Annotated in this window: 55 protein-coding genes; 12 read left to right on the forward strand and 43 right to left on the reverse strand. The window is 37.8% G+C overall.

Features of this window, described 5'->3' with window-relative positions:
• Window positions 1–243 precede the first annotated feature (243 nt).
• Window positions 244–1,206 (forward strand): methionyl-tRNA formyltransferase, encoded by a 963-nt coding sequence (fmt, locus tag GQ596_RS09515; RefSeq protein WP_160401450.1) that lies wholly within the window; start codon window positions 244–246, stop codon window positions 1,204–1,206.
• A gap of 42 nt (window positions 1,207–1,248) precedes the next feature.
• On the opposite strand, the gene tehB is transcribed toward fmt, so the two are convergent.
• Window positions 1,249–2,109, reverse strand: coding sequence for an SAM-dependent methyltransferase TehB (gene tehB / locus GQ596_RS09520; RefSeq protein WP_160401451.1), 861 nt, complete (start codon window positions 2,107–2,109; stop codon window positions 1,249–1,251).
• Between the two features lie 193 nt (window positions 2,110–2,302).
• Here tehB and fabI point away from each other — a divergent pair, with 193 nt between their 5' ends.
• The 4 genes from fabI (at window position 2,303) to GQ596_RS09540 (ending at window position 4,965) form a co-directional block, all read left to right on the forward strand.
• Window positions 2,303–3,091: an enoyl-ACP reductase FabI gene (fabI, locus tag GQ596_RS09525; protein ID WP_160401452.1), complete on the forward strand. Its 789-nt coding sequence runs from the start codon at window positions 2,303–2,305 to the stop codon at window positions 3,089–3,091.
• Window positions 3,092–3,292: 201 nt separating this feature from the next.
• Window positions 3,293–3,865 (forward strand): peptidylprolyl isomerase, encoded by a 573-nt coding sequence (gene slyD / locus GQ596_RS09530; protein WP_160401453.1) that lies wholly within the window; start codon window positions 3,293–3,295, stop codon window positions 3,863–3,865.
• A 170-nt stretch (window positions 3,866–4,035) separates the two neighbouring features.
• The gene (gene radC, locus GQ596_RS09535) at window positions 4,036–4,707 is read left to right on the forward strand and encodes a DNA repair protein RadC (protein WP_202112544.1); all 672 of its coding nucleotides are present in this window, start codon (window positions 4,036–4,038) and stop codon (window positions 4,705–4,707) included.
• A gap of 54 nt (window positions 4,708–4,761) precedes the next feature.
• Window positions 4,762–4,965 (forward strand): SlyX family protein, encoded by a 204-nt coding sequence (locus GQ596_RS09540; protein WP_160401454.1) that lies wholly within the window; start codon window positions 4,762–4,764, stop codon window positions 4,963–4,965.
• 191 nt (window positions 4,966–5,156) lie between these two features.
• Here the strand turns inward: GQ596_RS09540 and rplQ are convergent, their stop codons facing one another.
• The 35 genes from rplQ to iscR form a co-directional block, all read right to left on the reverse strand.
• Window positions 5,157–5,543: a 50S ribosomal protein L17 gene (gene rplQ, locus GQ596_RS09545; RefSeq protein ID WP_034884211.1), complete on the reverse strand. Its 387-nt coding sequence runs from the start codon at window positions 5,541–5,543 to the stop codon at window positions 5,157–5,159.
• A 29-nt stretch (window positions 5,544–5,572) separates the two neighbouring features.
• The gene (gene rpoA, locus GQ596_RS09550) at window positions 5,573–6,562 is read right to left on the reverse strand and encodes a DNA-directed RNA polymerase subunit alpha (RefSeq protein WP_034911133.1); all 990 of its coding nucleotides are present in this window, start codon (window positions 6,560–6,562) and stop codon (window positions 5,573–5,575) included.
• 25 nt (window positions 6,563–6,587) lie between these two features.
• Window positions 6,588–7,208, reverse strand: a complete 621-nt coding sequence (gene rpsD, locus GQ596_RS09555; protein WP_065567150.1) for a 30S ribosomal protein S4 — start codon at window positions 7,206–7,208, stop codon at window positions 6,588–6,590.
• 43 nt (window positions 7,209–7,251) lie between these two features.
• On the reverse strand, window positions 7,252–7,641 hold the full coding sequence (rpsK, locus tag GQ596_RS09560; protein WP_025314405.1) for a 30S ribosomal protein S11: 390 nt from the start codon (window positions 7,639–7,641) through the stop codon (window positions 7,252–7,254).
• 15 nt (window positions 7,642–7,656) lie between these two features.
• Window positions 7,657–8,013 carry a 30S ribosomal protein S13 gene (rpsM, locus tag GQ596_RS09565; protein WP_065586686.1) on the reverse strand — a complete coding sequence of 119 codons (357 nt, stop codon included), beginning with the start codon at window positions 8,011–8,013 and terminating at the stop codon, window positions 7,657–7,659.
• Window positions 8,014–8,182: 169 nt separating this feature from the next.
• Complete coding sequence (gene rpmJ, locus GQ596_RS09570; protein WP_025314403.1) at window positions 8,183–8,296, reverse strand: 50S ribosomal protein L36; 114 nt, start codon at window positions 8,294–8,296, stop codon at window positions 8,183–8,185.
• A gap of 26 nt (window positions 8,297–8,322) precedes the next feature.
• Window positions 8,323–9,663, reverse strand: coding sequence for a preprotein translocase subunit SecY (gene secY, locus GQ596_RS09575; protein ID WP_160401455.1), 1,341 nt, complete (start codon window positions 9,661–9,663; stop codon window positions 8,323–8,325).
• 8 nt (window positions 9,664–9,671) lie between these two features.
• The gene (gene rplO, locus GQ596_RS09580; RefSeq protein ID WP_039127711.1) at window positions 9,672–10,106 is read right to left on the reverse strand and encodes a 50S ribosomal protein L15; all 435 of its coding nucleotides are present in this window, start codon (window positions 10,104–10,106) and stop codon (window positions 9,672–9,674) included.
• 5 nt (window positions 10,107–10,111) lie between these two features.
• Entirely contained in the window at window positions 10,112–10,291 is a 180-nt protein-coding gene (gene rpmD / locus GQ596_RS09585; protein ID WP_025314400.1) for a 50S ribosomal protein L30, read from the reverse strand.
• A 6-nt stretch (window positions 10,292–10,297) separates the two neighbouring features.
• A complete protein-coding gene (rpsE, locus tag GQ596_RS09590; RefSeq protein ID WP_025314399.1) occupies window positions 10,298–10,798 on the reverse strand; it encodes a 30S ribosomal protein S5 in 501 nt (166 codons plus the stop codon).
• A gap of 14 nt (window positions 10,799–10,812) precedes the next feature.
• Window positions 10,813–11,166, reverse strand: a complete 354-nt coding sequence (rplR, locus tag GQ596_RS09595) for a 50S ribosomal protein L18 (RefSeq protein WP_025314398.1) — start codon at window positions 11,164–11,166, stop codon at window positions 10,813–10,815.
• Between the two features lie 9 nt (window positions 11,167–11,175).
• Complete coding sequence (gene rplF, locus GQ596_RS09600; protein WP_065638311.1) at window positions 11,176–11,709, reverse strand: 50S ribosomal protein L6; 534 nt, start codon at window positions 11,707–11,709, stop codon at window positions 11,176–11,178.
• An 11-nt stretch (window positions 11,710–11,720) separates the two neighbouring features.
• Window positions 11,721–12,113: a 30S ribosomal protein S8 gene (gene rpsH, locus GQ596_RS09605; protein WP_065567155.1), complete on the reverse strand. Its 393-nt coding sequence runs from the start codon at window positions 12,111–12,113 to the stop codon at window positions 11,721–11,723.
• A 17-nt stretch (window positions 12,114–12,130) separates the two neighbouring features.
• Entirely contained in the window at window positions 12,131–12,436 is a 306-nt protein-coding gene (gene rpsN, locus GQ596_RS09610) for a 30S ribosomal protein S14 (protein ID WP_025314395.1), read from the reverse strand.
• A gap of 11 nt (window positions 12,437–12,447) precedes the next feature.
• On the reverse strand, window positions 12,448–12,987 hold the full coding sequence (gene rplE, locus GQ596_RS09615) for a 50S ribosomal protein L5 (protein WP_025314394.1): 540 nt from the start codon (window positions 12,985–12,987) through the stop codon (window positions 12,448–12,450).
• A gap of 17 nt (window positions 12,988–13,004) precedes the next feature.
• On the reverse strand, window positions 13,005–13,319 hold the full coding sequence (gene rplX / locus GQ596_RS09620) for a 50S ribosomal protein L24 (RefSeq protein ID WP_065558583.1): 315 nt from the start codon (window positions 13,317–13,319) through the stop codon (window positions 13,005–13,007).
• A gap of 10 nt (window positions 13,320–13,329) precedes the next feature.
• The gene (gene rplN / locus GQ596_RS09625) at window positions 13,330–13,701 is read right to left on the reverse strand and encodes a 50S ribosomal protein L14 (RefSeq protein WP_025314392.1); all 372 of its coding nucleotides are present in this window, start codon (window positions 13,699–13,701) and stop codon (window positions 13,330–13,332) included.
• 195 nt (window positions 13,702–13,896) lie between these two features.
• Window positions 13,897–14,157: a 30S ribosomal protein S17 gene (rpsQ, locus tag GQ596_RS09630; protein ID WP_160401456.1), complete on the reverse strand. Its 261-nt coding sequence runs from the start codon at window positions 14,155–14,157 to the stop codon at window positions 13,897–13,899.
• Between the two features lies 1 nt (window position 14,158).
• Window positions 14,159–14,350: a 50S ribosomal protein L29 gene (gene rpmC / locus GQ596_RS09635; protein ID WP_034902373.1), complete on the reverse strand. Its 192-nt coding sequence runs from the start codon at window positions 14,348–14,350 to the stop codon at window positions 14,159–14,161.
• A complete protein-coding gene (gene rplP, locus GQ596_RS09640; protein WP_034911153.1) occupies window positions 14,351–14,761 on the reverse strand; it encodes a 50S ribosomal protein L16 in 411 nt (136 codons plus the stop codon).
• A gap of 12 nt (window positions 14,762–14,773) precedes the next feature.
• Window positions 14,774–15,511, reverse strand: coding sequence for a 30S ribosomal protein S3 (gene rpsC / locus GQ596_RS09645; RefSeq protein WP_025314388.1), 738 nt, complete (start codon window positions 15,509–15,511; stop codon window positions 14,774–14,776).
• Between the two features lie 14 nt (window positions 15,512–15,525).
• The gene (rplV, locus tag GQ596_RS09650) at window positions 15,526–15,858 is read right to left on the reverse strand and encodes a 50S ribosomal protein L22 (RefSeq protein WP_160401458.1); all 333 of its coding nucleotides are present in this window, start codon (window positions 15,856–15,858) and stop codon (window positions 15,526–15,528) included.
• Window positions 15,859–15,871: 13 nt separating this feature from the next.
• A complete protein-coding gene (gene rpsS, locus GQ596_RS09655; protein ID WP_024496505.1) occupies window positions 15,872–16,150 on the reverse strand; it encodes a 30S ribosomal protein S19 in 279 nt (92 codons plus the stop codon).
• Window positions 16,151–16,169: 19 nt separating this feature from the next.
• Window positions 16,170–16,994, reverse strand: coding sequence for a 50S ribosomal protein L2 (gene rplB, locus GQ596_RS09660; RefSeq protein ID WP_160401459.1), 825 nt, complete (start codon window positions 16,992–16,994; stop codon window positions 16,170–16,172).
• Window positions 16,995–17,012: 18 nt separating this feature from the next.
• Window positions 17,013–17,315 (reverse strand): 50S ribosomal protein L23, encoded by a 303-nt coding sequence (rplW, locus tag GQ596_RS09665; RefSeq protein WP_034885052.1) that lies wholly within the window; start codon window positions 17,313–17,315, stop codon window positions 17,013–17,015.
• Window positions 17,312–17,914 (reverse strand): 50S ribosomal protein L4, encoded by a 603-nt coding sequence (gene rplD, locus GQ596_RS09670; protein WP_160401461.1) that lies wholly within the window; start codon window positions 17,912–17,914, stop codon window positions 17,312–17,314. The genes rplW and rplD overlap by 4 nt, the downstream gene beginning before the upstream one ends.
• Before the next feature lie 16 nt (window positions 17,915–17,930).
• A complete protein-coding gene (rplC, locus tag GQ596_RS09675; RefSeq protein WP_065558577.1) occupies window positions 17,931–18,557 on the reverse strand; it encodes a 50S ribosomal protein L3 in 627 nt (208 codons plus the stop codon).
• A gap of 31 nt (window positions 18,558–18,588) precedes the next feature.
• Complete coding sequence (rpsJ, locus tag GQ596_RS09680) at window positions 18,589–18,900, reverse strand: 30S ribosomal protein S10 (RefSeq protein ID WP_006120582.1); 312 nt, start codon at window positions 18,898–18,900, stop codon at window positions 18,589–18,591.
• Window positions 18,901–19,271: 371 nt separating this feature from the next.
• Complete coding sequence (fdx, locus tag GQ596_RS09685; RefSeq protein ID WP_160401463.1) at window positions 19,272–19,610, reverse strand: ISC system 2Fe-2S type ferredoxin; 339 nt, start codon at window positions 19,608–19,610, stop codon at window positions 19,272–19,274.
• Window positions 19,611–19,624: 14 nt separating this feature from the next.
• Window positions 19,625–21,484, reverse strand: coding sequence for a Fe-S protein assembly chaperone HscA (hscA, locus tag GQ596_RS09690; protein ID WP_160401465.1), 1,860 nt, complete (start codon window positions 21,482–21,484; stop codon window positions 19,625–19,627).
• A 36-nt stretch (window positions 21,485–21,520) separates the two neighbouring features.
• Window positions 21,521–22,039, reverse strand: a complete 519-nt coding sequence (gene hscB, locus GQ596_RS09695) for a Fe-S protein assembly co-chaperone HscB (protein ID WP_160401467.1) — start codon at window positions 22,037–22,039, stop codon at window positions 21,521–21,523.
• Between the two features lie 15 nt (window positions 22,040–22,054).
• Window positions 22,055–22,378 (reverse strand): iron-sulfur cluster assembly protein IscA, encoded by a 324-nt coding sequence (gene iscA / locus GQ596_RS09700; protein WP_160401468.1) that lies wholly within the window; start codon window positions 22,376–22,378, stop codon window positions 22,055–22,057.
• Window positions 22,378–22,764: a Fe-S cluster assembly scaffold IscU gene (iscU, locus tag GQ596_RS09705; protein ID WP_160401470.1), complete on the reverse strand. Its 387-nt coding sequence runs from the start codon at window positions 22,762–22,764 to the stop codon at window positions 22,378–22,380. The genes iscA and iscU overlap by 1 nt, the downstream gene beginning before the upstream one ends.
• A 15-nt stretch (window positions 22,765–22,779) precedes the next feature.
• A complete protein-coding gene (locus tag GQ596_RS09710; protein WP_160401471.1) occupies window positions 22,780–23,994 on the reverse strand; it encodes an IscS subfamily cysteine desulfurase in 1,215 nt (404 codons plus the stop codon).
• Between the two features lie 38 nt (window positions 23,995–24,032).
• Window positions 24,033–24,488: a Fe-S cluster assembly transcriptional regulator IscR gene (gene iscR, locus GQ596_RS09715; protein ID WP_160401473.1), complete on the reverse strand. Its 456-nt coding sequence runs from the start codon at window positions 24,486–24,488 to the stop codon at window positions 24,033–24,035.
• A gap of 162 nt (window positions 24,489–24,650) precedes the next feature.
• Here iscR and sltY point away from each other — a divergent pair, with 162 nt between their 5' ends.
• Complete coding sequence (gene sltY / locus GQ596_RS09720; RefSeq protein WP_160401474.1) at window positions 24,651–26,591, forward strand: murein transglycosylase; 1,941 nt, start codon at window positions 24,651–24,653, stop codon at window positions 26,589–26,591.
• An 11-nt stretch (window positions 26,592–26,602) separates the two neighbouring features.
• Window positions 26,603–26,893, forward strand: coding sequence for a trp operon repressor (gene trpR, locus GQ596_RS09725; protein ID WP_160401475.1), 291 nt, complete (start codon window positions 26,603–26,605; stop codon window positions 26,891–26,893).
• A 40-nt stretch (window positions 26,894–26,933) separates the two neighbouring features.
• On the opposite strand, the gene robA is transcribed toward trpR, so the two are convergent.
• From robA to GQ596_RS09740, 3 genes are all read right to left on the reverse strand, one after another.
• Window positions 26,934–27,857, reverse strand: coding sequence for an MDR efflux pump AcrAB transcriptional activator RobA (robA, locus tag GQ596_RS09730; RefSeq protein WP_160401476.1), 924 nt, complete (start codon window positions 27,855–27,857; stop codon window positions 26,934–26,936).
• An 86-nt stretch (window positions 27,858–27,943) separates the two neighbouring features.
• Window positions 27,944–28,519, reverse strand: a complete 576-nt coding sequence (gene nfuA, locus GQ596_RS09735) for a Fe-S biogenesis protein NfuA (protein ID WP_160401497.1) — start codon at window positions 28,517–28,519, stop codon at window positions 27,944–27,946.
• A gap of 111 nt (window positions 28,520–28,630) precedes the next feature.
• On the reverse strand, window positions 28,631–29,302 hold the full coding sequence (locus GQ596_RS09740; RefSeq protein WP_160401478.1) for a phosphoribosyltransferase family protein: 672 nt from the start codon (window positions 29,300–29,302) through the stop codon (window positions 28,631–28,633).
• Between the two features lie 286 nt (window positions 29,303–29,588).
• Between GQ596_RS09740 and GQ596_RS09745 the strand changes: the two genes are divergently transcribed.
• A complete protein-coding gene (locus tag GQ596_RS09745; RefSeq protein WP_160401480.1) occupies window positions 29,589–30,152 on the forward strand; it encodes a peptidylprolyl isomerase in 564 nt (187 codons plus the stop codon).
• Window positions 30,153–30,293: 141 nt separating this feature from the next.
• Here GQ596_RS09745 and pepB read toward each other — a convergent pair whose 3' ends face one another.
• The gene (gene pepB, locus GQ596_RS09750) at window positions 30,294–31,574 is read right to left on the reverse strand and encodes an aminopeptidase PepB (protein WP_160401482.1); all 1,281 of its coding nucleotides are present in this window, start codon (window positions 31,572–31,574) and stop codon (window positions 30,294–30,296) included.
• 101 nt (window positions 31,575–31,675) lie between these two features.
• On the opposite strand from pepB, the gene GQ596_RS09755 reads away from it, so the two are divergent.
• A complete protein-coding gene (locus tag GQ596_RS09755; RefSeq protein ID WP_160401483.1) occupies window positions 31,676–32,449 on the forward strand; it encodes a tyrosine-protein phosphatase in 774 nt (257 codons plus the stop codon).
• 35 nt (window positions 32,450–32,484) lie between these two features.
• On the opposite strand, the gene GQ596_RS09760 is transcribed toward GQ596_RS09755, so the two are convergent.
• Window positions 32,485–33,105, reverse strand: a complete 621-nt coding sequence (locus GQ596_RS09760) for a 4'-phosphopantetheinyl transferase superfamily protein (RefSeq protein WP_160401485.1) — start codon at window positions 33,103–33,105, stop codon at window positions 32,485–32,487.
• Between the two features lie 96 nt (window positions 33,106–33,201).
• Here GQ596_RS09760 and metC point away from each other — a divergent pair, with 96 nt between their 5' ends.
• The 3 genes from metC to GQ596_RS09775 all read left to right on the forward strand — a co-directional run bounded on the left by metC (window position 33,202) and on the right by GQ596_RS09775 (window position 37,285).
• Complete coding sequence (metC, locus tag GQ596_RS09765; RefSeq protein ID WP_160401487.1) at window positions 33,202–34,419, forward strand: cystathionine beta-lyase; 1,218 nt, start codon at window positions 33,202–33,204, stop codon at window positions 34,417–34,419.
• A 32-nt stretch (window positions 34,420–34,451) separates the two neighbouring features.
• A complete protein-coding gene (tilS, locus tag GQ596_RS09770) occupies window positions 34,452–35,738 on the forward strand; it encodes a tRNA lysidine(34) synthetase TilS (RefSeq protein WP_370516493.1) in 1,287 nt (428 codons plus the stop codon).
• 140 nt (window positions 35,739–35,878) lie between these two features.
• Window positions 35,879–37,285 (forward strand): FAD-binding oxidoreductase, encoded by a 1,407-nt coding sequence (locus GQ596_RS09775; RefSeq protein ID WP_160401489.1) that lies wholly within the window; start codon window positions 35,879–35,881, stop codon window positions 37,283–37,285.
• An 83-nt stretch (window positions 37,286–37,368) separates the two neighbouring features.
• Here the strand turns inward: GQ596_RS09775 and GQ596_RS09780 are convergent, their stop codons facing one another.
• Window positions 37,369–39,558 (reverse strand): cation-translocating P-type ATPase, encoded by a 2,190-nt coding sequence (locus GQ596_RS09780; RefSeq protein ID WP_160401491.1) that lies wholly within the window; start codon window positions 39,556–39,558, stop codon window positions 37,369–37,371.
• A gap of 126 nt (window positions 39,559–39,684) precedes the next feature.
• The gene (gene suhB / locus GQ596_RS09785; RefSeq protein WP_160401493.1) at window positions 39,685–40,488 is read right to left on the reverse strand and encodes an inositol-1-monophosphatase; all 804 of its coding nucleotides are present in this window, start codon (window positions 40,486–40,488) and stop codon (window positions 39,685–39,687) included.
• Between the last annotated feature and the right edge of the window lie 425 nt (window positions 40,489–40,913).

Genomic DNA, 40,913 nt, shown 5'->3' on the forward strand with positions numbered 1-40,913 from the left:
TTGTTAATTTATTGTAAAGATTTGTTAGAAGGTTGAGTGCGTTGCTTTGGATTTTTTTGGGGGTGGTTTTGTTTGATAAAAATACTGTATAAAAACTTCAATAAAATCAATACCTTTCCTGACCACTTTTTGGCAAAAAAACAAACTGCAAAAAAATAGTCTTTTTTTGGGTTAAAGATTCTTAATTAAGTTTCGGGTATAATTGAGGTTATTTTTCGATTATGAATATGGATACGAATACTTATGCCTAATGTTACTAAACCTTTAAATATCATTTTTGCTGGTACGCCCGATTTTGCCGCCACTCACTTAAAGGCTCTTATTAGTTCGGAACATAATGTGGTCGCCGTTTTTACGCAACCCGATCGCCCTGCTGGTCGTGGTAATAAATTAACAGCAAGCCCTGTTAAGCAGCTCGCAATCGAGCACAATTTACCCGTTTATCAACCTGCCACGCTAAAAAAAGAAGAGAATCAAAAAATCATTGCCGATCTCAATGCCGATATTATGATTGTGGTTGCCTATGGACTGATTTTGCCACAAGCGGTATTGGATATGCCTAAACTGGGTTGTTTAAATGTGCACGGTTCGTTATTACCTCGTTGGCGTGGTGCTGCGCCAATTCAACGTGCTTGTTGGGCGGGCGATGAGCAAACAGGCATTACCATTATGCAGATGGATGCAGGGCTTGATACGGGCGATATGCTATATAAGCTGACCTGCCCAATTGAGCAGACCGATACTAGCGCATCGCTATACGAAAAACTGGCAAAATTAGGACCGCAAGCGTTGCTTGATACATTGGCCTTACTCACTGAACAAAAAATCCAACCCGAAAAGCAAGATCCATCACAAGCAACTTATGCCGAAAAATTATCAAAACAAGAAGCTAAACTCGATTGGAATTTGCCTGCAGAACAACTGGAGCGTTGCGTTCGGGCTTTTAATCCATGGCCAGTGAGTTATTTTGAGGTTAATGGTGAGCCGGTAAAAGTATGGCAAGCCGATGTGGTAAAAATGGCGTCAAAACAGCCTGCGGGTACAATTTTGCAAGCCGATAAAAATGGCATTTGTATTGCAACTCGCAACGGTGCATTGAATATGACCCTTTTACAACCCGCAGGCAAAAAACCAATGTCCGCCCAAGATTTGTTAAACTCACGCAAAGCTTGGTTTACGGTTGGCGAAAAACTAAATACACGTTAATCGATTAATGTATAAAATTACAGGATGCTATATCCTGTAATTTTATCGTTTTTTAGCCAATAAGGTTGCAAACCTTAATTTGATTCGGTTTCCATGTATATCCGTTTTATGCAGTTGCCCAACCTCTTCGTTATATTTTAGTATTTCCCAATCTTGGTAATATTGGCGCAATTCGTTTTCTTTAAAAGTAAATGAAAACCCAACAGAGCAAGGGTAATCAGGCGTAGACATGGCGCTGACAATTAAATTATATCCCCCTGATTTGGTGATTTTTTGCATGTTATCAATAATAGCTGGAATTTTTTCGGGTTGTAAAAACATCATAACAACGGTCGAAAGAATAAAATCATATTCGCCCTGTAAATTTGCTTGATTGATATCATAAACCATTGCATTAATGTGTTTAAGGTTATCATCATTAATAATTTGTTGTAAGTTTCCAATACTGAGTTCTGATTTATCAACAGCGGTCACATCAAAGCCTTGTAACTGCAAATAGACTGAATTACGACCTGAACCGCAACCTAAATCTAATGCCTTTCCTGCTTGGATAAGCTTTGTTGCGCTAAGTACCTCAGAGTGGGTTTTGGTCATTTGGTATTTTTTTTGAGTATAATCCTCAGGCAAACAATAAAAAGCTAACTGACACTGTAAGTCATCTGATATTTCGGCAATGCGGTGCCATTGCTGTGGCAATATAAATGGCGGTTGCTGCTGAGTATCAAAATAATGTTTAGAGATTACCTCGCCTTGTTCCGTTAACATTTCAAAATCAATACTTCCTTTTAAAATTTGTAATTTTGCCCATGTACCAATTTGGGTATTATGCTTTTGACGAAACAACGCAGGTAAGGTACCAGCATTCCAAATAGGTAATGTTTTGTAACAAACTAAATTATCCAAAATGATGTCTCCTATTCCTATAAGGATAATAGTTGACTATTATAGTAGGATATTGATGTGGTAAACAATCATTTCTTTTAAACAATGAAATAAAAACCTATCAACGAAAATAAATTATAGTGGCGAAGTTGGCTTGATCAACATATAATCGTCATCATCCTAGACTATATAGTGAAAATTAGAGGAATAATTTATGGGATTTTTAACAGGTAAACGTATACTCGTTACTGGTGTTGCAAGTAATCGTTCAATTGCTTACGGTATTGCACAAGCAATGCATCGTGAAGGCGCTGAACTCGCTTTTACTTATCAAAATGATAAATTAAAAACACGTGTTGAAGATTTTGCCGCTGATTTCGGTTCTAAAATCGTTTTACCTTGCGATGTTGCTCATGATGAAAGTATTAATGAACTTTTTACTGAACTTGCAAAAACATGGGATAAATTTGATGGTTTTGTTCATGCTATCGCTTTTGCACCTGGCGATCAATTAGATGGCGATTATGTTAATGCGGTTACCCGTGAAGGTTTTGCTATTGCCCATGATATCAGTGCTTATAGCTTTGTAGCTATGGCTAAAGCATGCCGTTCAATGCTGAACCCAAATTCAGCATTAGTGACTCTTTCTTATCTTGGTGCGGAACGTGCTATTCCTAACTATAATGTGATGGGTCTTGCTAAAGCGTCGTTAGAGGCCAATGTTCGCTATATGGCAAATGCTATGGGTCCTCAAGGCGTTCGTGTTAATGCGATTTCTGCAGGTCCAATTCGTACGCTTGCAGCATCTGGTATTAAAGATTTTAAAAAGATGCTATCTCACTGTGAATCAGTAACGCCAATCCGTCGTACTGTGACAATTGAAGATGTGGGTAATTCAGCAGCATTCTTATGTTCAAACCTTTCATCAGGTATTACTGGTGAAGTGATTCATGTCGATGGTGGATTTAGCATTGCGGCGATGAATGAGTTAGAACTTAAATAAGATTGATTCCTAACACTAAAAAAAGGCATCAATGGTTATCTTGATGCCTTTTTTAATGATAGTTAATAACAAATTATTATCTTCCTATGTTATGTTATTCTTTTGTTAGTTTTCAATTAAATAGAAAATTTAGAATACATAACTCCTTTTTTCCGCTAAAATCTAAAGTAATTTGCTCAATACAAGTCTGTTGGAGAAAAAATGAAAATAGCAAAAAATACCGTGGTTAGTTTGGCATACCAAGTACGCACTAAAGATGGCGTGTTAGTTGATGAAGCTACAGCTACTGCACCACTTGAATATTTACAAGGTGCAGGTAACTTATTACAAGATCTCGAAAATACATTAGAAGGCCATCAAGTTGGCGATAAATTTGATGTCGAAATCATTAACGCTTATGGTGACTTTAATGATTCGCTTGTACAAAATGTTCCGCGTGATGTGTTTGTGGGTGTTGATGAACTAGAAGTCGGTATGCGCTTTTTTGCTGATACTGATCAAGGTTCTTTACCTGTTGAAATTACCGCTATTGATGGCGATACCGTAACTATCGATGGTAATCATATGTTAGCCGGCCAAGATTTACAATTTAATGTTGAAGTTTTAGCAATTCGTGAAGCGACAGAAGAAGAAATCGCACACGGTCATATTCATGGTGCTCACGGACACGATCATGGGCACGGCGGTTGCGGTTGTGGCGGTCATGCTCATGAAGAAGACGATGAAGATCATGGTTGTTGTGGCGGCGGTCATGGTGGATGTGGTTGTCACTAGTTCTATTGCTAATCGATATTTAAAAGCGCTTTATAGCGCTTTTTCTTTTTTTGTAAAATTGTGTAAAACGGTTTGTTTTTTTGTGAAATAACGCCGAATATTTTCTTTTTCGAGTTTATTCAATTAGTCATTCATTCATAATTTACTTTTAATCACTAAATAAAAGTACAATGCCTTTGCAATATCCCCAATTAATGCCGCGTGAAAAGTTATTAAAATTTGGTGTTGAAGCATTAAGTGACGCTGAACTCTTGGCGCTATTTTTACGAACAGGTACACGTGATTTGCCTGTTTTGGAGTTGTCACAACGTTTATTAAATGATTTTGGTTCTTTGTATAATTTAATTAATGCAAGTCATCATGACTTTTGCCAAAAACATGGCTTAGGTACCGCTAAGTATACACAGTTAAAAGCTGTTGTTGAACTTTCATCTCGTTATTTGAAAGTAAAAATGACGCACGAAAATTCGCTTTCTTCACCATCAGTAACACATCATTATTTAGCTAGTCGTTTAGCCAATAAAGATCGTGAAATTTTTATGGTGATTTTTTTAGATAACCAACATCATGTTATTTCGTCGGAAGAGATGTTTATTGGCACCTATAATTGTGTAGAAGTCCACCCGCGTGAAGTTGCCAGACGCGCACTACAACATAATGCAGCCGCATTAATTTTAGCGCATAATCACCCTTCAGGCATAGCAGAACCGAGTCAAGCAGATCGCCATCTTACTCAAAAAATAGAAGAAGTTTGTGAATTGGTTGATATTCGAGTTATAGATCATATTGTTATCGGCAAAGGTGAATATGTCTCTTTTGCTGAGCGTGGATGGATTTCGTAGTGGTTTTTACTTACAATGTAGCTTAATTAACTAATCTATATATGAATCTATTTTATGAACCAACAATTAGAATTACTTGAGACCAAAGTGGCTTTTCAAGAAATCACCATTGAAGAGCTTAATCAAATGGTAACCAATTTACAAGCAGATGTAAGTAAGCTAAAAGAACAATTAGCGTTATTATCGCAAAAACTACAAGCAACACAGCCATCAAATATTGCTAGCTTATCTGAAGAAACACCACCACCTCATTATTAATAGCAGTTGTATGGTGACAATCAGCATTGCCATTTAATGACTTTTTAATGATAGGTATTATCAAGATAATACAGAATTGATGATTGATACCCAATTTAAGTAAGTTATCAATTTGATATTAAAGCTAATAAAAATAAAGTAGACAATAAAAAACCGGCATAAAGCCGGTTTTGATGCACAATGATTTAAAACTATTCAGCTGCTGCTTCTGCTTCTACTGCAGGGCGATCAACTAATTCGATATAAGCCATTGGAGCATTATCTCCATCACGGAAACCACATTTTAAAATGCGTACATAACCGCCAGGACGGGTAGCAAAACGTGGACCTAAATCTGAAAATAATTTTTTAACTGTATCTTTATCACGGATACGAGCAAAAGCCAGACGGCGATTAGCTACGCTATCGCTTTTGGCTAGCGTAATTAACGGTTCAACAACACGACGCAACTCTTTTGCTTTAGGCAATGTAGTTTTGATGATTTCATGTTCAACAAGTGAACTAGTCATGTTACGAAACATTGCTTGACGATGGCTGCTATTTCGGTTCAGTTGACGACCACTTTTACGATGGCGCATAACTTTATCCTTCTTATATAAATTTTATCTTAGTCTTCAACAATACTTGCTGGTGGCCAGTTCTCAAGACGCATGCCTAAAGATAAACCACGAGATGCGAGCACGTCCTTAATTTCAGTAAGTGATTTCTTACCAAGATTAGGGGTTTTAAGTAACTCAACTTCAGTACGTTGTACTAAATCACCAATATAATGAACTGCTTCTGCTTTTAAGCAATTAGCAGACCGAACAGTTAATTCCAAATCATCTACTGGACGTAATAGAATTGGATCAAATTCCGGTTTATCTTCTTTCACTTCTGGTTGACGTACATCACGTAAATCAACGAAAGCTTCAAGTTGTTCAGCCAAAATAGTTGATGCACGACGAATAGACTCTTCAGGATCGATAGTACCATTGGTTTCCATATCGATAACAAGTTTATCTAAATCTGTACGTTGTTCCACACGAGCCGCATCAACAGAATATGCAATGCGTTCTACAGGACTATAACATGCATCAACTAACAGACGACCAATTGGTCGTTCTTCATCTTCTGACTTAACGCGAGCAGAAGCAGGGACATAACCACGTCCTCGTTGTACACGAATACGCATACTAATTGAAGCATTTGCATCAGTAAGATGACAAATTACTAAATCAGGATTAACAATCTCAACATCACCATCATGAGTGATATCAGACGCAGTCACTGCACCAATACCTGATTTGTTTAAAGTCAGCATAACATCATCTTTAGTATGTACACGCACTGCTAATTTTTTCAAATTAAGCAAAATATCAAGTACATCTTCTTGAACGCCTTCTTTAGTACTGTACTCATGCAGAACACCGTCAATTTCAACTTCGGTTACTGCATATCCCGGCATAGATGATAATAAAATGCGGCGTAGTGCATTACCTAAAGTATGACCAAAACCACGCTCAAGTGGCTCTAAAGTCACTTTGGCATGTGTTTGGCTGTATTGAACAACATCAACTAGGTGAGGTTTTAAAAACTCTGTTACAGAACCCTGCATTATGTCCTCTCTTAAGTGCTAAACTTTACTTAGAGTAAAGTTCGACGATCAAATGTTCGTTGATGTCAGCAGATAAATCTGAACGTTCTGGTAAGCGTTTAAATACGCCTTCCATTTTGCTAGCATCAACTTCTAACCATGTTGGTTTTTCACGTTGTTCAGCTAGCTCTAAAGCGGCTTTAATACGTGCTTGTTTTTTTGATTTTTCGCGAACACTGATCACATCTTCAGGTGAAACTTGATAAGATGCAATATTCACAACGCGACCATTAACAAGAACAGCTTTATGACTAACTAATTGACGAGCTTCAGCGCGAGTTGCACCAAATCCCATGCGATAAACAACATTATCTAAGCGACGCTCTAAAAGACCAAGTAGGTTTTCACCAGTGTTGCCTTTAATTCGCGCTGCGCTTTTGTAGTAATTACGGAATTGACGTTCTAAAATTCCATAAATACGTCTAACTTTTTGTTTTTCACGTAACTGAACACCATAATCTGATAAACGCGGTTTACGCGCACCATGCTGTCCAGGAGCTTGTTCTAATTTACATTTACTATCAACCGCTCGGACTCCAGATTTAAGGAATAAATCTGTACCTTCACGACGACTTAATTTGAGCTTTGGTCCCAAATATCTTGCCATTTTATTTCTCCAATAATCCTAAACATTCAATGTTTAATAAAAATTAAACACGACGTTTCTTTGGTGGACGACAACCGTTATGAGGAATCGGAGTAACATCAGTAATGTTAGTGATGCGATAACCCGCCGCATTTAATGCACGAATTGTTGACTCACGACCAGGACCAGGTCCTTTAACCATAACTTCCAGATTCTTAATTCCGTAATCTTTGACGGCTTCAGCACAACGTTCCGCTGCCACTTGAGCTGCAAAAGGTGTTGACTTACGAGAGCCACGGAAACCAGAACCACCAGCGGTTGCCCAACCTAACGCATTACCTTGACGATCGGTAATAGTTACAATTGTATTGTTGAATGATGCATGAATATGAGCTATACCATCAGAAACTTGCTTTTTTACACGTTTACGTGTACGAACAGGTGTCTTTGCCATTTAATTATACCTCAATTATTTCTTGATTGGCTTACGCGGTCCCTTACGGGTACGTGCGTTAGTCTTTGTGCGTTGACCACGGACTGGAAGTCCACGACGGTGACGCATGCCACGATAACAACCAAGGTCTAATAAACGCTTGATACTCATAGTTACTTCACGACGTAAATCACCTTCAACTGTGAATTTAGCGACTTGTTCACGTAACTTTTCAATCTGATCTTCAGATAGTTCTCTGATCTTAACATGTTCAGGAATACCAGCTTCAGCACAAATTGTCTTAGCGCGGGTACTTCCGATACCATAAATCGCTTGTAAAGCAATCACAGCATGTTGTTGATCAGGAATGTTAATGCCTGCTATACGGGCCACTATGCACTCCTTTATTGTTAATGTTCAGTGAATTCACCATACTGAAAAGCCCGTTTTCAGGATACTCAAACAGTGAATCCACAAATAAATCTAGGCTGGCTATTCTAGCCAGCTTTACTATACTTTGGCAAGTAAAATATGCAAAAGCACAACTTTACGGCTAAATAAATTAACCTTGACGTTGCTTGTGTTTACCTTCAACGCAAATAACACGAACGATGCCATTACGTTTAATGATTTTACAATTTCTGCATAATTTCTTGACTGAAGCACGAACTTTCATTTTTTTCTCCGTAACTTCTGGCTAACTTATCGGCCGTAGCCTTTAAGGTTCGCTTTCTTTAACACTGACTCATAACGATTTGGCATCATTAAAGTCTGTACTTGTGCCATAAAATCCATGATTACAACAACAACGATTAATAAAGATGTCCCACCAAATTGAACGGGAACATTCATTGCGGTTGTCATAAACATTGGAACCAAACATACAAAAGTAATGTAGATTGCGCCAATTAGCGTTAAACGAGTCATTACTTTGTCAATGTACTTAGATGTTTGTTCACCTGGACGGATACCTGGAATAAATGCACCAGATTTTTTAAGCTGATCTGCTGTTTCTCTTGGATTGAAAACCAATGCCGTATAGAAGAAACAAAAGAAGATAATCGCCGCCGCAAAAAAGATAATGTATAACGGTTGATCATGAGAAAAATATTGCCCTATAAGAACAACAAAATATCGCCAACCTTCACCGTCTCCTTGGAACCAAGAAGCCATCATTGATGGTAACATCGCTATTGTTGAAGCAAATATTGCAGGAATAACCCCAGCCATATTGATCTTTAACGGTAAATGCGTACTTTGTGCAGCATACACACGGCGACCTTGTTGTCGTTGCGCATAGTTAACAACAATACGTCGTTGACCACGTTCAACAAACACAACAAAGTAAGTCACACCCACCACTAAAGCTGCGACCACTAATAATAAAATCGGATGCAATGAACCAGAACGAGCTTGTTCAATTGTTTCATATATAGCATGAGGAAGACCTGCCACAATACCAGCAAAGATAATGATTGAAATACCATTACCTACGCCTCTTTCTGTGATCTGTTCACCTAGCCACATAAGAAACATAGTACCAGTAACTAAGCTAACCGATGCAATAAAATAGAAAGAAAATCCTGGATTAATAACAACACTGCCATAATTAGGAATGTTTGGTAAACCAGTCGCAATACCAACAGCTTGCACAATCGCTAAGGCCAATGTGCCATAGCGAGTGTACTGACTAATCTTTTTACGACCAGATTCACCTTCTTTCTTTAATTCTGCTAACTTTGGACTAATTGCCGTTAATAACTGCACAATAATTGACGCAGAAATATAAGGCATTATTCCCAATGCAAAAATTGAAGCACGGCTTAAAGCACCACCAGAGAACATATTGAACATATCTACAATGCCATTTGATGATGCTTTTGCTAGCATGTCCGATAACGCTTTAGTATCAATACCAGGAACGGGAACATAAGAACCAAGACGAAAAACAATAAGCGCTAAAAGCACAAACATTAAGCGTCTTTTAAGCTCACCACTACCGCCTCGTGTACTTTGAAAATCTAATCCTGGTTGCTTTGCCATCTTTCTACTTATTCCTCAATTTTTCCGCCAGCAGCTTCAATTGCAGCTTTAGCACCTTTAGTCACACGAATACCGCGAACAGTTACTGGTTTAGTTACTTCGCCAGATAACATAATTTTTGCATATTCAATTTGTGAGTTGATCACATTTGCAACTTTTAAGCTATTTAGGTCAACAATATCGCCTTCAACTTTCATTAAATCAGAAAGACGAACTTGAGCTGTAACTTGAGCTTTACGTGAGGTAAAACCAAATTTTGGCAAACGACGATATAAAGGCATTTGACCACCTTCAAAGCCGCGACGAACGCCACCACCTGAACGAGATTTTTGACCTTTGATACCACGAGTACCAGTTTTACCTAGACCAGAACCGATTCCTCGGCCTACACGTTTTGGTGCATGCTTTGAACCTTCAGCAGGAGATAAAGTATTTAAACGCATTACTATTACTCCTCTACTTTAACCATGTAATAAACTTGGTTTACCATACCGCGAATCGCAGGAGTATCCTCACGCTCAACAGTATGACCAATACGACGTAATCCAAGACCAACTAACGTCGCTTTATGCTTCGGTAGACGACCAATAGAACTACGAGTTTGTGTAATTTTAATTGTTTTTGCCATGGCTAATTACCCCAAAATTTCTTCGACGGTTTTACCACGCTTAGCAGCAACCATTTCAGGTGATTTCATGTTTTCTAAGCCATCAATTGTTGCACGAACCACGTTAATTGGGTTAGTAGAACCATATGCTTTAGCTAGAACGTTACGAACACCTGCAACTTCTAAAACGGCACGCATCGCACCACCGGCGATAATACCAGTACCTTCTGATGCTGGTTGCATATAAACACGAGAACCTGTGTGAGCACCTTTAACTGGATGCTGTAAAGTATCGTTATTTAAAGCAACATTAATCATATTGCGACGTGCTTTTTCCATTGCTTTTTGAATTGCTGCTGGCACTTCACGTGCTTTACCATATCCAAAACCTACGCGGCCATTACCGTCACCAACAACTGTTAGTGCAGAAAAACTAAAAATACGACCACCTTTTACGGTTTTAGAAACTCGGTTAACTGCGATTAGTTTTTCCTGCAGTTCACCAGCTTGTTTTTCGATGTTTGACATCTTTAACTCCTACCTTAGAACTGTAGGCCAGCTTCGCGAGCAGCATCTGCTAGCGCCTGAACTCGACCATGATATTGGAAACCTGAACGATCAAATGAAACTTCTTTGATATCTTTCGCTAATGCACGTTCAGCAATTGCTTTACCAACCGCTGCTGCTGCATCTTTGTTTCCGGTGTATTTTAAACTTTCACTGATAGCTTTTTCTAATGTAGAAGCTGCTGCCAGTACTTCTGATCCGTTTGGTGCGATAATCTGCGCATAAATATGACGCGGAGTACGGTGAACCACTAAGCGAGTTGCAAGTAGTTCATGCATCTTGCGACGCGCTTTAGTTGCACGACGGATACGAGCTGATTTCTTATCCATAGTGTTACCTTACTTTTTCTTAGCTTCTTTAGTACGCACAACTTCATCTGCGTAACGAACACCTTTACCTTTATAAGGCTCAGGACGACGATAAGCACGGATATCAGCAGCTACTTGTCCAATTAACTGTTTATCAGCACTTTTTAGTACGATTTCAGTTTGAGAAGGACATTCAGCTGTTACACCTGCAGGTAATTGATGTTCTATTGGATGAGAATATCCAAGAGATAAACCAATTGCATTACCTTTCACTTGTGCACGATAACCGACACCAACTAGCTGAAGTTTTTTAGTAAAACCTTCAGTAACACCAATAACCATTGCATTAATCAACGCACGAGCAGTACCTGCTTGAGCCCAAGCATCAGCAAAACCATCACGAGGAGCAAATTTAATTTGACCTTCTTCTTGATTAATAACAACAGCGTTGTTTATTGTGCGAGATAACTCGCCATTTTTACCTTTAATCGTAATTACCTGACCATTGAGTTTTACCTCTACGCCAGCAGGAACAACGACAGGTGCTTTTGCAACACGAGACATTTTTTTCTCCCTTACGCTACGTAGCAGATAATTTCACCACCAAGACCTGCTTGGCGTGCTGCACGATCAGTCATAACACCTTTAGAAGTAGAAACAACTGCGATACCTAGTCCAGCCATTACTTTTGGCAATTCGTCTTTGCGTTTATAAATACGTAGACCTGGACGGCTAACACGTTTGATGCTTTCTACAACAGCTTTACCTTGGAAATATTTTAAAGTAATTTCCAATTCTGGCTTAGTGTCACCAACAACTTTATAGTCCCCAATATAACCTTCTTCTTTTAGCACATTGGCAATTGCCACTTTTAGCTTAGAGGAAGGCATGGTGACTGCAACTTTATTCGCAGATTGACCGTTACGAATACGGGTCAACATATCTGCAATAGGATCTTGCATGCTCATCTATAACACTCCCCTGATTACCAACTTGCCTTTTTAAGACCAGGAATCTCACCACGCATGGCTGATTCACGAACCTTAATACGGCTTAAACCAAACTTACGAAGGACGCCATGAGGACGACCAGTTTGACGACAACGACGACGTTGACGTGATGGACTAGAATCACGAGGAAGCGTTTGCAATTTAAGCACTGCATTCCAACGATCTTCATCTGATGCATTAAGATCAGAGATAATCGCTTTTAATTCTTGACGCTTTGCAAAATATTTTTCTGCTAGCTTTACGCGTTTCTTATCGCGTTCAATCATTGATTGTTTAGCCATTATGCCCTACCTTACTTACGAAATGGGAAGTTAAAGGCAGATAATAAAGCTCGGCCTTCTTCATCTGATTGTGCAGTTGTTGTGATAGTGATATCTAAACCACGAACACGATCAACTTTATCATAATCGATTTCAGGGAAAACGATTTGCTCACGAACACCCATGCTATAGTTACCACGACCATCAAAAGATTTTGCGCTTAAACCACGAAAATCTCGAGTACGAGGAAGAGCAATATAAACTAGACGTTCAAAAAATTCCCACATACGTTCGCCACGTAAAGTCACTTTACAACCAATAGGATACCCTTGACGGATTTTAAAACCAGCAACTGATTTGCGTGCTTTTGTGACAAGTGGTTTTTGACCACTGATTGCAGCTAAATCTGCAACCGCATTATCTAATAATTTCTTATCAGTAATTGCTTCACCCACACCCATATTCAAGGTGATCTTTTCGATCCGAGGGACTTGCATGACAGATTTGTAGCCAAACTGTTCTTGCAGTTTATTTACTACCTGTGCTTTGTAGTAATCATGCAGTTTCGCCATCGTACACTCCAAATTACTTAATTGATTAATTCATTAGTAGACTTATAAAAACGGACTTTTTTACCGTTCTCAATACGAAAGCCTACGCGATCTGCTTTGCCTGTAGCCGGGTTAAAAATTGCGACATTAGAAACATTAATAGCTGCTTCTTTCTCAACAATTCCACCTTCTTGATTTAATGCTGGTACTGGTTTTTGGTGTTTTTTAACCAAATTAATACCTTCAACAATCACTTTGCCTGTAGACAAAACGCTTTTTACTTTACCGCGTTTACCTTTATCTTTACCAGTTAACACGATAACTTCATCTTCTCGACGGATTTTCGCTGCCATTACCCGCTCCTTACAGTACTTCTGGTGCTAATGAAATGATCTTCATAAACTTCTCAGAACGAAGTTCACGAGTGACCGGTCCAAAAATACGCGTACCAATCGGTTGCTCACTGTTATTATTTAAAATAACACAAGCATTACGATCGAAACGAATGACAGATCCATCAGGGCGACGAACACCTTTTCTTGTGCGCACAACAACAGCCTTAAGTACATCACCTTTTTTAACTTTACCACGTGGAATTGCTTCTTTAATGGTAACTTTGATGATATCACCAACCGCTGCATAACGACGGTGTGATCCACCGAGAACTTTGATACACATTACACTACGTGCGCCAGAGTTATCGGCAACATCTAGCCTTGTCTGTTCTTGGATCATTTTAATGCTCCGTATAAATAAATTATTGTCTAATCTACCTTCATCCACCTCAACTACCATGGATAAGAATAGACAACCAAAAACCCACTTACGTGAGGGCGAATAGTATAACACCACTCAAATAAAATGGATAGCATAAAATAAACGGCCGTTGAGCCGTTTATTATATTATGTACAGTTTTTAATCAAAAAAGATTAGATAACTGCTTTTTCAACGATTCGAACAAGAGTCCAAGATTTGGTTTTTGATAATGGACGACACTCTTTAATTTCTACAGTATCACCAATACCACACTCGTTGTTTTCATCATGTACATGCAATTTAGTCGTACGTTTAATGAACTTACCATATAACGGATGCTTCACTTTACGTTCAATAGCAACAGTAACAGATTTATCCATTTTGTCGCTAATAACACGACCTTGCTGAGTACGAATTTTTACTTCAGTAGTCATATTACGCACCCGCCTTTTCAGTTAATAACGTTTTAACACGTGCAATATTACGACGCACTTGTTTTAACATATGAGTTTGTGTTAACTGACCTCCAGCTAATTGCATACGTAAGTTAAATTGCTCACGTAATAAATTAAGAAGTTCAGTATTTAACTCTTCAACGCTTTTTTCGCGTAGCTCTTTTGCTTTCATTTACATCACCGTCTTAATCACAAAGGTGGTTTTAATTGGCAGTTTTGCAGCTGCCAACGCAAATGCTTCACGAGCAACTTCTTCCGGTACACCGTCCATTTCATAAAGGACTTTACCTGGTTGAATCTGTGCAACCCAGTATTCAACGTTACCCTTACCTTTACCCATACGCACTGCAAGCGGTTTTTCAGTAATTGGTTTATCAGGGAAAACTCGAATCCAGATTTTACCTTGACGCTTAACTGCACGAGTCATTGCACGACGTGCCGCTTCGATCTGGCGCGCAGTCAAACGACCACGACCCACAGCCTTAAGACCGAATGTACCGAAACTAACGTCAGTACTTACAGCAAGACCACGATTGCGGCCCTTGTGCACTTTACGGAATTTTGTACGCTTTGGTTGTAACATCAGCGACGCTCCTTATTGTTTTCGGCCTTTGCGCTGCTTTTTCGGTTGAGCAGCAGGTTGTTTTTCTGCTTGTTCAACGGCAGCCATACCACCAAGGATCTCACCTTTGAAGATCCACACTTTAACACCAATAATACCGTAGGTAGTTAATGCTTCAGACAAACCATAGTCGATATCAGCTCGTAATGTATGTAAAGGTACGCGACCTTCACGATACCACTCGCTACGAGCAATTTCAGCGCCGCCTAAACGACCACTTACTTCAACTTTGATACCTTTAGCACCTGCCTTCATTGCATTTTGAACCGCACGTTTCATAGCACGACGGAACATAACGCGGCGTTCTAACTGAGAAGTGATACTATCAGCAACTAATTTAGCATCTAGTTCTGGTTTACGAACTTCAGCAATATTAATTTGTACTGCAACATCACGTTTTTCTCTTTTGTCTTTATATTTATTGACAATAGAAGCTACGGCATTACGTAATTTTTCAACGTCCTCGCCTTTTTTACCAATCACAATACCCGGACGAGCAGTATGAATAGTAATGCGAACGTTAGTTTCTGCTGAACGGTCGATCACAATTTTAGAGATAGACGCTTGAGCTAATTCTTTATTTAAGAATTCACGTACTCTAAAATCACTTTCTAAATTATCAGCGAATGTCTTTGTACCCGAATACCATGTAGATGTCCAAGGCTTGACAATGCCTAATCGGATACCATTTGGATTTACTTTTTGACCCATTGCTATTCTCCAGCCTAGCGATCTGAGACGATCACGGTGATGTGACTCGTACGCTTCAAAATTCGATCTGCACGACCTTTCGCACGAGGCATAATACGCTTCATGGTTGGGCCTTCATCTACGAAAATTTTCGCAACTGTTAGATCATCAATATCAGCACCATCGTTATGCTCTGCATTAGCAATAGCAGACTCTAATACTTTTTTAACAAGTACAGCCGCTTTTTTATTGGTGTACGTTAAAATATCTAGTGCCTGAGACACTTTCTTACCGCGAACAAGATCTGCAACTAAGCGAACTTTTTGTGCAGAAGAACGAGCGTGGCGGTACTTTGCAATTGTTTCCATCTCTTTCTCCTACTTATTTCTTCTTAGCTTTCTTATCAGCTGCGTGACCGCGATAAGTACGAGTCGGCGCGAATTCACCCAATTTATGACCAACCATTTCGTCGGAAACATAAACTGGAACGTGCTGACGACCATTATGGACAGCGATGGTCAAACCGATCATGTTAGGAAAGATCGTTGAACGACGGGACCAAGTACGAATTGGTTTCTTGTCCCCGCTTTCCACCGCTTTCTCTACCTTCTTCAGCAAGTGTAGGTCAATAAAAGGACCCTTCTTGAGAGAACGTGGCATAGCTAATCCTCTATATTAATTATTTCTTATTGCGACGGCGAACAATGTACTTATCAGTACGTTTGTTGCTACGCGTTTTCAATCCTTTGGCTTTTTGACCCCATGGAGACACAGGATGTTTACCAAAGTTACGACCTTCACCACCACCATGTGGATGGTCTACCGGGTTCATTGCTGTACCACGAACAGTAGGACGAATACCACGCCAGCGCGAAGCACCCGCTTTACCTAATACGCGAAGCATATGCTCTGAATTACCCACTTCACCGATAGTAGCTCGGCAATCAGATAATACTTTACGCATTTCACCTGAACGCAAACGTAATGTTACATATGCACCATCACGAGCAACGATTTGAACATAACTACCAGCAGAGCGAGCAAGTTGTCCGCCTTTACCTGGTTTCATTTCAATATTATGTACGGTAGAACCGACTGGAATATTACGCATTGGTAAACAGTTACCTGTTTTAATCGATGCGTCAACACCAGATTGGATCTGATCACCTGCTTTTAAGCCTTTAGGCGCTAAAATATAACGACGTTCACCGTCTTTATATAAAACCAATGCAATATTTGCACTACGGTTTGGATCATATTCCAAACGTTCAACAACTGCTGGAATACCATCTTTATTACGCTTAAAATCGACAATACGATAATGTTGTTTATGACCACCACCAATATGACGGGTAGTGATACGACCATTATTATTGCGACCACCAGTTTTGCTTTTTGAATCAAGCAACGGTGCATAAGGCTTACCTTTATGCAACTCTGGGTTAACCACTTTAACAACGTGGCGACGACCCGGAGATGTAGGTTTACACTTAACAACTGCCATTGTTCTTACTCCTCCGAATTACTCAGCGACGCCAGCAAGGTCTAAATTTTGACCTTCTGCTAAAGTAACGTAAGCTTTTTTCCAGTCGCTACGGCGACCGATTTGTTGACCACGACGTTTTACTTTGCCTTTAACAACAAGTGTATTAACGTCATCTACTTTAACTTCAAATAGTTGTTCAACTGCGGCTTTAATCTCTCTCTTAGTAGCATCTTTAGCAACTTTCAATACTAATGTATTTGTTTTTTCCATTGAAATAGATGCTTTTTCAGAAACATGTGGTGCTCGCAGGACTTTAAGCAGACGCTCTTCACGAATCATGCTAACATCTCCTCTACTTGTTTAACAGCATCAACAGTGATAACTACTTTGTCAAATGCAATCAAACTAACTGGATCAATACCTGCTACATCACGCACATCAACTTTATGTAAGTTGCGTGCTGCTAAGAAAAGATTTTCATCAACTTCAGAAGCGATAATAAGAACATCATTAAGGTTCATATCATTTAATTTCTGAGTTAATAATTTAGTCTTAGGTGCTTCAACAGTAAATGTTTCAACAACAATTAAACGTTCTTGACGCACTAATTCAGAGAAAATACTCTTTAATGCACCACGATACATTTTGCGGTTAACTTTTTGGCTATGATCTTGTGGTTTTGCTGCAAATGTCACACCACCACTACGCCAAATTGGGCTCTTAATAGAACCTGAACGAGCACGACCTGTGCCTTTTTGACGCCATGGTTTTTTGCCTGAACCAGCGATTTCTGCACGAGTTTTTTGTGCACGAGAGCCCTGACGAGCAGCAGATGCATAAGCAACAACCACTTGATGAACTAACGCTTCATTAAACTCACGTCCGAAGGTAGTTTCGGAAACAGAAAGCGCTTTCGCGTCTTTTACTACTAATTCCATCTCTATCTCCTCGACGTTAAGCCTTGATTGCCGGTTTAACAATTACGTCACTATTGATTGCGCCAGGAACCGCACCTTTAATTAATAAAAGATTACGTTCAGCATCAACACGTACAATATCTAAGTTTTGAACAGTTACACGTTCATTACCTAAGTGACCTGCCATTTTACGACCTTTAAACACTTTACCCGGAGTTTGGTTTTGACCGATAGAGCCATGACCACGGTGTGCCAAAGAGTTACCATGAGTAGCATCTTGAGTACGGAAATTCCAACGTTTAGTCACGCCAGCAAAACCTTTACCTTTAGATGTCCCAGTAACATCAACTTTTTTAACGTCAGTAAAAATATCAACGTTAATACTTTGACCTACAGTAAATTCGCCTTCTTCAAAACGGAATTCCCATAGACCACGACCAGCTTCAACGCCAGCCTTAGCGAAATGACCTGCTTCAGGTTTGTTTACACGACTTGCTTTTTTGCTGCCAGTTGTAACCTGAATAGCTTGATAACCGTCATTCTCAAGTGTTTTAACTTGAGTAACTCGGTTGCTTTGAACTTCAACTACGGTGACAGGAATAGAAACACCTTCTTCAGTAAAGATTCGTGTCATTCCTACTTTACGACCGATTAAACCAATCATTGTTTCGACCTCTCAATCATTCAGCTTAGGATTAACCTAAACTGATCTGCACATCAACACCGGCAGCAAGGTCTAGACGCATTAAAGCATCAACTGTTTTTTCAGTTGGCTCAACGATATCAACTAGACGCTTATGAGTACGAATCTCATATTGATCACGTGCATCTTTATTAACATGCGGAGAAATCAATACAGTGAAACGTTCTTTGCGTGTCGGTAATGGAATAGGACCACGAACCTGCGCACCAGTGCGCTTCGCAGTTTCTACAATTTCAGCAGTTGATTGATCAATCAAACGATGATCAAACGCTTTTAACCGAATACGGATTCTTTGGTTCGACATGAGACCAGAGCTCCATTATTTAAAAGTTATAACAAAAGATTACTCCTCTTGCCCTGTTTCGATTGACAGGAGAGTGTAATCCGTTCTTTTTCGTAACCCCCAGATCGGAGGTATTGTTGATATAATTAACTGTTTTTAATTTAGTAATTATATCTTTTGTATCATTTGCTTATCCAAACACAATAAGCAAAGTGCTACTAATTATACGGCATTAGTGAACTAATGCAAGCGGTAATTAACAAATTGGTTTCTTATAATAAAAATCACACTATCATATTAAAGGTATTGAATTTTAAACGTCTAATACCAATTTTTTATAATTAATTATTTTTGGCAATCACATTGACCTTAATTAGAATGACAATGGCAAATTAATGATCTTCTTTAGCGTGATTAAGGCTATATCTTGGAATCTCAACTTCTAGATCTTCATTAGTAACACGTGCTTGGCAACTTAAACGACTATGTGGTTCAACTCCCCATGCTTTATCTAGCATGTCATCTTCTTGTTCATCACTTTGTTCAAGTGAATCAAATCCTTTACGAACAATACAATGACATGTGGAACACGCGCACGACATTTCACAAGCATGTTCTATCTCAATATCATTACGCAAAGCAACGTCTAAAATAGATTCACCTTCTTGTGCCTCGACAGTTTTTCCTTCTGGGCAAAGATCGGCGTTCGGTAAAAAGGTAATTTTTGGCATAATAATCTCGTTAGTTAAATCTCGTCAACTTTATGACCTGTTAAAGCGTGGCGAATTGACCTATCCATACGCTTAGCTGCAAAATCTTGTGTCACGTTATCAACAATTTTAATTTGTTCTGCAATTATTTGACTATCGTCTAATTCACTCGCTGCTTGTAATTGATGCTTAGCAACTAAAATTTGTTTAAGTTCTTTTTCATTCAATAAATCAGCATCTTTATCTAAAGCACTTTGTAAACTTTCGAGCACTCTAGCAGCTTCAACTTTTTGTTCGGCAAGCATTCTTACCTGTTTATCCTGCTGAGCATGACTAATTGAATCTTGAATCATGGTTGCAATTTCTTTATCACTCAATCCATAAGATGGTTTAACTTGAATTGAAGCTTCAACACCTGTTGATTTTTCCATTGCCGTAACGCTTAATAACCCATCCGCATCAACTTGAAAAGTTACACGAATATGTGCTCCTCCAGCAGGCATAGGAGGAATCCCTCGTAAAATAAATTTAGCCAGCGAACGACAATCACTAACACTTTCACGCTCACCTTGTAGCACATGAATCATCATGGCTGTTTGACCATCTTTAAAAGTAGTAAATTCTTGAGCCCTTGCACATGGAATAGTACTATTCCTTGGAATAATTCTTTCAACTAATTCCCCCATTGTTTCTATTCCTAGCGATAATGGAATAACATCAAGCAACAACATATCAGAATCAGGCTTATTTCCTACAAGAATATCAGCTTGAATAGCCGCACCAATTGCAACAACTTTGTCTGGATCAATAGAAGTTAACGGATTGGTTTTAAAATAATCACCTACTAATTCTCGTACTAAAGGAACACGAGTAGAACCTCCAACCATAACAACTTCAACTATTTCATCGACATTAATGTCTGCATCTTTTAACGCACGACGACAAACTGCCAAAGTACGTTTGACCAATGGCTCGATTAAGTATTGAAATTGCTGGCGAGTAATAGTCAACGACAGATTATCAAGAGAAAAGACAGCAGAATCTTGATGACTTAGCAAAATTTTTATTTCAGTAGCTTGATTACTAATTTTTTGATTAAGATAAGGATCTATATTATTAACCAATCCTAACTCTCTTTTTATATAGTCAGCAAGTAACCGATCAAAATCATCACCACCAAGTGCAGAATCACCACCAGTTGACAGAACTTCAAAAACACCTTGATGTAAACGTAAAATAGAGATATCAAATGTTCCACCACCTAAATCATAAACCGCAATAACACCTTCTTTTCCTGAATCTAAGCCATACGCAATTGCAGCAGCAGTCGGCTCATTTAATAATCGAAGAACATGTAAACCCGCTAATTTTGCGGCATCTTTCGTTGCCTGCCTTTGCGCATCATCAAAATAGGCAGGAACAGTAATAACAGCACCATCTATTTCCCCTTGCAAGCTCTGCCTTGCTCGCTCAGCTAAAGCAATCAAAATTTCGGACGAAACTTGTATTGGATTGACTTGACCATTAGGCAAGTTTAATAAAGGTACGCTATTTTCAGTTTGTGAAAAAGTATATGGAAAATGTGATAAATCTATATCAGATAAACTTCGCCCCATTAATCGCTTAATAGAGCTAACGGTATTTTGCGGATCATTAACGGCATTACTTTTAGCGTTTTTTCCCACTGTAATAACAGGGTTTTCATCATGATCAACACCATAATGGACAACTGATGGTAACAACGAATTACCATCTAAATCGGGCAATACTTCTGATTGACCACTGCGCACTGTTGCGACTAATGAATTAGTTGTACCAAGATCAATACCCACAGCAATACGACGTTGATGTGGCAGTGGGGTTTGTCCTGGCTCACTGATTTGTAATAATACCATTTAATCTATCTCTATCAATACGTTACTTATCTTAAATTATAAATCAAATTGTTTTTCTTGTAACTTTTCGATTTGTTCAATCAATCTAGTTAGGTAACGGATTTTATAAATTTGATTAAGTGCAATTTGCCAATCTTGCTTTGAGATAAATTGTAATAGCTCGTTATATATTGTTTTTTCACGTTTAATAATTTCTTCATGGAAACGATCTAAAGCCTCAAAATTAGATTGGTTTTCTATATCGTCAAGCTGTTCACGTAAAGAAAATTGTTCCATTAAAAAATCAGCATCATGAATAATATTTTGCTCAGTTGCCACATCAAAACCTTGCAAAGATAAAAAATACTCCGCCGCTTTGATCGGATTTTTCAAAGTTCGATAACCATCATTAATAGCGGCTGATTTTTGAATAACAGCCACTTTATCACTATCAGCTATAGTAGCAAAATTATCTGGGTGATACTGTCTTTGCAATTGTTGATAATGAGAGGTTAACTGTGCAACATCTACTGGTAATTGAGCTGGTAAACCTAATAATTCAAAATAATTAACCATAACTATGGTACCCAATTACACATTAAAGCTTTCGCCACAACCACATTCATGGTGTGCATTAGGATTATTAAACTTGAACCCCTCATTTAATCCTTCTTTGACAAAATCAAGTTCAGTGCCATCAATATAGACTAAACTTTTTTTATCAACGATAACTTTAACTTCTTTGTCTTCAAAGACACTATCATCATCGTTAATTACATCGGCAAACTCTAAGACATACGCCATTCCCGAACAACCCGATGTTTTAACGCCTAACCGGAGCCCAACGCCTTTTCCTCGATTTGCTAAAAAAGCCTGAACACGATTGGCTGCATTATTGGTTAACGTGATCGCCATTAACGTTGTCCTTTTTTAGTCTTATAGTCATCGATAGCAGCTTTAATTGCATCTTCAGCTAAAATTGAACAATGGATTTTAACTGGTGGCAATGCAAGCTCTTGTGCAATATCAGTATTTTTAATCGCTTCAGCTTCGTCTAATGATTTACCTTTTATCCATTCCGTCACCAAAGAACTTGATGCAATTGCACTACCGCAACCATACGTTTTAAACTTAGCATCTTCGATAATACCATTATCATTTACTTTAATTTGTAAACGCATCACATCGCCACACGCAGGGGCACCAACCATGCCACTACCGACATTAGGATCATTTTGATCAAACGAACCAACATTACGTGGATTTTCATAATGATCAACAACTTTTTCACTGTACGCCATAATTTACTCCTAATCTTAATGTGCTGACCATTTAATGGTTGACAGATCAATACCATCTTTAAACATTTCCCAAAGTGGGGACAAATTTCTAAGTTTACCAATTGATTCTTTAACTAGCTTAATCACATAATCAATTTCTTCTTCAGTCGAAAAACGACCAATTGAAAATCGAATTGAACTATGTGCTAGCTCATCATTAAGACCTAATGCTCTCAAAACATAAGACGGTTCTAAACTAGCAGATGTGCAAGCCGAACCAGATGAAACAGCCAAATCTTTCAAAGCCATCATCAAAGATTCACCTTCAATATAGGCAAAACTAACATTTAAAATATTTGGTACACTGTGCTCTAAAGAACCGTTAAGATAAACTTCTTCAATATCTTTTAAACCGTTCCATAAACGATTTTTAAGTGCCAACAAACGTGGCATTTCAGTTGCCATTACCTCTTTAGCAATATGATATGCTTCACCCATGCCAACAATTTGATGCACAGGTAAAGTACCAGAGCGCATACCCCTCTCGTGTCCACCACCATGCATTTGAGCTTCAATGCGTACACGAGGTTTACGCCTTACATAAAGTCCACCAATCCCTTTAGGACCATAAATTTTATGCCCCGAAAAGGACATCAAATCAACTTTTAACTTAGTTAAATCAATCGGCAATTTACCTACGCTTTGCGTTGCATCAACGTGAAAAACAATACCTCGTTCACGACACATATTGCCAATTTTTTCAATGTCTTGTATGACACCTGTTTCATTATTAACATGCATAATCGACACAACTGTTGTATCACTACGCATTGCGGATGCAAGTTTATCTAGATCAAGTATACCATTAGATTCTGGTGCCAAATAAGTTACCTCATAGCCTTCTCTTTCAAGTTGGCGACAGGTATCAAGCACAGCTTTATGCTCAGTTTTACAAGTAATAATATGCTTACCTTTGGCATGATTAAAATGAGCGGCACCTTTAATTGCTAAATTATCGGCTTCAGTTGCACCTGATGTAAAAACGATTTCGCGCGAATCTGCCCCGATCAAATCAGCAATCTGATTTCGGGCAATGTCAACGGCTTCTTCTGCTTGCCACCCAAACTTATGAGAACGAGACGCTGGATTACCAAAAATACCATCAGGAGTTAAATACTGCATCATTTTTTCAGCGACTCTAGGATCAACAGGCGTTGTGGCTGCATAATCCATATAAATAGGTAGTTTCATTAATTACTCCCAATTACAAATTCTATATTCTATTTTTATTAATTAATTTGGACGTGTTGTATATTACTTTGTCGATTAGCAACAGCTTTGACTTCTTGATTATTCACAAGCTCACTCAGTGTAATGCTCGTTAAAAAATCATCAATACGTTCACTTAATTCATTCCAAAGCGTATGCGTTAAACACCTAACCCCGCCTTGACAACCATCTTGCCCATGGCACTTTGTTGCATGAACTGTTTCATCAACAGCTTTAACAATTGAGCTAATAGCGATTTGATCCATACTACGACTAAGAATATAACCTCCGCCTGGACCTCTAACGCTTTGCACTAAACCATTTTTGCGTAACCGAGCAAATAATTGTTCAAGGTAAGAAAGCGAGATTTCTTGACGTTCTGAAATATCTGCAAGAGATACCGGTCCAGAATCAGCATGCAATGCGACATCAAGCATTGCTGTTACCGCATATCGTCCTTTTGATGTCAATTTCATTGATCATTCCTCTATATTTGGTAATACTTATTGTATATATCCGCTTAATTTAGTCAAGTATTTAGTTGAGTATTTTAGTAGGAATTACCCTATAGTTCATCGTCGACGAATCATAGCGTAATATGCTAATCTAATAAACTAAATTCATATGGGAGTTAAAGGATGAAATTAGTATTACGTTGTTTTTTGGTAACATGCCTAATATTCACAAGTAGTAGTTATGCAGATAATTCTGAAAAGAAACTGCGAGAACATTACCAAAAATGGCTTAATTCTTATCAAACACTTAATTTTGAAGAACAACAAACATTACTTTCAGCCATAAAAGATTACCCATTATATCCTTATGCCGCTGTACAATTTTTTCAAAACAACATAAAAATTGTTTCACCACAAACAGTCAGTAACTTTGTTAACCAGTACCATGATTTTCCACTAACGGCTTCATTAAGCCAATCTTACTTAACAGAATTAAGCAATCGTCAAGATTGGAACTCAATTATTTCATTTCCAAAAGACAACTCAATACTTTCTAATTGTCACTACCAATACGCATTATTACAACAAGGAAATGACAAAACAGCCTTTAGTACAATTGAATCACTTTGGATGACAGGTAAAGAACTTCCTTCGGCTTGCGATCCATTACTCAACGCATGGTCACAAGCAGGTAAACAAACGACTAAATTAATATTATTGCGTATTGAACTGGCTCTTGAAGAAAATAATCTAAAGTTAACCAAACATCTAGCAAACTTACTTGATAACAGTTATAAAACAACAAAAACAAATCTAGTGGCTGTACTAGATAACCCGAGAAAATTAGAAGATTTTTCAAAAAATATTAAAGCTAATACTTTCACTAAAAAAGTTGTCTTAGCATCATTTCCTCGCTTGGCAAAAGCAGACATAAACTTAGCTGCATCATTATTACCAAAACTAGTTAAACAACAGGCCTTAAATGAAGCAGAGCAAATTATGTTACAAAAAAGCTTAGCTAACCGCTACTTTAGTGATTCAGCAACGGACGAACAAATAAAATGGCGTGATAGCTACATAGCAAAATATCATGATACAGCATTAGTTGAAAAACGCATCCGACTTGCTATCGATGCTTATAACTTTACTGACATAGCTTATTGGATAGCACAATTACCCCCAGAAGATCAATTAAAAGAGGAATGGCAATATTGGCAAGCTCGAGTACTGCTAAATAAAAATCAAAAAAATGAAGCTAACAGCATTTTGAAAAAGCTCACAACCAACCGTGGATTTTATGGCATGATAAGTGCACAAACGCTTAATCAGCCTTATTCAATCAATAACCAATCAAAAAAAATCACACAATCAGAAATATCAGCATTAAAAAGAAAATATGATAATCAACCCTATGTAAAAAGAATCAACGAATTACGTTATTTAGGCATGGCATCAGAATCAGTCAAAGAATGGCGATATATGTTAAATAATCAAACAAATAAAGATGAATATATACTGTTATCTCAATATGCCTTACAAAAGGGATGGGGTGATCTTAGTATTCAAGCAACTATTGCTGGCAAGCTTTGGAATAACTGGACAGAACGTTTACCTATTATGTACAAAGACTTATATAATAATGCATTAAAAGAAAAAACCATTACGTTATCTTATGCTTTAGCTATTTCTCGTCAAGAAAGTGCACTTGATACTAACGCTAAGTCACCTGCTGGCGCTCGAGGGCTAATGCAATTAATGCCAGCAACAGCCAAAGAAACAGCTAAAAAAGTCAATTCAGTCACTTATGTTTCATCAGAGCAATTATTTAACCCGCTAACCAATATACAGTTAGGCACTTCGTATCTAAACACTGTTTATCTACAAAATAATAATAACCGTATATTATCTTCAGCAGCTTATAATGCAGGACCCAATAATGTTAAACGCTGGTTAAAAGCGAGCAACGGGAAACTTGATGCTGTCGCATTTATAGATAGTATACCATTTACAGAAACACGTAATTATGTCAAAAACGTATTAGTATATGATTATATTTATCAAATAATCCTAGGGCAAAAAAATGTCAATATTCTTAATTCAAATGAATTTAATAAACAATATTAACGGTGATTATAATGAAAACTAACGAATGGAAACAAACGGTTGAAATATTACACCAAGCATTTAATGATGGTTACTCACTTGATATATTAAAACTATTAATGACCGCTGATGAACGCGATGCACTAATCACTCGAGTCAAAATTGTACATTCACTCCTCGATGGCTCAATCAATCAACGCCAACTAAAAGAACAACTCAAAATTGGCATTGCAACAGTAACCAGAGGCTCCAATAGCCTTAAAGAATCAACACCTGAATTCAAAAAATGGCTAGAAAACAATTTATTAAAATCAGATAATTAAATATAACTGTCAATATCTATCAATAAATTGACTTATTTTGCTATGACAATAAATTTGATTGGATATTGACGCCACTTTCAGCCACAACTGGCAAACAATAATCACACTCCATATGCTTAATATCTTTAACCGATTCGATACTATCATCGTGAAGGTTATGATGAATTTCAATTATACAACTAGAGTAGCGTAAACGCACTTTTAATGCAGGCATAGCAGCTAAATGAACTCGAGAAATAAAATCGCTAAACTTATCTGGTGAACCAACATATTTAAAACAAAGGTATAATCCCCCCTCACTAACAAACTGCTCAATATGCTCAAGATCATTATTATGATCTAAGGTAATTGTATAAAACAGCTCTTGTTCATTAGCATTATCTTTGCTTTTCAATATACGACTAAAAGCATAAATTTTATCTGGTAGGTTTTCACATTTACTATTACAGCGTGATATATAATTATAAAAAAATTGAGTTCTTAGTTTATTTTCTTCATCTAATAATTGACTAAAATTACAATTATTCTTAAATGTAATACCCCAAAAAGTTTTTTTGGGCATATTAACGAATTTTGGCTCAGGCAATAAAAACTGACTTTTATTTAATTCAATCGCAGGAGTTAAACCGGTAGGATCCCAAAATTCACCTCTGCGATAACTTGCGGGAGTCTCATTAAATTGTTTTTTAAAGGACCGAGTAAAGGTTTGCTGAGAATCAAAACGATATTGCATCGCAATATCTAAAATAGGCTTACTTGTCATACGCAAAGCAAGTGCTGCATAAGTTAAACGACGATGCCTAATATAAGTACCAAGTACCTGACCTGTTACCTCTTTAAACATACGTTGTAAATGCCACTTAGAATAACCTGATTTTTGTGCAACATGATCGATAGATAACGGTTGCTCCAAATTTTTTTCAATCCAAACGATAAGATCTGAAATAATACTAACTTGATTCATAAAACCTCATCATAATATCAAATGGCAAACATCAGTCGATTATGACTCAATCCTAGCAATAAGCAAGGCTTAAATAAAATTTATTTTCAGCAAAACGAGTGCGCTCCGGCTTGATGTTCAGTAATATCTTTTACACCGGCAAGCTCTGGAAATTCTGCCATTAATTGCTTTTCGATACCTTCCTTCAAGGTGTAATCGACCATTGAACATCCATTACATCCACCACCAAATTGCAATATAACATAATTATCTTCAGTTAACTCAACTAAACTAACATGCCCCCCATGGCTAGCTAATTGAGGATTAATCTGCGCTTGGATTGCATAGTTAACACGTTCAATAAGTGGCGCATCGTCAGCGACTTTCTTCATTTTTGAATTTGGCGCTTTTAATGTTAATTGCGAACCTAATTCATCCGTCACGTAATCAATAACGGTTTCTTCTAAAAATGGCGCACTAATTTCATCGATATAAACTGAAAAATCGGTATACTTTTCTTCAATATCACTATCTTCCACCGTATCAGCAGGACAATATGAAACACCACATTCAGCACTTGGCGTACCAGGGTTAATAACAAATACCCGGATTTGTGTTCCATCAGGTTGATTAGCAAGCAATTTTTTAAAGTGTTGTTGAGCTGACTCAGAAATAGTGATAATAGACATAACCCCTCACTTTAATGTCATTAGGTAATTAATAAACCTAATATCATTTATAATATAATAATAGTTGACTAACTTTCTTGGTTATTATAGGGGTTGTTTAATATTTTACAATACTGTACGGCATAAACAAACAACTTGAACACTCGTTGCACCACATTTTTTTAATTGCTGACTAATGACATTCACTGTATTACCCGTTGTAACAATATCATCAATAAGCATTATCGATTTTTTTGACAGATCTTGATGACACATAAAAAGTGTTTCGACATTAGCAATTCGTTCTGTAAGAGACAAACTTTTTTGATCTTGCCTACCTTTATTCCGAGACAACAAATAAGGATAAAAATCCCGATTTAACCATCTAGCAATAGGCTTTGCCAATAATTCTGCTTGATTAAAGCCACGAGACCAATAACGAATATGATGCAATGGCACACAAGTTACCAAATCAGGTTTAACTAAAGCATCTCGTTCTCGTCTTTGATACCAAGCTAAAAACATCAATCTGGCTAATGCTCTATTTAGTTCTACTTTGTTGTAAAACTTAAAATGATGAATTAATTTTTTTAATGGATTAACATAGTCAGAAACCGCAATAAGCTCATCCCAATGGGGTTTCTTGACACGACATCGATAACAGATATCTGTCGGTAAAGAGTGTGGTAAACAACATTGATGACAAATTTTATTGAATTTAGGTAAATTATTAACACATTGACAACAAATGCCATGATGAGACAAAAATAAAGGCATATCGCACAAAATACATCGCATAAAACTCAATAGACTTATTTATAATAATATAATTCAGAAAATATAGCGTTTTAATATAAAAAACATACAACAAAAAAATTAATTTTATTTATAAACGCACTTGTTTTTTTGCATTCCTTTTCAGGAAATATCAATACAATAAACCAATTGGTTTTACTATTTTATACAATTAAATACTTCTACGATCTGCAACACAAAAAATCATCTGGTTTTTCATAATAGTATTCAAAATAATTAAATATCCGGTATAATCAACTACCCTCTTTTTGGAGCAAGGAATAAATATATGAAAAAAATTAAATTGTTATTTATCACAATATTGCTAACTTTATTTTCTAGCATTACTTTAGCTGACACCAAAGTACTATTACAAACCAGCATGGGTGACATTGAAATCGAACTAGACAGCGAACATGCACCAATTACCGCCAAAAACTTTCTTGATTATGTAAATAGTGGATTCTATGAAAATTTAACTTTCCATCGCGTCATTCCAGGATTTATGATTCAAGGTGGTGGTGCTGATGATCAATTAAAATTCAAAGATACTAACCCACCAATTAAAAATGAAGCTGAAAACGGTTTAAAAAACGACCGAGGCACTATTGCCATGGCAAGAACCAGTGAAGTAAACAGTGCAACAAGCCAATTTTTTATCAATGTAGTAAATAATGATTTCCTTAATTATCAATCACCACAACAATATGGTTATGCAGTATTTGGTAAAGTAACTAAAGGGATGGATATCGTTGATAAAATTGTCAGTGTCCCAACTAAACGCGTGGGACCACATAGAGATGTGCCTACCGAACCAATTTACATTAAAAAAGCGAGTGTAGTTCAAGAATAGTACAACGACAAGCAATTAACTGACACCGTCTATTATCCTAATAAAAAACGGCTTAATAAAAAAATACCTCTGCAAATAAATTGATTTACAGAGGTATTTATCCAAATAATCTATCCCAAACTTACAACTATCATTTCCAAGCTATTTTAAAGCTATTAATAAATTGGCTAACGTTCTTACCCCTATCCCAGTTGCACCTGTTGCCCATAAAGCTGTCGCACTTTTGCGGAATGTTGCTGAACAATCAATATGTAGCCAATTGTTTTGATAATTTTTAACAAAATGCGATAAAAAAGCCGCAGCAGTGCTCGCTCCAGCGGTATTAGGTATACCGGAATTTGCCATATCAGCGAATGATGATGGAAATTGCGAACGGTGAAATTCAGCTAATGGTAATCGCCAAAAAGCTTCATGTTCAACATCACTACTAGCTAACAATTGGTTAGCAAAGTTATCATCAAACGAAAGTAATGAGTGATAATCATTCCCTACCGCAATTTTAGCAGCACCAGTCAGTGTTGCGCAGTCAATAATATAATGAGGTTTATCATTATCAGCACAAATTAAACCATCAGCCAAGACAAGACGCCCTTCGGCATCGGTATTATCAACCTCGACCGTTTTACCATTACGATAACGAATAATATCACCTAACTTAAATGCATTACCACTAACCAAATTATCAGCACAACATAAATACAGCTTAATTCGATGATTCACGCCTCGGGCAATGGCTAATGCTAACGCACTGGTCACTAACGCAGCTCCCCCCATATCAGAACGCATTGATTCCATAAAATTACTTGGTTTTAAGCTATATCCTCCAGAATCAAAGGTAATACCTTTACCCACTAAACAAGCAACAATTGGAGCATTAGGATTTTTGGAAGGATTATAATCAAGCTCAAGCAAGGCAGCAGGTCTATCCGAGCCCTTACCCACCGAATAAATCCCCATATAATCATGCTCTTTTAACGCTTCGCCCGAAATAATATTGTAAGAGACATCAGACGAATAGGCACTAATCAACTCCGCACTTTTCGTTGCTAGTGCTAACGGGCTTAACGTTTCGGCTTGCTCATTAACAATATCACGACACCAATCAATAATGGCTAAACGATGTTTTAATTCTTGTTTATCTTGAGTATTGAGTTTTGGCCAAGAAACTTTAGTGCTATTTTTAGCATTCCGATAACCTAACCAAAAATGCCAACAAGCTTCAAGATCCCAATTATCACCACTTAATTTAACGGCACTTATTCCTTGGTTATCTAACTTGCGCCCTGCCCGCTGAATTGCACCTAAACGGTGCTGAGTATCATAATGAATCGTAATAGCATCATCCGAAAAACTCAACAACGCATTCTTGCCCCATTGCGTTGGTGCGGGTTTATCAGATAACAAAATAGATAACGTTGACATAATAATTACCTTAATCATGAGTTAAGTAAAAACAGTGGCTTAATTCTAATCAGAAACATGTTAATATAGCAAGCAAAGTTAAGCAGAAATAAGGAAGAATAATGGCCGCAATAGTACCAATAAAAAATGGAATTAATTTTCGTGATTTGGGAGGAATCAAAACAACTGATGGACGTCAAATACGATCGGGTATGTTATACCGTTCTGGAGCATTCTCACTTATTACGCAAGAAGAACAATTTTATTTATCTAACGAGTTAAATCTACACTATATTTTAGACTATCGTGACCAAGATGAAATTGCACGAAACCCCGACAAACTATGGCATAACGCAAAATATATTAATGTACCGGCAAACCCTTTGAGCGATACAGTCACAGCCAGTTTAACAAGTGACTTGGGAAGTCACACCCAAGCACTTAAAAAAAACTCCCCATTTGATTTTATGATTAAGCTTTACCAATTACTACCATTTAACAACCCTGCATACAAAAAACTTTCCTCGCTATTACTAACTTCGCAAGGCAAACCTTTAGTACAACATTGTGCAGTAGGAAAAGACCGTACGGGTGTTGGGGTTGCATTAGTGCTATTTGCATTAGGAGTTAGCGAAGACAGCGTAATACAGGATTACTTACAGACAGAACAGCTGTTATCTGATTATCGAGAATATTTACTAAGCCAATATAAAAACAAAGCTACACCTGATGAAATTGAAAAGCGTAAAATCATCTTTGCAACTAAAAAAGAGTACCTAACAGCAGCATTAGATGCGATCAAAGCGCGTTACGGCACCATTGACGAATGGTTATCACAAGAATATCAATTAAACGAACATAATAGACAAATAATACAAGATATCTATTTGATTTAAATTGATTTAAAAAATAATCGCAATCAAATACAGTATCAAGATAATAAAATAAGTTCAGAAATCGGCTCGTTACAGTTTACAGACAAATGAACATCATCAACCTGATGATATTGATAATAAAAATGCTGAGCAAAAGGCGCTGTAATCACTTGCTCAGTTAAATCAACATTAACCGATTTAATTTGCCAAACGCCTTTAGCATATAATTTTAACGCCGATTCTTTCAACGTCCATAATTGCCAAAAAGCCCTTAATGAATCATCTTGTTTGATCAACCATTGATATTCATCATCTGCAAAAAAGTTCTTAGCCACCTTCAAATAATTTTTGCGCGGACGATCCACTTCGACATCAAGTCCAATCATACCCGTTAATGAAATCGCTACCGCCACCCAATTTTGACTATGACTAATATTAAAATCGGGCAAATGACGCTCTAAAAAACAAGGACGACCATTATCACCAACAACGATTGTTGGCAAAATCGAAATATCACAATACTGCTTAAGCAAATTGGCTAATATTGAGCGACATACTAAAAACTGTTTTTTACGCTCATCATTAAATTTATCGGCCTCATCAACAATCTGCTTTGGCAATAACGCAAAATCAATTGTTGAATGATTCAAATTAGCTAGTTGGATTATTAACGTCATTGGTAAACGGGTATTTATAAAAATTATTTTTTACTATTTTAACAGCATGCTATGCTAACTGTTATTAAAATTTATTAAATTGCAAAAGGAATCATCATGTCATTACCAACAAAATTAGTCCATGCAGGACGTAAAAAACGTTATACACAAGGTGCGGTTAATTCGGTGATTCAACGAGCCTCATCACTGGTTTTTGATAGCATTGCCGCCAAAAAAGAAGCCACCAAAAATCGAACAAACGGTGAACTTTTTTATGGACGCCGAGGCACACTAACCCACTTTGCGCTACAAGAAGCCATGGTAGACATTGAAGGAGGAGCCGGTTGTTACCTTTACCCATGTGGTGCAGCGGCCATTGCTAATGCAATTTTAGCCTTTGTAAAAACAGGCGATCATATTTTAGTATCCGAAGCGGCTTACGAACCTACCCAAGAATTTTGCCAACACATATTAAAAGATCTCGGGGTTGAAACAGATTACTTTTCGCCATTAATAGGCAGCAATATCACCAATTATATAAAACCCAATACCAAAGTCGTATTTCTTGAATCACCAAGTTCCATCACAATGGAAGTGCAAGACATCCCCACTATTGTCAAAGCTATTCGAAGCGCCAACCCTGAAATTGTTATCATGATGGATAACACTTGGGGAGCAGGCATATTATTTAAAGCCTTAGCGCATGATATTGATATCTCAATACAAGCCGGCACCAAATACCTCATTGGCCATTCTGATGCCATGCTAGGCACCGCAGTTGCTAACCAACGTTGTTGGGATAGGCTACGCGAACGCTCCTACCTAATGGGACAAATGTGCGATGCAGACACAGCTTACATGGCAACCCGAGGCTTACGAACACTAGCAATAAGACTTAAACAACATCATGAAAGCGGCATAAAAGTTGCCAAATGGTTAGCACATCACCCAAAAGTTGCCACAGTAAATCACCCTGCATTAGAAAGCTGTAAAGGACATGAATTCTTTAAACGCGATTTTACAGGTGCAAGTGGTTTATTCTCGTTTGTCTTAAAAGATCATTTAACTGATGTTCAATTAGCTGATTTCCTTGATAACTTAACTTACTTTTCAATGGCTTACTCATGGGGTGGATTTGAATCATTAATTTTAGCTAACCAACCTGAAGAACTTACTAACATCAGGCCTGTATCAGGCATCGACTTCAAAGGAACACTAATTAGGTTACATATTGGGCTTGAAGATCCTGATGATTTAATTGCCGATCTTGCTGCGGGTTTAGACAGAATAAAACGACAAAAAAATAAAACCAATGCATTACAGAGTTTAGTATAATTAGGTAGAAAATGAATAACCAACACCAAACCCTGTTTACAAACACCATTGAACAGACTATTTTTGATCATATAAAAAACCACCCATCCCTCCTGATTGCTTATAGTGGAGGGGTTGATTCAAGCGTCTTAATGCATGCGCTAGTACAGCTCAAACGCCAATTGCCAAATTTAACACTTAGGGCAATTTATATTCATCATGGATTAAGCAACAATGCCGACAATTGGGCGACACATTGCCAAAAACAATGCCAAACGTGGCAAGTACCGCTCATCATAGAAAAAGTTAAGCTAAACCCCCATGCAGGAAATATCGAAGAACAAGCCAGAAACGCACGTTACCACGCGATTTATCATCATCTAAAAAGCAACGAAACATTATGCACCGCTCAACACCTTGATGATCAATGCGAAACCTTTTTTCTAGCGTTAAAACGAGGTAGTGGCCCAGCTGGATTATCGGCAATGCCTATTGAAACTAAACAGCACCTTCGCCCATTATTAACTGTGTCACGAACTCAAATTGAAAATTACGCCAAACACCATCATCTAACGTGGATAGAAGACGAAAGCAACCAAGATGACCGCTACGATCGTAACTTTTTAAGACTCAATGTCTTACCAACAATTAATCAACGCTGGCCTCATTTTTCTCAAATGGTGGCACGCAGTGCCGCATTATGCCAACAACAAGAAGCACTGATTAACGAATTATTATTATCCGAATTTCAACAAATAGTTACTCAACAAGGACAATTGCACCTTGCTCCTTTAATGAACTATTCAGAATATAAACGCAATGCTATTTTGCGCATGTGGTTGCGAACTCAACAAATAGCCATGCCAACACAAAAACAATTAGCATTAATTTGGCCAACCGTTGCCTTAGCCAAAGAAGATGCCAATCCACAATTTATTCTTAACAACAAACAAATACGCCGTTATCAAAACCAGCTCTACCTATTACCGCTATATCAAAATATTGAACAACAAAAACTCCACTGGGACTTAACGTCAGAATTGCTCTTGCCCGATAATGCCGGTAAATTACAGCTCAATCACCAACACCATTTAACGTGTCGTTTACCGAAAAAAGACGAACAAGTGACTGTACAATTCCGTGCTCAAGGAAAATTACAAATCGTTAATCGTCATGGTTCACGACCAATAAAAAAACTATGGCAAGAGCATAATATTCCACCATGGATGCGAACTCGAATCCCACTGATTTACTACAATGAACAACTGATCTGCGCAGTTGGCGTATTTGTGACAGAACAAGGAAAAGGAACACAAATCGGGTTTACTCTTGCGGAATAACAATACATCGATTTAATTTATTAAACGCTATGGTTTGTTTTTGTCTGTTAGTTCAAAAAATAATAACCTATTGATTTATATACCTAGTACAGGTAAAATTAATTTTTTATCATTAAATATCATATATATAACAATTCACAATGAAAAAATTCACTTTCTTGAGCTGCTGTCTTTTCCTTGTATTACCATTAACAACGCAAGCAGTAGTAGTTAATGACGTTACAGGCATGACACCTGTCGAAGTTACTGCAGTTATGCAGCCAGAATCAACCCAACAAGTTGCCGAACTGATTAAAAATTCTAAGGGACCAATCAGTATCGCCGGTAAAAAATACAGCATGGGTGGACAAACAGCAATAAACAATGGAATTCAAATAGACACACAAAAGCTAAACCATGTAATTGATTTCAACCCCGAACAAAAACTTTTAACCATTGAAACAGGGGCAACTTGGCGTCAAGTACAGGAGCTAATTGATCCCTACAACTTATCAGTAAAAATCATGCAAAGCTATGCCAACTTTAGCATTGGTGGATCATTGAGCGTCAATGTACATGGCCGTTATATTGGCGAAGGGCCAATAATATTATCGGTAGAAAAGTTCAAAATTGTATTAGCTGACGGCTCAATCGTCGAAGCGAGCCCAAAAGAAAATCAAGATATATTTTATGGCGCTATCGGCGGTTATGGTGGCTTAGGTGTAATTACAGAAGTCACCTTACGACTTGCTGATAATGTTAAAGTAAAACGTATTAGTGACGTTATGCCAATTACACAGTACTACCCATATTTCATGCAACAGATTCGATCTGATAAAAGGGCAATATTTCATAACTCGGTCATTTATCCACCTGATTTTGAAGAAGTTCGCGCTGTTACTTTTAAAGAAACACAAGAACCATTAACTATTTTAGACAGACTACGCCCAACCGATCAATATTCATATGATCAGGAACAAAAAATCAAAATCGTCGCATCATCAGACGAAGGCAAGCGCTTACGCAAATTGTATGATGATCTAGATTATATACAACAACCCGTAATGTGGCGTAATTATGAAGCTAGTTTTGATGTATCTAATTTACAGCCGATCAAAGATAAAGATAAAAGCTTTGCGCTAGAAGAGTATTTTATCCCTGTAGATCGGTTTGAGGACTTTTATCCTGAATTAATTGCTATTTTGAAAAAACATCGGGCTAATGTGATTAATATTTCTATTCGTCATGCCAATGCTGATAGTGGTTCGCTACTGGCATGGGCTAAAACCGAAGTATTTGCTTTTGTGATTTATTATCAACAAGCTACCGATGAACAAAGCAAAAAGGAAGTCGGAATCTGGACTCGAGAATTAATCGATGCAGTATTAGCAAAAGGTGGTAGTTATTATTTACCTTATCAATTACATGCAACTTCTGAACAGTTTCAACGTGCATATCCACAAGCCGAACGCTTTTTCAAGCTTAAAGCACAGTTAGACCCAGAAAACAAATTCAGTAATATGATGTTAAAAAAATACGGCCCTAGCGCTGTACAACAGGTAAAGTAAAACATACTTAAATATCACTAACAACTAACCCAACAATAAAAGGGCTGCCTAGCAGCCCTTTTATTTAAAATCAAAACAGCAGATTATTGATTTGCGGATCTTGCTTTCCAACGCTTAAGCAACAAAGCATTAGTCACAACACTAACGCTACTTAACGCCATGGCGGCACCTGCTAGCATTGGATTTAAAAACCCCAGTGCCGCAAGTGGAATGCCAATTAAATTATAAAAAAAAGCCCAAAATAGATTTTGCTTAATTTTATGATAAGTTCGGCGCGAAATATCAATCGCATCAGCAATCAAAAATAAATTACCTCGCATCAACGTAATACTTGCGGCATGCATAGCCACATCGGTCCCCGTACCCATAGCAATACCAATATCTGCAGCCGCCAAAGCTGGGGCATCATTGACACCATCACCAACCATAGCCACTTTATGATTAACTACGGTTGTATCTTCATTTTGTTGCAATTGATAAATATAATTGGCTTTATCTTGTGGCAATACTTCAGCAATAACCTTATCTAGACTTAATTGCTGACCAACTATATTGGCCACTTTCTGACTGTCACCCGTTAACATAACGGTTTTTACATTCAATTGATGTAATGCTTCAATTGCCGTTTTTGCTTCTTGTTTAATAACATCAGCAAAACCAAACAAAGCCAATATCACTACACCACCTTCTAATTGTTGTTTAGCTAAAAACGAAATGGTATAACCTTTGCTAGATAATTCACTAACCTTATCGTCCATATTCACAAAATAAGCATTTAATGATTTCATCCAACGCAAGCTACCTAAATAATATTCCGTATTATCAACCATTGCCATCACACCAAACCCAGCAACAGAAGTAATATTTTGAGCATAACAATGCGTTTTAGCTCTACTTAAAATCGCTTTTGCTAGTGGATGCTCACTACCAGCTTGTAATGATGCAGCGAGCGATAAAATCTGATCGGGCGTCTCGCTACCCATAATATCCATCTCGACTAATTCAGGTTTACCAATTGTTAAAGTACCTGTTTTATCAAAAGCGATGGTATTGATATTATGCAGTGTTTCTAACGCTTCAGCATCTTTAATTAAAATACCATGCCCCGCAGCCACTCCAGTACCCACCATAATTGCTGTTGGTGTTGCTAAACCTAAAGCACATGGGCAAGCAATCACTAACACCGCAACGGCATGGAGCAATGCTTGCTGCCAATCATGCGACATCATCCCCCAAGCCAATAACGTAACCAATGCAATTAACAAAATTACTGGCACAAAAACAGCACTAATACGATCAACTACCCGCTGAATCGGTGCTTTTTTAGCTTGAGCGGATTCAACCATTTCAATGATTTTGGATAAAGTAGAATCCGATTGAATAGCCGTAGTTTTAACAATCAATAACCCTTCACCATTAATCGTACCGCCAGTAACCGCATCATTAACGGTTTTATTTACAGGCAGGCTTTCGCCCGTTAACATCGACTCATCACTACTTGATACGCCTTCAATCACAATACCATCAACAGGAATTCGATCGCCTGGTTTAATAATAACAATATCATGCACTTTAACTTGGCTAATAGGCAAACTCACCTCTTGATCACCACGCCTTACTAAAGCAACATCAGGACGCAGTGCTGACAGGGCTTTGATGGCTTGCGTGGTTTGCCGTTTAGCGTTTGACTCTAACCATTTACCTAACAAAATCAAAGTGATAATAATCACTGAAGATTCAAAATAAAGGTGCTCATCATTACCGACGAAAAACTGATACACCGACAGCCCATAAGCAGCACTGGTACCAATAGCCACCAACAAATCCATATTGCCTGACAACGCCTTAACCGCATTAAAACCGCTTCGATAAAATTTAGCGCCTAGCCCAAATTGCACAATAGAGGCAATAACCAATTGTAACCAAGCAGGCATCATCAAATGTACACCAAATGGCGCCAACAACATTGGAAACACAAAAGGAATAGCAAAAATAACAGCAACAACAATCGGCCAACTAGATAATTGTGTTTTCAATTGAGAAGACTTTGCTGATTGCGTTATTTTAACGGCATGATAACCCGCATTATCAACCGCAGACATTAACGACTCAAGCGTCACATGCTCATCGGCATCAACCGTTGCCTTTTCGGTCGCAAGATTTACGCTAACATCAACAACGCCATCGACCTTTTTCAGCGCCTTTTCAACACGCCCAACACAAGATGCACAACTCATATCTTCAACAATAAAATGATATTGAACTGTTTTCATTATGCTTTCCTTAATGATTAATGGAATGGAATACAAAGTCGGCCTATGCTTAATATAAAGGTCGAATAAAAATAAAACAGCGCTCACAGGGCTTGACAAACCCTGTGATAAAACAGAAAGGAGGAATTAGTTGCGTAACTTTTCTGGCCAATCGTTTTGGGTTGAAACCAACAAATCTTTCACAATTCGAGGATTACCCGCCACCACATTGCCCGAAGCCATATAATTATTACCGCCAACAAAATCCGTAATCACACCACCTGCCTCACGCAAAATCAGTTCACCACCCGCAATATCCCATGGTTTTAAACCGATTTCAAAAAAGCCATCTAAACGGCCTGCAGCAACATAAGCAAGATCCAAAGCAGCAGAACCACTACGGCGAAAATCGCCACATCTTACAAACAACTTTTGTAGCACAGCAAAATAGCTATCGCTATATTGTTTTTGTTTAAAAGGAAAAGCCATTGCCAGCAGGCTATTATCTAAATCTTTAGCATTACTAACACGAATACGATAACCATTAAGTTGCGCACCTTTACCCCGAGCAGCGGTAAACAGTTCGTTAGTCATTGGGTTATAAACAACAGCAATTTCGGTTTTCCCTTTAACGCGAGCCGCGATAGACACTGCAAAATGAGGGATATTTTTAATAAAATTGGTCGTACCATCAATCGGATCGATAATCCACTGAGTATCGGCATCATTACCTTTAACTAAGCCGCTTTCTTCGGCAATGATAGTATGGTCAGGGTAAGCTTTTTTGATTGTTTCAACAATTAAAGCCTCGGCAGCACGATCCACATTTGTGGCAAAATCATTAGCGCCTTTGCTGTCAATTTCGATTGAACTAGGGTTTTCATAAGCCTTAATGGCCACATTGCCTGCTTTACGAGCAGCGCGAATAGCGATATTAAGCATCGGATGCATAAATTTATTCCAATTGATGATGTTAAAGAACGGATTATATTAGTATGACATTTGTCGTACTAAAAGCTGTTGCATAGTATAAAGGTTTTGTGGCTTTATTGCCAGAGTGTGGAGGGGTGTTTTTTGGTTAAAAAACACTTGAAAAAAACTTCAATAAAATCAATGCCTTTTCTGACCGATTTTTTCATCAAAATGATGCTTTTTTTGTTAGTGCATAGAATGAATTAGGTGCAGTGGTTTCGGACGTTTTGACCTTTGGGTGAATAAAATGGCCACAGTGACCACGTCCGAGCCAAGGGAATTTAAAGCGAATTCCCTTAGCAATCCCACGCTTTGGCTGCAGAATGTGGCCTTCGGCAATACTCGTATCATCCTGATACTCGCCTCTACGAGGCCATCTTCGCTATGCTCAGATGTTCAAATTT

This window comes from Gilliamella sp. Pra-s60 (assembly GCF_009795755.1).
Lineage (GTDB): Bacteria > Pseudomonadota > Gammaproteobacteria > Enterobacterales > Orbaceae > Gilliamella.

Excerpts from the sequence above, each read along its gene's own strand:
- rpsH (WP_065567155.1), bottom strand. The coding sequence starts at position 12,113 with ATGAGCATGCAAGATCCTATTGCAGATATGTTGACCCGTATTCGTAAC.
- fdx (WP_160401463.1), bottom strand. The coding sequence starts at position 19,610 with ATGCCAAAAATTACCTTTTTACCGAACGCCGATCTTTGCCCAGAAGGA.
- iscR (WP_160401473.1), bottom strand. The coding sequence starts at position 24,488 with ATGAAATTGACATCAAAAGGACGATATGCGGTAACAGCAATGCTTGAT.
- trpR (WP_160401475.1), top strand. The coding sequence starts at position 26,603 with ATGAAAACTAACGAATGGAAACAAACGGTTGAAATATTACACCAAGCA.
- GQ596_RS09745 (WP_160401480.1), top strand. The coding sequence starts at position 29,589 with ATGAAAAAAATTAAATTGTTATTTATCACAATATTGCTAACTTTATTT.
- slyD (WP_160401453.1), top strand. The coding sequence starts at position 3,293 with ATGAAAATAGCAAAAAATACCGTGGTTAGTTTGGCATACCAAGTACGC.
- iscU (WP_160401470.1), bottom strand. The coding sequence starts at position 22,764 with ATGGCGTACAGTGAAAAAGTTGTTGATCATTATGAAAATCCACGTAAT.
- GQ596_RS09755 (WP_160401483.1), top strand. The coding sequence starts at position 31,676 with ATGGCCGCAATAGTACCAATAAAAAATGGAATTAATTTTCGTGATTTG.
- rplN (WP_025314392.1), bottom strand. The coding sequence starts at position 13,701 with ATGATCCAAGAACAGACAAGGCTAGATGTTGCCGATAACTCTGGCGCA.
- rpsK (WP_025314405.1), bottom strand. The coding sequence starts at position 7,641 with ATGGCAAAGACACCTGTTCGTACACGTAAACGTGTAAAAAAGCAAGTT.
- pepB (WP_160401482.1), bottom strand. The coding sequence starts at position 31,574 with ATGTCAACGTTATCTATTTTGTTATCTGATAAACCCGCACCAACGCAA.
- rpsE (WP_025314399.1), bottom strand. The coding sequence starts at position 10,798 with ATGTCAAACATCGAAAAACAAGCTGGTGAACTGCAGGAAAAACTAATC.
- hscB (WP_160401467.1), bottom strand. The coding sequence starts at position 22,039 with ATGGTTAATTATTTTGAATTATTAGGTTTACCAGCTCAATTACCAGTA.
- rplC (WP_065558577.1), bottom strand. The coding sequence starts at position 18,557 with ATGATTGGTTTAATCGGTCGTAAAGTAGGAATGACACGAATCTTTACT.
- rpsD (WP_065567150.1), bottom strand. The coding sequence starts at position 7,208 with ATGGCAAGATATTTGGGACCAAAGCTCAAATTAAGTCGTCGTGAAGGT.
- rplF (WP_065638311.1), bottom strand. The coding sequence starts at position 11,709 with ATGTCTCGTGTTGCAAAAGCACCTGTCGTTGTTCCTGCTGGCGTAGAG.
- fabI (WP_160401452.1), top strand. The coding sequence starts at position 2,303 with ATGGGATTTTTAACAGGTAAACGTATACTCGTTACTGGTGTTGCAAGT.
- radC (WP_202112544.1), top strand. The coding sequence starts at position 4,036 with ATGCCTTTGCAATATCCCCAATTAATGCCGCGTGAAAAGTTATTAAAA.
- rpmC (WP_034902373.1), bottom strand. The coding sequence starts at position 14,350 with ATGAAAGCAAAAGAGCTACGCGAAAAAAGCGTTGAAGAGTTAAATACT.
- rpsN (WP_025314395.1), bottom strand. The coding sequence starts at position 12,436 with ATGGCTAAACAATCAATGATTGAACGCGATAAGAAACGCGTAAAGCTA.
- GQ596_RS09780 (WP_160401491.1), bottom strand. The coding sequence starts at position 39,558 with ATGAAAACAGTTCAATATCATTTTATTGTTGAAGATATGAGTTGTGCA.
- rpmJ (WP_025314403.1), bottom strand. The coding sequence starts at position 8,296 with ATGAAAGTTCGTGCTTCAGTCAAGAAATTATGCAGAAATTGTAAAATC.
- rplX (WP_065558583.1), bottom strand. The coding sequence starts at position 13,319 with ATGGCAGCGAAAATCCGTCGAGAAGATGAAGTTATCGTGTTAACTGGT.
- sltY (WP_160401474.1), top strand. The coding sequence starts at position 24,651 with ATGAAATTAGTATTACGTTGTTTTTTGGTAACATGCCTAATATTCACA.
- GQ596_RS09740 (WP_160401478.1), bottom strand. The coding sequence starts at position 29,302 with ATGCGATGTATTTTGTGCGATATGCCTTTATTTTTGTCTCATCATGGC.
- rplO (WP_039127711.1), bottom strand. The coding sequence starts at position 10,106 with ATGCGTTTAAATACTTTATCTCCTGCTGAAGGTTCAAAGCATGCACCA.
- rplQ (WP_034884211.1), bottom strand. The coding sequence starts at position 5,543 with ATGCGCCATCGTAAAAGTGGTCGTCAACTGAACCGAAATAGCAGCCAT.
- GQ596_RS09760 (WP_160401485.1), bottom strand. The coding sequence starts at position 33,105 with ATGACGTTAATAATCCAACTAGCTAATTTGAATCATTCAACAATTGAT.
- rplE (WP_025314394.1), bottom strand. The coding sequence starts at position 12,987 with ATGGCGAAACTGCATGATTACTACAAAGCACAGGTAGTAAATAAACTG.
- suhB (WP_160401493.1), bottom strand. The coding sequence starts at position 40,488 with ATGCATCCGATGCTTAATATCGCTATTCGCGCTGCTCGTAAAGCAGGC.
- rplV (WP_160401458.1), bottom strand. The coding sequence starts at position 15,858 with ATGGAAACAATTGCAAAGTACCGCCACGCTCGTTCTTCTGCACAAAAA.
- metC (WP_160401487.1), top strand. The coding sequence starts at position 33,202 with ATGTCATTACCAACAAAATTAGTCCATGCAGGACGTAAAAAACGTTAT.
- fmt (WP_160401450.1), top strand. The coding sequence starts at position 244 with ATGCCTAATGTTACTAAACCTTTAAATATCATTTTTGCTGGTACGCCC.
- iscA (WP_160401468.1), bottom strand. The coding sequence starts at position 22,378 with ATGGCGATCACGTTAACCAATAATGCAGCCAATCGTGTTCAGGCTTTT.
- rpmD (WP_025314400.1), bottom strand. The coding sequence starts at position 10,291 with ATGGCAAAAACAATTAAAATTACACAAACTCGTAGTTCTATTGGTCGT.
- GQ596_RS09775 (WP_160401489.1), top strand. The coding sequence starts at position 35,879 with ATGAAAAAATTCACTTTCTTGAGCTGCTGTCTTTTCCTTGTATTACCA.
- rpsQ (WP_160401456.1), bottom strand. The coding sequence starts at position 14,157 with ATGACTACTGAAGTAAAAATTCGTACTCAGCAAGGTCGTGTTATTAGC.
- rplW (WP_034885052.1), bottom strand. The coding sequence starts at position 17,315 with ATGATTCGTGAAGAGCGTCTGCTTAAAGTCCTGCGAGCACCACATGTT.
- rpsC (WP_025314388.1), bottom strand. The coding sequence starts at position 15,511 with ATGGGTCAAAAAGTAAATCCAAATGGTATCCGATTAGGCATTGTCAAG.
- hscA (WP_160401465.1), bottom strand. The coding sequence starts at position 21,484 with ATGGTATTATTACAAATCAGTGAGCCAGGACAAACCCCACTGCCACAT.
- rpsS (WP_024496505.1), bottom strand. The coding sequence starts at position 16,150 with ATGCCACGTTCTCTCAAGAAGGGTCCTTTTATTGACCTACACTTGCTG.
- rpsJ (WP_006120582.1), bottom strand. The coding sequence starts at position 18,900 with ATGTCGAACCAAAGAATCCGTATTCGGTTAAAAGCGTTTGATCATCGT.
- rplB (WP_160401459.1), bottom strand. The coding sequence starts at position 16,994 with ATGGCAGTTGTTAAGTGTAAACCTACATCTCCGGGTCGTCGCCACGTT.
- GQ596_RS09540 (WP_160401454.1), top strand. The coding sequence starts at position 4,762 with ATGAACCAACAATTAGAATTACTTGAGACCAAAGTGGCTTTTCAAGAA.
- robA (WP_160401476.1), bottom strand. The coding sequence starts at position 27,857 with ATGAATCAAGTTAGTATTATTTCAGATCTTATCGTTTGGATTGAAAAA.
- rpoA (WP_034911133.1), bottom strand. The coding sequence starts at position 6,562 with ATGCAGGGTTCTGTAACAGAGTTTTTAAAACCTCACCTAGTTGATGTT.
- rplD (WP_160401461.1), bottom strand. The coding sequence starts at position 17,914 with ATGGAATTAGTAGTAAAAGACGCGAAAGCGCTTTCTGTTTCCGAAACT.
- GQ596_RS09710 (WP_160401471.1), bottom strand. The coding sequence starts at position 23,994 with ATGAAACTACCTATTTATATGGATTATGCAGCCACAACGCCTGTTGAT.
- secY (WP_160401455.1), bottom strand. The coding sequence starts at position 9,663 with ATGGCAAAGCAACCAGGATTAGATTTTCAAAGTACACGAGGCGGTAGT.
- rplP (WP_034911153.1), bottom strand. The coding sequence starts at position 14,761 with ATGTTACAACCAAAGCGTACAAAATTCCGTAAAGTGCACAAGGGCCGC.
- rplR (WP_025314398.1), bottom strand. The coding sequence starts at position 11,166 with ATGGATAAGAAATCAGCTCGTATCCGTCGTGCAACTAAAGCGCGTCGC.